The organism is Nonomuraea sp. NPDC049709, from assembly GCF_040674815.1.
Classification (GTDB): domain Bacteria; phylum Actinomycetota; class Actinomycetes; order Streptosporangiales; family Streptosporangiaceae; genus Nonomuraea.
The window spans coordinates 57,672-103,580 of sequence record NZ_JBFANM010000046.1 but is presented as its reverse complement, the minus strand read 5'-3'; the positions used below and the strand labels follow the sequence as shown (position 1 = coordinate 103,580).

Genomic DNA, 45,909 nt, shown 5'->3' with positions numbered 1-45,909 from the left:
GGCACCGCCTGCAGTACGCGGGCCAGGGCCTGGAGCGCCGCCACCTGCGCCGGGCCGGCCGGGTCGTGGGCCAGCAGCGCGATGTGGTGCTCCACGATGCCGTGCTCGCCCATCGACAGGGCTCGGCCGGGCGGCATGACGGAGGGCAGGCCCTTGAGCGGGAAGCCCGCCAGGCCGTAGTCGGAGGAGTCGGACAGGCGCAGGAGCAGGCGGTCATCGAAGACCGTCGAGACCTGGCCGAGCAGCCCGGACCGGTCGCCGGTGACCACCGCCCTGAACCCGACCGCCGCGCCCTCCCGCAGCAGCTGGAGCAGCGCCTCGATCAGCCGCCCGTAGTCGTAGCCCTCGAACGCGGCCACGAAGCCCTCCCAGCGGTCGAGCATGAACACCATCCAGGGCAGCCGATGGCCTGCCTGCCGGTATTCGGCCAGCGACGCGTGCCCGGCCTCGGCCAGGAGTTGCTGGCGGCGGCCCACCTCGGCCCGCAGCCGCGTCAGCAGCCGCTCCACCCGGTCGAGCTGGTCGCGGGTGACCACGGCGCCGCAATGGGGCATGGCCACCAGCGGCAGCAGCGCGCCCGAGCCGCAGTCGACCGCGTGCAGGTGCACGTCATCGGGGGAGGCGTACGCGGCGATGGCGCCCGCGATCGTGCGCAGCGCCGTCGACCTGCCGCTGCGCGCGGCCCCGGCGATCAGCAGGTGCCCGCCGTGGGCCACGTCGAGCGCCAGCGGGTGCCGGTCCTGCGCCCACGGCCGGTCGGTGATCCCGAACGGCAGCGGCGGCACCTCGGCGAACGCCTCCGCCCCGCCGCCCGCGTCCGCGCCGGTGAGTGGGTGGGGCGCGGCGAGCACCCCTGTGGTCCCGCGGGTGTCCGAGGGCCCGTGCCCCCCGTCGGGGAGGTCCAGGACGAGGCGGGTGGGCAGGGGGTCCAGCCACGGGCTGGGCTGGACGGGCACGCCGGCCAGCCGGGCGGCCTCGATCAGGGCGTCGGCGGCGAGGGTGAGGTCCGTGGTCGTGGAGTCCTCCTCCTCGGGCCGCGGGGGCGGTGGAAGCGCCTTCCCGAGGGCGCGCCAGTCCACGTCCAGCACCCGTACCTCACCGCCCGGCACGGAAGCGACACCGGGCGCGGCGGGGCTGCGGCCGCCGACCCTGGCCGTCTGGACGGCCACCGCGGCCCCCACCCCTGACCGCACGTAACAGCGGCCGGGCGTGGACTTGGAGATGTGCGCGGCGTCCGGCAGGTCGATGACGTCGGCCGACTCGGCGGGCTCGGTCACCCGCAGCGCGATCCGCAGCGAGGTGTTGGCCTGGATGTCGGCGGTCACCACACCGGCGGGCCGCTGCGTGGCCAGGATCAGGTGGATCCCCAGCGACCGGCCCCTGCGCGCGATGTCCACCAGCCCGGTCACGAAGTCCGGCAGCTCGGCCACCAGGGCGGCGAACTCGTCGATGATCAGCACCAGGCGCGGCAGCCCCGGCCCCGCGTAGTCCTCGATGTCCTTGGCCCCGGCCGCCGCCAGCAGCCGCTCCCGCCGCCGGATCTCGGCCGCCAGCGAGTCGAGGGCCCGCTGCGTCAGGTGGCCGTCCAGGTCGCTGACCATGCCGACCGTGTGCGGCAGGCGTACGCACTCCTTGAACGCGGCGCCGCCCTTGTAGTCGATCAGCACGAACGTGAGCTGGTCCGGCCGGTTGGCCACCGCCAGCGAGCAGATCAGCGTCTGCAGCAGCTCCGACTTGCCCGCGCCGGTGGTGCCGGCGACGAGCCCGTGGGGGCCGTCGAGTCTGAGGTCCACCGAGAACGGGCCGTCCGGGCCGACGCCGATGAGCGCCTTGGTGCTGCCCTGGTCGCCCCACTGGGCGGCCAGCTCCTTGCCGGAGGGGACGGGCATGCCCATCAGGTCGAGGAGGCGTACCGCGTCGGGGAGGTTGCCGCCGGGGTCGTCCCGGCTCACGTCGCGGATCGGGGACAGCGCCCGGGCCAGGCGGTCGCACCAGGGGGCCGAGACGAGGTCGGCCAGGACCGGGCCGATGACGTCGAGGCCGCCGCCGCGCAGGCGGACGAGACCGTCGGTGCCGCACGCGGCCACAGTCTGGCACTCCTCGGGCAGCAGGCGCTGGTCGTCGTCGATGGCCAGCGTGTACACGCCGGAGCGCGGGCCCTGGCGCAGCACCTGAGGCATGTTGGGCAGGCCGCGCAGGACCTGGGCGCCGTCGAGGATCACCAGCACGTCGTAGGGGCGCACGTCGTAGGAGGAGAACGTGGGCTTCTCCGGCCCGCCGAGGTCGTCCCAGCCGGTGGGGATCTTGCCCAGCTCGGGGATGGCGGTGTTCTGGCGCTCGTCGATGAGGGCGGCCAGCTCCGCGACCCGGCGGGCGGCCGAGTCGGGGTCGGTGCCCACCAGCGCCACGCACTCCTCGCCCGCCCGGGGCGCGCAGTGCGGCAACCAGCGCAGCCAGCCCCAGCGCCGCTCGGCGTCGGCGTGCGCGGACACCACCACGATGGCCAGGTCACGCGGGCTGTGCAGGGTGGCGGCCTGGGCGACCAGCCAGCCGGCCAGGCTGGTCGCCGATGAGCGCGGCCCCGTCACGCCGGCCACCCCCAGCCGCCGCATGGGCAGCGCCACCGGCACGGAACGGCAGATCGGCGGGTCGATGGGCCCGCCCTGCTCCTCCGACAGGTCCAGGTCGGCGGGCAGGTCGGCGAGCCCGACGCGCAGCCTGAGCGCGTCGGAGTCGTGGATCCGGCGCTCCCACAGCCGCCTGCGCGGCCCCGTGGCCGTCAGCAGCACCTGCGCCGGGTCGGGCGCGTCGGACCTGCGGGCGGCCTCGTCGGCGGCCCGGGCCCGCTCCACGGCCTCGTCGTACGCCCTGACCTGCTCCTCGTACTCCTTGAGCGCCTTCTTGTGCTGCTTCTTGCCGTGCCGCCGGTCGCTCCACCACTGGCCGATCATGATGACCGGCGTCATGAGGGCGACGAGCAGGTAGTACCACTGTTTGAGGGCGATCGCCAGGGTCAGCCCGAGCACGGCCGGGAGGCAGGCGGCCAGCAACTGCAGGCGCAACCCCTCGTTCCGGCCCGGCTCCTTGGGCTTGACGAACTTGCGCTGGGGCTCGGGCCGCAGCAGCCTGGGCGGGCGGTTGTAGGCGACGCCGCCCTCGGTCCGGGGTGCCAGGTGCGCGTCCCTCGGCTCGATGGAGGTCAGCACGAACACCGAGGACCCGCAGGTCAGTACGGCCTGGTCGGGCCATTCCACCGGCTCGGTGAGCGGTCGCCCGTCGAGCTCGGGCACCTCGTCGTAGCCGGCCGCGTGCTCGGCGGCCTCGCGCTCGGCCGTACGCGCGGTGAGCTCGGCCACCTCCTCGGCCCAGCGCCCCTTGAGCTTGATCCTGGGCGCCTCGCCGCGCGGCCGCCACGCCCGCTCCACGGTGATCGCCTCCGGCGTCACGCGTACGGTCACCGCCTCCGGAGCCAGCGCCGGGTCGTCGGCCGCCATCGCGCACATCGGGTCGGAGCCGATGACGTGCACGCCCAGTCCCAGCCGGTGCACCGCCCCGGCCGCCGGTCCGCCCACCACGCGCACCTCGGCGACCCCGCCGGGCTCCTCGACGACGGTGGCGCGGGCGAGGTGGGGGTCGAGCGTGACCTTGTCGCCGTCGCGCAGCACGGCGGCGGCCGGGGCGCGCGGGTCGAGCGGCCGGCCGTCCCGCCACAGGGCCGGCGGCCCCATGTCGGAGCGCTCCGGCCGGCGTGGCCTGGGCACGTGCGCGCCGACGCCGCCGGACGCCGTCATGCCGTAGGGCGCCCGGGCCTTGGGCAGCCGGACCACCTCCGCCAGTGGCCCCTGATCGCTGAGCGCCTCGCTCAGCCTCGCCACCGTGGCGCCGTCGTCGCCGTCGATCACGACGTCACGATCGCCCTGCCCGCCGATCACGGTGAGCATGATCCGCATGGTGCCGTCTCCTCGGTCGACTTCGGGCGCAAAGGTAGCGTCCGGAACGTGGCCTGGCGCGCCGGTTGACGGCAATGGCATGGCCGACGGGATGCAGGGGGCAGATTCCCCAAAGAATGTGATTGGAGTGCCGGAAGTTATTGAAGTGGCGGCTAGCCCGAAAAATCATCACTCGTCAACTTGATAGAAACAATAGGCATCGATTATTTCGGCTTGACATCATGTCACCTGCGAAACAAGCATGGGTCCCCGAATTTCGCCTACAGGCTCGGATCGATCGCCACATAATGGCGTGAATTCCGCAATTCACTTCGGGAGCCCCCCACCCATGAGGACCAGTGAAAAGCCTGCCGCCAACGCGGCGGCGGGGTTGTCCGGCCCGGCCTCGCGCAAGCTCCCCGTGCCACCCAGGGAACGCAAGCCCGCGCTGGCCGCGCTGGCCGTCCTGCTCATCCTCGGCGGCGCGCTGGCCACGACCCTGCTCGTCCTGCGCAGCGGCGACCGCATCTCCGCGATCCGCGTCACCCAGCAGATCGGCGCAGGTCAGAAGTTCACCCAGCAGGCGATCGAGGAAGTGAAGATCGCCGACACGGGCGTCGAGTTCGTCTCCTGGTCGCAGCGGGCGCAGGTGCTCGAAAGCTTCGCAACCGTCACCCTCCTTCCCGGCACCCTCCTGACCAACCAGATGGGCGTGCGGGCCAGCAGCGAGCTGGGGCCGGGAAAGGCCACGGTCGGGCTCGCGCTCAAGCCGGGGCAAATGCCGGCGGGCGTGCAGGAGGGCGACCGGGTTCAGGTGATATTCGTACCGAGCCGGTCGAGTCAGGGAGAAAGCCGCGTACTCGCCGCGAGAGCGCTGGTCTTCGCCGTGGGTGACAGGTCGAGAACGGGAAATTCCGGCCAGATCACCGTGGTCGTCGATTCGGCGGCGGCGCCGGAAATAGTGGCCTCCGCTTCCAGCGGGGAGATCGCGGTGGCCGAGCTCCCGGGGGAACGCTGACGTGGCGCTGATCGTACTGGCCGCCGACAAGGGCGCGCCGGGGGTGACCACCGCCGCCACGGCCCTGGCGGCGGTCTGGCCGCGTCCGGTGCTGCTGGCCGAATGCGACCCGGCGGGCGGCGACCTCGCCTACCGGCTGCCCGCGGCCGGCGGCGGGGTGTTGAACCCCGGCCGCGGCCTGCTCACGCTGGGCGCCACCGCGCGCCGCGGGCTCGAACCGGCGCAGATCCACCAGCACACGCAGAAGATCATCGGTGGTCTCGACGTGCTGGCCGGGCTCACGCACGGCGAGCAGGCGGCCGGGCTCACCTGGATGTGGGGCCCGCTGGGCAGGGTGCTGGCCGCCATCCCGAACGCCGACGTGATCGCCGACTGCGGCCGCCTGGGCGCACACCCGCAGATCGGTGACCTGATCGCCGAGGCCGAGCAGGTCGTGCTGCTCACCAGGGCCACCCTCGACCACGTGGCCCACCTGCGCGAGCGCCTGCAGATCACCAAGGCGCACGGCGTGGTCGTGATCGCCGACCCGCGCAACTACCGGGGCTCGATCGAGGACGTACGCAGGATCGTCGGCCCGAGCGTCCAGTTCGTGCACGGCCTGGCGTACGACCCCAAGGGCGCCGAGCTCCTGCGCGGCCAGTGGGGCGGCCGACTGGACCGATCGCTCCTCATCCGTACGGCCAGGGACCTGGCGGCGAGGCTGGTGAGCCACCGATGATCGACCACTCTCTCGTCAAGCGCTTCCGCCAGGAGGTCGGCGACCGCCTGGCCCACCAGCGCCGGCTCGACCAGGCCAACGGCCTGCCCCCGATGAGCGGGGAGGACGAGCGCCAGTTCGCCAGGGCGCTGATCTCCCAGGTGCTGGAGGAGCACGCCCGCAGCGAGATCGGCCTCGGCCGCACCCCGCCCACCGTGGAGGAGGAAGAGGCGCTCGCGGCGGGCATCCACGCGGCGCTGTTCGGGGTGGGCCGGCTGCAGCCGCTGCTCGACGACGCCCAGGTCGAGAACATCGACATCAACGGCTGCGACAAGGTGTTCGTCAGCTACGCCGACGGCCAGGAGCTCATGCAGGACCCGGTCGCCGACTCCGACGACGAGCTGATCGAGCTGATCCAGATCCTGGCCGCGTACTCGGGGCTGTCGAGCAGGCCGTTCGACACCGCCAACCCCCAGCTCGACCTGCGCCTGCCGGACGGCTCCCGGCTGAGCGCGGTCATGGACGTCACGGTCCGGCCGGCCGTCTCGATCCGCCGCGCCCGCCTGGGCAAGGTGTTCATGTCCGATCTCGTGGGCAACGGCACGATAAGTCCGGACGTCGGGCGCTTCCTGGCCGCCGCCGTCGCCGCCCGCAAGAACATCATGATCGCCGGCTCCACCAACGCGGGGAAGACCACCCTGCTGCGCGCCCTGGCCAACGAGATCCCGCCCAACGAGCGCCTCATCACCGTCGAGCGCGCCCTGGAGCTCGGCCTCGACCAGTTCCCCGAGCTCCACCCCAACGTGGTCGCCTTCGAGCAGCGCCTGCCCAACTCCGAGGGCCAGGGCGAGATCTCCATGGCCGAGCTCGTCAGGCGCTCGCTCCGGATGAACCCCAGCCGCGTCATCGTCGGCGAGGTCCTCGGCGACGAGATCGTCACCATGCTCAACGCGATGACCCAGGGCAACGACGGCTCCCTGTCGACCATCCACGCCAACTCCAGCATGGAGGTCTTCAACCGCATCGCCACCTACGCCCTGCAGGCCAGCGAGCGCCTGCCCATCGACGCCACCCACATGCTCATCGCGGGCGCCATCGACTTCGTGGTCTTCATCGAGAAGCGCAACGACTATCACGTCGGCGGCACCCTGCGCCGCTACGTCTCCAGCATCCGCGAGGTCAACGGCTGCGACGGCCGCGTCCTGTCCAGCGAGGTGTTCGTGCCCGGTCCCGACGGCACCGCACTCCCGCACGCGCCGGTCTCCTGCCTGGAGGAGCTCGCCGCCCACGGCTACTCCCCGGGGGGCTGGTAGCGATGCCGTTCACGTTCGACCCGCTGGCGCTGCTGTCCGGCGCCGTGGCGGGGGGCGGCCTGTTCCTGCTCGTCCTCTCCCTGTACGGCCTGCGCCCCCGCCCGACCCGGCCCAGGCGCCACCTGGTCAAGATGCTGACCACCCGCGCCGCGGTGGCCGCCGTGGCCGCCACCATGGTCCTGATCATCACCGGCTGGCCGGTCGTGGCGGTCGGCACGGTGCTGCTCGTGTTCGCCTGGCGCGGCCTGGCGGGCGGCGCCGCCGAGGAGCGCGCCGCCATGCACCGCCTGGAAGGGCTGGCCGCCTGGACGGAGTCGCTGCGCGACACGATCGCCGGCGCCGCCGGGCTCGAACAGGCCATCCCGTCGTCGATCAGGGCCGCCGCGCCCACGCTCAGGCCGCACCTGCGGGCCATGATCGACCGGCTGCACACCAGGATGGCGCTGCCGGAGGCGCTCGCCCGCTTCGCCGACGAGCTCGACGACCCCTCGGCCGACCTCGTGGTGGCCGCGCTCATCCTCAACTCCAAGCTGCGCGGCCCCGGCCTGCGCGACGTGCTGGGCGCGCTGGCCGTCTCGGCCCGCGAGGAGCTCGACATGCGCCGCCGCGTCGAGGCCGAGCGCCGCTCCACCAGGCGCAGCGTGCAGATCGTGGTGATCACCGCGCTCGTCTTCGCCGGGATCCTCGTGCTGTTCAACCCCTCCTACGTCGCCGAGTACGAGGGCTTCCTCGGCCAGGCCGTGCTGGTGGTCGTGGCGGGGCTGTTCGGGGCCGGGTTCGCCTGGATGCGGCGGCTGGCCAGGTTCGACAAGCCCACGCGGCTGCTCATGGGAGGAGGCGGCGGCAATGGCTGAGGTCGTGCCGGTCCCGGTGAGAGGACGCGGCGATGGTTGAGGGCGCGCTGGCCGGCGCCGTGCTCGGGCTCGGTCTGTTCGTACTGCTGCGGGCGCTCTTCCCGGCCCGACCCGGGCTGGTGGCGCGGCTGCTCGCGCTCGACGCCGTACGCGAGGACACGGGCGCCCCCCGTATCCAGCTCGTGCTGCCCGACGAGGAGGTCAGCGCGTTCCGCCGCGGTCTCGGCGCCCGGCTGGCCCGCCTGTACGGCGCCCGCGGCTGGGAGGCCAGGTCGGTCAAGGCGGACCTGGCCCTGGTCGGCCGCTCGTTCGAGGCGTTCCTGGCCACCAAGGTGCTGCTGGCGGCCAGCGGGCTGCTCGCCTTCCCGCTGCTCCTCGCCTGGCTGGTGCTCATGGAGTGGGGCACCTCCCTGGCCATCCCGTTCTGGGCCGCCGTGCTCGTGGCCATCGTCTTCTTCTTCCTGCCGGACCTGCAGGTGAAGAAGGACGCGGCGGCCAAGCGGCGCGACTTCCGCCACGTCGTCGGCGCCTTCCTCGACCTGGTCTCCATGAACCTGGCCGGCGGCCGGGGCGTGCCCGAGGCCCTGATGATGGCCGTCTCGGTCAGCGGAGAGCAGCCCAACTGGGCGATGGGCCGCATCCGCGACGCGCTGAGAGGCGCCCGGATCGTCGGCATCACGCCGTGGCAGGCGCTCGGCCAGCTCGGCGAGGAGATCAACGTCGACGAGCTGCGCGACCTGTCCGCCGCGCTCGGCCTGGTGGCGGACGACGGCGCGAAGGTACGCGCCTCGCTCACCGCCAGGGCCGCCACGCTGCGCCGCCGCGAGCTGGCCGAGATCGAGGGCCGGGCGGGCGAGCGTTCCCAGTCGATGCTGGTGGCCCAGCTCCTGCTCTGCGCCGGTTTCGTGATTTTTCTCAGTTTTCCCGCCGCTATGAAGATGTTGGGGGTCTGATGAACCATCCCTGGATCGTTTACCTCACCGCGTACCTGGGCGACCGCGTGCACCGTGCCCGCACGGCACCCACCCGGGGCGCCTCCGCCGTCGAATGGGTGATCATCACCGCCATCATCGCCGGTGTCGCCCTCGGCCTGGCCACCTTGATCAAAACCCTGGTCGAGCAGCAGCAGAGCAACCTCCAGGACACCTTCGGGGGTGGCGGTGGCGGCGACGGCGGTGGTGGCACTCCGTGAGAGTCCGGCCGCGACGGGACGAGCGCGGCGTGACGGTGATCGAGCTGGCCCTGCTCATGCCGGTCATCCTCGCGACCGTGCTGCTCATCGTGCAGGTCGCCCTCTGGTTCCACGCCCGGCAGGTCGCGGAGGCGGCGGCCAGGGAGGGCGCCCGCGTGGCCAGGGCCGCCCCGTTCGACTCGGGCGACTGGGAGGGCGCGGCCGCCGGGAAGGCCACCGAGATCGTCCGTACCATCGGCCCCCGGCTGCTGCGGGAGGCCACCGCCACGACGTCCGAGAAGGAGCCCGACGAGCGTTTCGTCACGGTGACCGGCAGCGCCGTACAGGTCATCCCGCTGCTGCCCGACCTGGCCTTCACGATCACCGCCACCGCGGGCGGCCCCGTCGAGTGCTTCCGCCCCGACAACGGCGGCGAGGACTGCGTATGAACGAGCGGGGCTCGATGGCGGTGGAGACGGTCATGCTGGCCCCTGTCTTCCTGCTGTTCCTCATGTTCCTGGCCGGGGCCGGGGTGCTGGTGGAGTCGCAGGGACGGGTCAACGGGGCGGCGCGCGACGCCGCCCGCGCCGCGTCCGTGCAGCGCTCGCTCGACGAGGCCGAAGCCGCCGCCGAGGCGATCGCCACGGGCGTGCTCAAGGAGCCCTGCCGGTCCTCCTCCGTCTCCCTGGACGGGTCCGAATGGGAGCAGGGCGGCCAGGTCCAGGCCGAGGTGACGTGCGAGCTGGACCTGTCCTTCCTCGGATTCGGCGGCACCAAGCAGCTCACGGGGACGGCCGTGGTGCCGCTGGAGCAGTTCAGGAGGATCGAATGAGGACCGGCGAGCGGGGGTCCATGTCGGTGTTCACCGTGCTGTTCTCCGTGGTCGTGTTCCTGCTGGCCGGGCTGCTGGTGGACGGCGGGTCGGCGATCAACGCCCGGCTGCGCGCCGCCGACGTGGCCGAGCAGGCCGCCCGGGCCGGCGCCGACCAGCTCGACGTCGACCACCTCCGCCAGACGGGGCAGACGCGGCTGCTCGGCGAGGAACAGGTGTGTGCCAGGGCCGACGAGATCGTCGCGGCCCAGGGCGGCGACGACGTGTCGCCCGGCGAGTGCTCGGTCGGCCAGGGCCAGGCGCAGGTGACGGTCACCGTGTCGGTGCGGTGGGAGGCGTTCTTCCTGAGCGCGATCGGTTTCCCCGGGGCCGAGATGACCGGCGAGGCCAGCGCCGTCCCCGAAGCGAGATAGCCGAAGCGAGATAGACCGAATCCCGCTACTCGATGGATGCGGGACACACGAGCCACGACGCTGGACCGGGGAAGGGAGAGGCGATGCCGACGCGAGAGCCCGCGCGTCCACACGGACGTCACGTTCCTGTGCGCGTGCCGGCCAGGCGCAGCGCCGGCGACGTGCTGGCCGGGATCGGGGCGCTGATCGTGCTGGTGGCGCTCGTGGGCGGCGTGCCGTACGCGCTGCTCACCTTCGTCGGGCCGCCACTCGCGCCCGAGCTGCTCGACCTCGACGTGCTGACCAGCAACGTCGGCCCGAGCACGATGATCGCCGTGCTCGTGCTGCTGGTGTGGATCGCCTGGTTCCAGCTCTTCGTGTGCGTGCTGGTCGAGGTGTACGCCGGGGTCCGCCGGGTGGGCATGCCCGCCCGCGTGCCGATGTCCGGCGGCATGCAGTTCCTGGCCAACAAGCTCGTCTCGGCCGCGTTGCTGCTGTTCACGGCCGGGGCGATGGTGGCGCCGATCGCGAGGCTGGCGCCCACGCCGGCCGCCCCGCCGGTGACGGCGGTCGCGTACTCGGCGCCGCTCGTCGAGCAGACGCTGGAGACGCAGAAGACCAAGAAGGTGTACGTGGTGCAGCCGCCGCACGGGCGCCACCACGAGAGCCTGTGGGAGATCGCCGAGAAGTGCCTGGGAGACGGCCGCCGATATCCCGAGATCTACCGGCTCAATCAGGTGAAGGAGCAGCCGGACGGCAGCCGGCTCAGGATGGCCGACCTGATCAGGCCCGGCTGGGTGCTCGACATGCCGGACGACGCCAGGAACGTGCACATCGTCCCCGCCGACCAGCCCCGCCAGCAGACCCTGCGCGAGCACCCGGGCCGGGCACACGTGGACCGCGACTCCAAGGCAGATACCGAGAAGCGGCAGACCCCCGAAAGAGGCGAGGGCAAGCACCGCCAGCCGGACCAGCAGGGCGGCACTCAGGCCGACCGCCAGGAGCGCCAGGAGCGCCAGGACCCGCGCGACCAGGAGACCGTCATCCGTGAGAGCCAGGACGGCGACCTGACCGGCTACCTCGCCGCCGCCTCCCTGGCCGCCGCGGGGCTGCTGCTCGTGCTGGCCAGGCGGCGCCGCGAGCAGCTCTGGCGGCGGATGTTCGGCCGCCGGATCGTCCGCCCCCGCGACGACGCCGCCCAGGCCGAGGTCGCGCTCCGGCTGGGCGGCGACGCGCCCGGCGCCCGCGTGCTGGACGTCGGGCTGCGCGTGCTCGGCGCCGAGCTGGCCGCCCAGCGCCGCACGCCGCCCACCGTGTACGGGGCACATCTGTCCGCGCGCACCCTCGACCTGTGGATCCACCCGCCGGACGCGGACCCGCCGGCCCCCTGGACGGCGGCGGACGGCGGCCAGATCTGGCGGCTGCCCGCCCACGAGGGCCGGCTGCTCCCGGACCGGGGACAGCAGGGCGGGGCACCCTACCCGGGGCTGGTCTCCATCGGCACGGACGCCGGCGGGCGCGTGCTGATCGACCTGGAGGCGGCGCAGGGCCTGATCAACGTGCGCGGCCCGCAGACCACCGCCGCGCTGGCCGCCCTCGCCGTCGAGCTGGCCACGAACCGCTGGTCCGACCGGATGCGCATCACGCTCGTCGGCTTCGGCGAGGAGCTGACCGCGATCGCGCCCGGCCGGATCAGGGCGGTCGGCAGCCTGGCGGAGGTGCTGCCCGAGCTGGAGGCGAGCGCCGCGCCGCGCCGGGAGGTGCTGACCGGCCGCATCACCGGCAGCCCGCGCGGCGCCCACTACCTGCTGTCCTCGGTGGCGCCCACGCACGAGGAGGCCCGCCGCCTGGCGCTGCTGGCCCGCCACGACACCGCCGGATACGTGCTGGCGGGCGAGGTCCCGCACGCCACCTGGACCCTGGAGATCAGCGAGGACGGCAAGGCCAGGCTCGCCGAGCTGGGCTTCGAGGTGGAGGCCCAGCTCCTGCCGCGCCGCCACTACCGCGCGCTGATCGACCTCTTCCGCACGGCCGACCGCCTCGAAGGCGAGGTCATCCCGGAGGCCGAGCCGCTGGGCGGGCTGCACCCGCCCGCCGTGGAGATCAGGATCCTCGGCCCGGTCGAGATCTCCGGCCTGCCCGCCCTGGAGGAGGGGCGGATGGAGCTGGCCACCGAACTGTTGGTCTACCTGTCCACGCACGTGGGCGGCGTCCATCCCGTGGTGCTCGGGGGCGTGTTGTGGCCGCGCGGCGTGCAGGACATGGTCAGGGACGCCACGATCGCCAGGGTCGCCGAGTGGCTCGGGCCCGAGCACCTGCTCACCGACGAGGCCGGCCGGCTGCGGCTGGGGCCCGACGTGCGTACGGACTGGGCGCTGTTCCGCGAGCTCGTCCGCCGCTCGCACGGCGACCCCACGGCCAGGGCCGTCCTGCTGGAGAAGGCGCTCGGCCTCGTACGCGGCCCGCTGCTGGCCGCCCGCCGCCCTGGCCGGTACGCCTGGCTGGCGGCCGATGACCTGGAGTACGACGTCACCGCCGCCGTGGCCGACGCCGCGCACCAGCTCTGCGAGCTCCGGCTCGCGAACGGCCAGCCGGACGCCGCCGTGGCCGCCGTACGCGCGGCGCTGCTGCTGGCGCCCGACGACGAGGGACTCTGGCGCGACCTGCTGCGGGCCACGCACGCCACCGAGGACATCGTGCGCCTGCGTGCCGTCGTCGAGGGGCTGACCCGCCGGGCGGCCTCGCACCCGTACGGGGGCGGGATGGCCCCCGAGACCGAGGCGTTGATCGAGGAACTGCTGCCTACGTGGCGCATCCATGTGGTGAGGGAGTCGTCGGCATGAGACGTGCGGCGATGGTGGCGCTGACCCTGCTCCCCATGACGGGGCTGCTCATGACGGGTTGCGCGCCGCCCGAACGGCCGTACCGGCCGCAGGAGGGCGCCACCACGGCCCCCTCCCCGTCCGGGACCACGAGCGCGTCCCGGAGCGAGACCGGCAGCGAGACCGGGAACGAGCCGGCCCGCACGCCGGGCCCCGAGACGATCTCGATCGGCGGCGGCAAGCTCCGGGTGGACATCGACTGGCCCGCCGGCCGGGACCCGCTCATCGATCTCATGGCGGACTACTACGTGGCCTCCAGGAAGGCGCTCGTCTCGGGAAGCGATCGATACCTGAAAGGTCTGGATCTCGAACTGACCGGCGTCCGCGAAGCGTACGACTGGGTGCACGGCTACACCGAGAAGGAGAAGACGGTGAAAGGCGCGACCCGGCTCTACGACCTGCGGGTAGCCGCGGTGATGGACAAGGGCGCGCAGGTCAACGCATGTGTGGACGAGACAGGCGCGCGCGTGGTCTCCACACGTACCGGCAAGGCGGTCGCGCCCCAGCCCTTGTGGGTGCGCGCTCCGTACCTCCAGGTCCTGCTCGCGCACCGCGGTGACGACGGTGTCTGGCGGATCAGGGGATTTCGCTACGACTTGAAGGGGTGCACCTGATGAAGGGCCTGATATCGATGGTCGTCGCGGGCACGTTGCTGGCCGGCGCCGCACCGGAACCGCCGAGCGGCGCCCCCATCGACGAGGGCAGGACGAAAGGCGTCGAGCTCTTCAACTCCAAGATCGTCATCTCGGGCGACGGCGCGCGGGGCGGCAGGGCCGACGGTTACGTGCTCAAGCGTCCCTGCTGGTACGAGCCCGGCCTGGACGCGAGCGAGATGCTCAAGTCGCAGGAGTCGCTGCGAGCGTACTGGTTCAGGTTCACCCCGAACCCCACCGAGGAGAAGTTCAAGGCGTTCCTCAAGCAGTTCCAGGACAAGATCGGCAAGGATGGGCGCTGGTGGGGGCCGGCGTACAACGCCTCCGATCCCAAGGGCGAGGCCTGCTTCTCCAGCCTCGACCCATTCGTCTTCGTCCCGCCCGGCACCACGCCGCCGTCCGGGATCACGATCCAGGAGCTGGCCGAGATCGCCCGGGCCGCGCTGACCGTGCCCGAGCCGACCGTCAAGCTGAACCCCGACGCCAAGAGCTACGTGAACCTGCCGACCTGGGTCTGGCTCGACGGCATCGGCCAGCCGCGCAGGTCGGTGACCGCGACGATCCCCGGCGTCATGAGCGCGACCGTGGTGGCCACGCTGGAGGAGATCAAGATCGACCCGGGCACGTCCAAGGACCGGGCCGAGGTGCACGAGGAGGGCTGCGGGACGTCGGGCAAGCCGTACGTCAAGGGCGGTGCGTTCGCGTGCGGCGTGCGTTACCTGCGGTCCTCGATCGACCAGCCGCGCGAGACGTACACGCTGACCGTCACGACCGTGTGGCCGGTCGAGGTGGCGGGTGACGTGGTGCCGTTCCAGTTCGCGCCCGTCGAGCTGGAGACCACCCGGGACGTGCCGGTCGGCGAGATCCAGAGCAACGTCAAGCCCAGTTAGGCGATGACCGCGGCGAGCGGGGCCAGCTCCGGCAGCTCCGCCGCCTCGGCCAGCACCTCCTTCAGCACGGCGTCGTGCGTCGGGGCGGCCTGCTCCAGCAGCTCGCGCCCGGCCGGCGTGACCTCGGAGTAGATCCCCCGCCGGTCGTCCTCGCACAGGTAGCGCCGCAGCAGCCCCCGGTTCTCCAGCCGCGTCACCAGCCGTGTGGTCGCGCTCTGGCTGAGCACCACGGCCCCCGCCTGGACCGCCGCCCTCCTGGGGCTGCTGGGGCTGGGGGTCGCGGGAGCGGCCGGCCTCCAGGCCCGCCGCCCGCTCCCCGCCCGACCACCACCAGGGCCGGCACGGCGGGATGCCGCGTCGGCCCCGCGGGTCTGCGGCTCAGTCGAACAGCTCGTCGATGCTGGTGGCGGTGGTGGCCTTGGTGATCCAGGTCTCGAGGGTCTCGTGGTCGGTGCAGGCGAGGATCCGTTCCCGGGCCTCCTGCGGGACGGGCACGCCCCGCGCGTTGAGAACCATGACGATGGCCTTCGCCGCACCCTTCGCCTCACCCTCGACTCTGCCGCGTTCGACCCACTCACGGACGAACGGGAGGTGCATGAGGTCCTCGACGCCTACGGTCATCTTGAGCTCCTTGTACAGCTTTACGGCATCTGACCTGGGCAGCAGACATTCGCAGTTGCCCAGCCGCGCCTCATCGAAGCTCGGCACGCTGATGTCCATCTCGGCCAGTAGGGACGTGACCAGAGAGGGACGGTGGCGCACGAGCTCGATGAGGTACTCGTGTTGCTGCGTCGGCATGCCGAACAAATTACCGAACGCAGTCGAGCCATTACCCGGGGTTGACGATTGCTCCGGATTCGTGGGCGAGGAGCCACTCTTTCACCGGTACGCCGTAGTAATACCCGCCATACCCCCCAGAACTGGGCAGCACCCGATGGCACGGCACGAACGGTGCGATCAGGTTCTGGGCGCAGGCCGACCCCGCCGCCCGCGCCGCCGTCTTGGGAAGCCCCGCCCGCTCGGCCAGCTCCGCGTACGACACCGTCGTACCGGGCTTGACCTCCCGCAACGCCGCGTGGAGCCGCTTGCGGGTAGGGGTGCCGGGCTGCGAGACCGGGATGGCGTCCAGGGCGTCGAGGTCGCCGTCGAGGTAGGCGCGTACGGCCTCCGTGGCGGGCCCGGGGTCGGTCACGACCTCCAGGCCCTCCGACTGCAGGGCCGGGGCGAGCCGGACGAACATCTCCGTGGGATCGGCGGTGAAACCGGCGGCGACCAGCACCCCTTCGCGGGTCAGCAGGGCGAGCGGGCCCACCGGCGTCGGTACGAGCTGGGCAGCGATCATGAGGAGCTCCAGAGGTGCAGGGCGGCGTACGCCCGCCACGGGCGCCACCGCTCGATGTGGTCTTGGGGGATGCCCAGGGCGGCCATGCGCTTGTTGAGCACGAGGTCGCCCGTGGGCCAGGCGTCGGGGTCGCGCAGCGCGCGCAGCGCGATGTAGCTGGCCGTCCACGGCCCGATGCCGGGCACCTCCAGCAGCCCGGCCACCGCCTCCGCCGGGTCCTGCCCGCCGTCCAGGTCGAGCCGGCCCTCGGCCAGGCGGGCGGCCAGGTCCTTGAGCGTGTCGATCCTGCGGTTGGTCAGGCCGAGCCCGGTCAGGTCGGTCTCCGCGAGGTGGGCGGCGGTGGGGAAGAGGCCGCCGGGCGCGGCGGCCCTGGCGACGATGCGGCCGAGCAGCGTACGGGCCCCGGCCACCGAGATCTGCTGGCCCACGACCGCGCGTACGGCCAGCTCGAACCCGTCGAACGTCCCCGGCACCCGCAGCCCGGGCCGCGCCGCGATCAGCGGGCCGAGCGAGGTCTGGCCGAGGACCTCGGAGATGGCCTCCGGGTCGGCGTCGAGGTCGAGGAGGCGGCGGCAGCGGGCCACCACGCGGGCGAGCTGCCGGGTGTCTTCCACCGCCACGTCCAGGGCTATGTGGTCCCGTTGCGGTGTGAGCGTGATCGTCCCGCCCGGTACGGCTCTGGCGTACGACGTTCGGTCCGCCACCTCCAGCCCGGGAATCGCGCGAGAGGCGAGGAACGCGAACACCCCGTCCACGTCGTACGGCTCGCGCCGGTGCAGCCGCAACCGCAGGGTCGCGGGCCCGGCCGTCACCTCGGGGGCCTTGCGCGCCCGCGGCCCCGCCGTGGCGCGCAGCTCGCTGGGCGTGAAGCCGTACGTCTCCCGCATCGTCGCGTTGAACTGCCGCACGCTCCCGAACCCCGCCGCGAACGCCACCTCCGTCACCGGCAGCCCCGTCTCGGTCAGGAGCTGCTTGGCCAGCAGCAGCCGCTTCGTCCGGGCCACCGCCAGCGGCCCGACGCCCAGCTCGGCCACGAACAGCCGGTGCAGGTGGCGCTCGGTGATGTGCAGCCGCGTGGCCAGCCCGGCGACGCCCTGCTCGTCGGCCGCCCCGTCGTCGATGAGCCGCAGCGCCCGCCCGACGAGGTCGCCGCGCACGTCCCAGCCGGGATCCCCGGGCGACAGCTCGGGGCGGCAGCGCTTGCACGGCCGGAACCCGGCCGCCTCGGCCGACGCGGCATGCCGGTAGAAGCGCACGTTGCGGGACGCGGGCGTACGGGCCGGGCAGATCGGACGGCAGTAGATACGGGTCGTCGTCACCGCGGTGTAGAAACGACCGTCGAACCGGGAGTCCCTGGCGGAGACGGCCCGGTAGCAGGAGTCGAAGTCCAGCTCTAGTGGTGACATGCCTCCGACAGTATGCGCTCCCCAAGGGTGACGACTGGCGGAAATCGGACGCCAACGTGACGCCGTACGGACCCCGGTGGAGCCCGTACGGCGGCCGCTACTTCGACGAGACCCCGACCCCCAGGTCGAACTCCCGGTAGACCCGCGCCCAGAACCCGTCACGCAGCCAGACCCGCGCCTCCGGGTAGGGCCGCAGCGAGTGCCCGAGCTCCTTCTCCGCCTCGATCAGCAGCTCGGTGTCGATCACGGTCGGCAGGATCGGCCCCGGCAGCAGGTCGCGGATGTTGTCGCGGCCACGGGTGAGTATCCACTTCTGGGCCACGTGCTCGCCCACGTCCTCCACCCGCGGCCGGCTCGGCCCGAGTTTGGCGACCTGGCCGGGCTTGGCGTGCGGTTTGACGGGCGCGCGCCCGGCGAAGACCTGGGCGGGCGAGGGGGCGGCGGCTGGTGGAGTGACCGGGACGGGCTGGGGTGCGCGGCTGAAAAAGGGCCTTAGGAAATCAGCGGAGATCACTTCGACGGTGTCGGACTCCCACACCAGGCGTTCGGCCTGGTTGGTGCCGTAAGGAGGCTCGACGCCCCAAAGGTGGATGCGGACGCCGTACGCCTGCGCCGCCTCGACCGCCGGGACCATGTCCTCATCGCCCGCCAGCAGGATCGTGTCGGTGACCGCATGATGCCTGGCCAGTGCCTCCAGATCGCTCCGGATCTGCGCGTCCACGCCCTTCTGCTGGCCACGGGCGTTCAGGTTGCCAAGTCGCACCTTGACCCACGGAAGCTGGGCGATCACACGCTGGTCGACGGTCGGCACGCGATCACGGGCTGCGTCATACCAATAGATCCGCAGAAGTTCGCCGGAAATACGTTCCTCTGCATGTTTCTGTAGACTCTGGATGAGCTCATCGGCGGCCACCCGATATTCCTTGCGCTCCTTCGCGCCGAGCAGCACTTCACCTGCCGCAGCGTACAGATAACCGACATCCACTAGGACGGCGTACTTGGCTGCCACAGGATGCGGCATGAGGTCTGGGATGGCCATGTCGTCCTCCAGGCCGCGGTGTTAGTTGATCGGCCGACTATATACGCCTACTTTCTCTAGATAGTCCCAACTCCCGGGGAACTTGACACCCGATTCGCAGGATCTATCTAGGGTAGTGCGCTCATCCGCCATGCCGACTTCCCTGGGGAGACAGGCTTACGCATACCTCTAGCCGGGTTTCGCCATGTTTGCCGTCGGGGGGTGGGAGGGGTCTCCGGTACGGCCGGCGGGCTCTGGCGGATCGCGAGCACGACCACCAACGCGGCGATCTCCTCGGGCGTGGCGTTGCCTCGGACAATACGCAGGTCTGCCGTCATAGCGGGATGTTCCCATGCTTCTTCGGGGGGAGCGTCGCCCGCTTGTTCCGCAGGGCCCGCAGCGCCCGGACGACCTGGGGCCGGGTTTCGGACGGCCGGATCACGGCGTCCACGTAGCCGCGCTCGGCCGCGATGTACGGGTTGGCCAGTGTGTCCTCGTACTCGGTGACGAGCCTGGCCCGCTCGCTCTCCGGATCGTCGGAGGCGGCCAGCTCGCGCCGGTAGAGGATGTTGACCGCGCCCTGCGCGCCCATGACCGCGATCTGAGCCGTGGGCCAGGCCAGGTTGACGTCCGCGCCGAGGTGCTTGGAGCCCATGACGTCGTACGCGCCGCCGTACGCCTTGCGGGTGATCACCGTGATCAGCGGGACGGTCGCCTCGGCGTAGGCGTACAGGAGCTTGGCGCCCCGGCGGATGATTCCGTTCCATTCCTGATCGGTGCCGGGAAGGAAACCCGGCACATCTACAAAAGTCAGGATAGGAATATTAAACGCATCACATGTTCGAATAAATCTGGCGGCCTTCTCGGATGCGTTGATATCCAGACATCCGGCGAAATGCATGGGCTGGTTGGCCACGATCCCCACCGGCTGGCCGTCCAGGCGGCCGTACCCGACCACGATGTTCGGCGCGAACAGCGCGTGGACCTCCAGGAACTCCCCGTCGTCCAGCACGTGCTCGATCACCTGGTGCATGTCGTACGGCTGGTTGGCCGAGTCGGGGATCAGCTCGTCGAGGTCGGGATCCGGCTCCAGGTCCGCGGCGGCCTCGAAGATCGGCGCCTCGTCCAGGTTGTTCGACGGCAGGTACGACAGCAGCGCCTTGACGTAGTCGAGCGCGTCCTCCTCGTCGGCGGCCTGGTAGTGGGCCACGCCCGACTTCGTGTTGTGCGTGTGGGCCCCGCCGAGCTCCTCGAACGTGACCTCCTCGCCGGTCACCGTCTTGATCACGTCGGGTCCGGTGATGAACATCTGCGACGTCTGGTCCACCATCACCACGAAGTCGGTCAGCGCGGGGGAATAGACGTGTCCGCCGGCCGCGGCGCCCATGATGAGCGAGATCTGCGGGATCACCCCGGAGGCGTGCACGTTGCGCTTGAAGATCTCCGCGTACAGGCCGAGCGCGACCACGCCCTCCTGGATGCGCGCGCCGCCGCCCTCGTTGATGCCGATGATCGGGCAGCCGGTCTTGATCGCCAGGTCCAGGACCTTGACGATCTTCTCGCCGTACACCTCGCCGAGCGAGCCGCCGAACACCGTCACGTCCTGCGAGAACACGCACACCTGCCGGCCGTCGACCGTGCCGTGACCGGTGATGACGCCGTCGCCGTACGGCCTGCGCCTCTCCAGCCCGAACATCGTGGACCGGTGCCTGGCGAACTCGTCGAACTCCACGAACGAGCCCTCGTCCAGCAGCGCCAGCACCCGCTCGCGAGCGGTCATCTTGCCCCGGGCACGCTGCTTCTCCACGGCCGCCGCGGAACCGGCGTGCACGGCCTCGTCCAGCCGCCGCTCCAGATCGGCGATTTTTCCGGCGGTGGTGTGGATATCGGGCTTTTCCGGTATCGATTCCGCGGCAGCGCTCATGCGCGCAAGGCTAGTCGCTCCTCCTAGAGTGGATCCATGACGGATGCGGTTCGCACCCATGGCCTGTTCAAGCGATACGGGCAGCAAATCGCCGTCGCGGGGGTAGATCTCGTCGTCCCCGCCGGGAGCTTCGCCGGGCTGGTCGGCCCCAACGGCGCGGGCAAGACGACCACGCTGAGCATGATCACCGGGCTGCTCCGACCCGACGGCGGCGCGGCCGAGGTGGACGGGTTCCACGTCTGGCGCGATCCCGTCGAGGTCAAGGCGCGCATCGGCGTGCTGCCCGAGGGGCTGCGGCTGTTCGAGCGGCTGTCGGGCCGCGAGCTGCTGCTCTACAACGGCCGCCTGCGCGGCATCCCCAAGGCCGACGTCGAGCAGCGCGCGAACGAGCTGCTGTCCGTGATGGACCTGGCCGACGCCGCCGACAAGCTCGTCGTCGACTACTCCACCGGCATGCGCAAGAAGATCGGCCTGGCCGCCGCGCTGCTGCACAACCCGTCGGTGCTCTTCCTCGACGAGCCGTTCGAGGGCGTCGACCCGGTCAGCGCGAACACGCTGACCGAGGTGCTGCGCCGCTTCACCGCCTCCGGCTCGACCGTCATCTTCTCCAGTCACGTGATGGACCTGGTCGAGCGGCTGTGCGACTGGGTGTCGGTGATGAGTGCGGGTCATATCGTGGCGCAGGGCCCGTTAGCGGACGTACGCGGCGGGCGCCCCCTCAACCAGGCGTTCCTCGAACTGGTCGGCGGCAGCCCGGGCGGCGGCGAGCCCGGCCTGAGCTGGCTCGGCGCCAGACCCGAGGGCACCAAGCCCGATGGGACCGGACCCGCCGCACCCACCCGACCCGCCGCACCCGACGGACCCGCCGCACCCGACGCATCTGCCGAACCCGACGGCTCCCAAGCCGAGCAGGGCACCGGACACCGGGCGAACCCGTGAGCACGGTGGCGCTGTTCGCGCAGCTCAAACTGCGGCTGCTGGCCGGCAACCTGCGCGGTGACCTGCAGCGCAAGCTCGGCTTCATCTTCACCCTCGTGGCCGCCGCGGGCCTGGCCGCGCTCGGCTTCTTCCTCATGAGCCTGCTGCGGCTGGCCCCCGCCGACATCGCCGCGTCCCTCGTGACCGTGGCGTTCTCCGCCTTCCTCGTCGGCTGGATGGTCGTGCCGCTGCTCGCGTTCGGCCTGGACGACACGCTCGACCCGGCCAAGCTGTCGCTGTTCCCGCTGCGCACGCGCCGGCTCGCGATCGGCCTGTTCACCGCGTCCGTGACCGGCGTCTGGCCGGCGGCGATGCTGGTCGTCACGTTCGGCGCCCTGGTCGGGCTGGCGTCGAGCGCCGGCGGGTGGCTGCTCGGGGTGCTCGCCGTGCTGGTGCAGTTCGCGCTCTGCGTGGTGACGTCCCGGCTGATCACCACCTCGCTGTCCAGCGCGCTGCGCACCCGGCGCGGCCGTGACGTGCTGGCCGTGGCGGCGCTGCTCGTGGTGCTGCTGGCGCAGCTGCCCAACCTGGTGATGAACTCCGGCTTCGGCGACCCGACGGCCATGCTGCACCAGATGGCCGCCGTGCTGAGGTGGACCCCGCCCGGCATGATGGCCCACGCCGTCGTCGACGGCGGCCTGGTGGGGCTGGCCGAGGTGGTGCTCGGGGCGCTGCTCGTGGTGGTGCTGGCCTGGCTCTGGATCAAGGCGCTGAGCCGGGCGCTGGTCACGCCCGACGTCTCGACCCAGGCGGCCTCCGTACGCAGGGAGAGCGGGCTGATCGACCGCTTCCTGCCGGACGGGCCGCTGGCGGCGGTGGTGACGAAGGAGCTGAAGTACATCAGGCGCGACCCCCGTTACCGCGTGGGCTGGTTCAGCTCGGTCCTGGTGACGGTCGTGCTGTCGTTCTCCCTGACCAGGACGGCCGAGGCCGCCGCCGGCATGCCGGTCACCCTGGCCTGCGCGGGCGCCCTGATGATCGCGTTGCAGTCGATCAACGCCTTCGGCATCGACGGCCGCTCGCTCTGGATGAACGCCGTCACCTTCGGCTCCGAGCGCGGCCTGGCCACCGACCTGGCCGGGCGGCACCTGGCCAATGCCCTGATCGCCGTGCCGCTGATCGCCGTGATCGCCGTCGCGACCGGCCTGCTCGCCGGCCAGCCGGCCGCGATCCTGCCCGGCATGCTGGCCGGCTGGGGCGCGCTCGGGGTCGGGCTCGGCGTCGGCTCCGTGACGAGCGTGGTGCTGCCGTACACCGTGCCCGAGCGCATGAACGCCTTCAGCGGCGCCGCCCCCGGTCAGGGCGGGCTGGCGTTCGCCTCCGCGATGGGGGCCACGGTGGGGATCGCGCTGCTCGCGCTGCCGTTCGTGCTGCCGCTCGTGTTCGGGCTCCTGTGGGTGTGCGTCCTGGCCCCGTTCTACGGCCTGCTGGCGGAGGTGCTCGGCCGCCGGCTGGCCGCCAGGATCGGTTTCGCCCGCACTCCCGAACTGCTCCTGGCGGTGTCAAAGCCCACCTGAGCAGTGGTCTAGTCCAATTGCTGAGACCGGTCTACGGCGTCCCGAGACGACTCGATACCCTTCGAAACATGATTGACCAGGGGCTCGAGCGTCGCAGTGTCGCCGTAACCGAGATGCCGGACGAGCTACGTCACGATGTGCGCCTGCTCGGCAAACTGCTCGGCCAGGTGCTGGCCGAGCAGGGCGGCGAGGACCTGCTGGCCGATGTCGAACGGTTGCGCAAGGCCGTCATCGCGGCGCGCAGGGGCGAGATCTCGGCCGACGTGATCACCGAAATGGTCGCCGGATGGGAGATCGAGCGGGCCGTGGCCGTCGCCCGCGCGTTCACCTGCTACTTCCACCTCGCCAACCTGGCCGAGGAGCATTACCGCATCCGCACGCTGCGCGAGCGGGACGCCGAGGGCAGGGTGCAGCGCGAGTCGCTGGCACAGGCCGTACACGAGCTGGGCCACGAGCGCGTCACCGAGCTGCTGGCGGGCCTGGAGCTGCACCCCGTGCTCACCGCGCACCCCACCGAGGCGCGCAGGCGCGCCGTCGTCACCGCCATCCAGCGGGTCAGCGGTCAGCTCACCGAGTACAACACGCCCGGCCGCGGGGCCTCCGAGCGCGCCGAGAGCAAGCGGCGCATGCTGGAGGAGATCGACCTGCTGTGGCGTACGGCCCAGCTCCGCTCGACCAAGCTCGACCCGCTCGACGAGGTACGCACGGCCATGGCCGCCTTCGACGAGACCCTGTTCCGCACGGTGCCGCAGGTCTACCGCGCGCTGGACGCGGCACTCGACGAGGGCACCGGCACCCGGCCACCGCAGGCCAGGCCCTTCATCCGCTACGGGAGCTGGATCGGCGGCGACCGCGACGGAAACCCGAACGTCACCGCCAAGGTCACCCGCGAGGCCATCCAGATCCAGTCCGAGCACGTGCTGACGGCCCTGGAGACCGCCTGCACCCGCATCGCCCGCACGCTCACCGCCTCGGCGCAGTTCGCGCCCTGCTCGCCCGCGCTGAAGTCGGCGCTGGCGGCGGCCGTGGACGCCCACCCCGATGTGGTGTCGGAGCTGGCCACCCGCTCGCCGCGCGAGCCGCACCGGCAGTGGCTGCTGTTCGTGGCGGGCCGCATCGCCGCCACCCGCCGCCGCGACCTCGACCTGGCCTACCGCTCGCCGTCCGAGCTGCTGGCCGATCTGCGGCTGGCCCAGGAGTCGCTGGCCGTCTCCGCGCCGCGGCAGGCGTACGGCGAGTTGCAGCACCTCATCTGGCAGGTGGAGACGTTCGGCTTCCACCTGGCCGAGCTGGAGGTGCGCCAGCACTCCCAGGTGCACGCGGCGGCCCTGGAGGAGCTGCGGGCCGGCGGCGAGCTGTCGGAGCGCACCGAGGAGGTCCTGGCCACGATCCGGGTGATCGGCTGGATCCAGGAGCGCTTCGGCGTCACGGCCTGCTCCCGCTACGTGGTCTCCTTCACCCGCACCGCCGAGGACATCGCGGCCGTCTACGAGCTGGCCTCGCACGCGCTCGGCGACCGCGCGCCGGTGCTCGACGTGGTGCCGCTGTTCGAGTCGGGCCAGGACCTGGCCAATTCGCCGCGCGTGCTGACCGGCATGCTGGAGATCCCGCAGATCCAGCGGCGCCTGGCGGACACCGGCCGGCGCATGGAGATCATGCTCGGCTACTCCGACTCGGCCAAGGAGCTCGGCCCCGCGGCCGCCACGCTCCGGCTCTACGAGGCCCAGGAGGAGCTGACCGCCTGGGCCGCCGAGCACGACGTGAACCTGCGCATGTTCCACGGCCGCGGCGGCGCCCTCGGGCGCGGCGGCGGCCCGGCCAACCGCGCGGTGCTGGCCCAGGCCCCCGGCTCGGTCGCGGGCCGCTTCAAGGTCACCGAGCAGGGCGAGGTCATCTTCGCCCGCTACGGCCACATCGCCATCGCCCGCCGCCACCTGGAGCAGGTGGCCAACGCCGTGCTGCTGGCCTCCTCGCCCACCGTCGGGGCCCGCACCGCGGCCGCCGCCGAGCGCTTCCGCGGCCTGGCCGAGCAGGTGGCCACGGCCTCGGAGCAGGCGTACCGCGCGCTGACCGAGGCGCCGGGCTTCCCCGAGTGGTTCGGCCTGGTCAGCCCGCTGGAGGAGATCGGCACGCTGCGCCTGGGCTCCCGCCCGGCCCGCCGCGGCCTGGGCGCCCCCCGCTCCCTCGACGACCTGCGCGCGATCCCGTGGGTGTTCGCCTGGGCCCAGACCCGGGTCAACCTCCCCGGCTGGTACGGCCTGGGCACCGGCCTGGCCGCGGTCGGCTCCCTGGACGAGCTGCGGGCGGCGTACGCGGAGTGGCCGCTGTTCAACGTGATGCTGGACAACGCGGAGATGTCGCTGGCCAAGACCGACCGCTCGATCGCCAAGCGCTACCTGGCGCTGGGCGGCCGGGAGGACTTCGCCCGGCAGGTCATGGAGGAGTACGACCGGACCCGCGACCTGGTCCTGCGCGTCACCGGCCACACCAGGCTGCTGGAGAACCGCAAGGTGCTCTCGCGCGCCGTCCAGCTCCGCGACCCGTACGTGGACGCCCTCTCGCACCTCCAGCTCAGGGCCCTGCGCGCGCTCCGCACGGAGAGCCTGTCGGAGCAGGAGCGCGACCGCCTCTCCACCCTCCTGCTCCTGTCGGTCAACGGGGTGGCCGCCGGCCTGCAGAACACCGGCTGAGCCCGCCCCGCGCAAGGGGGACGCCACCCGCGTCCCCCTTGCCCCGGCCCGGTTCAGCGCAGGCTCTCGAAGAAGGCGATGACGTCCGAGGTGAGCGCTTCCGTGGCGGAGTGTGCCGTGTAGTGGCCGTGGGCCGGGGCCGGGAGGGTCTTCCAGGAGACGATGTTCGCGTGGTCGCGCTCGGCGAAGCGGCGGATGGACGCGAAGTCGCCCTCCGCCATGGCCAGCGCCGTCGGCACCGTCGTCGGCCCCTTCGGCTGCTCGGCCCGGGCGTTCTCCCAGTAGAGGCGCAGCGCCGAGCCCGCCGTCCCGGTGAACCAGTGGATGGCTGCGTTCGTCAGCACGAAGTCGTCGTCCAGGTCCTCGTCGAAGAGCTGGGCCAGCCAGCCGACCAGCCCGGCGGGCGAGTCGACGATGGCGTGCGCCAGCGTCTGCGGCTGCTGAGACTGCAGCACGTTGAAGGCGCCCTTCTCCTTCCAGAACCAGTCGAGCACGGCCAGCCCCGCCTGCTCCTCCTCGCTCAGGCCGGCGAACTCGGCCGGGTCGCCCGACGGGAACGAGAACAACTGCGTGACGTGCACTCCCACGACGTGGTCCGGGTCGATCCGGCCGACCTCCGGGGAGATCATCGAGCCGCCGTCGTTGCCGACCGCGCCGTAGCGCTCGTAGCCGAGCCGGGCCATCAGCTCGGCCCACGCCCGGGCGATGCGCAGGTTGTTCCAGCCCAGCTCCCGCGTCGGCCCGGAGAAGCCGTAACCCGGCAGGGAGGGGATGACCAGGTGGAAGTGGCGGGACAGGGGCTCGATGGCGTTGAGGTATTCGGCGATGGAGCCGGGCCAGCCGTGGGTGAGGATCAGGGCGAGCGCGTCGGGGTTGTCGGAGCGTACGTGGACGAAGTGGATGTTCTGCCCGTCGATCTCCGTGGTGAACTGCGGGTACGCGTTGAGCCTGGCCTCCTGCGCCCGCCAGTCGAACCCGTCGCGCCAGTGGGCGATCAGGCGCTTGACCCGGTCGACGCCGACGCCCTGGTCGGCACCGGGGATCTCGTCGGCGAAGCGGGTCAGCGCGAGGCGGGCCTGGAGGTCGTCGAGGTCGGCCTGCGGGATGTCGATGCGGAAGGGGTTCATGGGGGTCCTCCAGAACTGGAACGGATCGCTTTGTTCTGTTCTCAGAATAGCAGAACGGAATGCTTTATTCCACACCTGGTTCAGGCTGAGATGCGTTCCGCGCCCGCGTACACGTTGCAGCGCTCGCCCCGCAGGAAGCCCACCAGCGTCAGGCCGAAGTCCCTGGCCAGCTCCACCGCCAGCGACGACGGCGCCGACACCGCGCACACCACCGGCAGACCCGCCGCCAGCGCCTTCTGCATGATCTCGTAGCTGGTCCGCCCGCTCACCATGAGCACGTGCTCGGACAGCGGCAGCCGCTCGCTCAGCGCCGCCCACCCGACCAGCTTGTCCACCGCGTTGTGCCGGCCCACGTCCTCGCGCAGCGCCACCAGCCTCCCCGCGGCCGTGAACAGCCCCGCGGCGTGCAGCCCGCCCGTCTTGCCGAACACCCCCTGAGCCGCCCGCAGCGCGTCAGGCAGCGTGTACAGGAGCTCAGGGGACAGCTCCAGCAGGCCACGGGGGACGGGCTTGCACCGGTCGCGCAGCGCTTCGAGCCCGGCCGAGCCGCAGACACCGCACGCGCTGGAGGTGAGGAAGTGCCGGTCGAGGGCGGGCAGGTCGGGGACGGGGCCGTGCAGGCGCACAGTCACCGTGTTGTAGCGCGCCTCCGGCGGGAGGTCCACGTCGGTGCAGTACGCGATCGCGGCGATGTCCCCGGCGCCCACCAGCCCCTCGCCCCGCAGGAACCCGGCGGCCAGCTCGAAGTCGTGCCCCGGCGTGCGCATGGTGATGGCCACCGTCCTGCGCGTGCCGTCGGCCGCCGTCAGGCGGATCTCCAGCGGCTCCTCCGTGGCCAGGTCGTCGCGGCGGTCCCTGGCCGTGGAGCCGGACAGCTCCCTGATCCGGATGCGGGTGCTCGGCCCCGGGCGCGCCTTCACAGCGCCCGCGACCGCGAACATGCCCGGCGCGCGGGCTGCGGACGCGTGCTCACTCCTTCATCATCCCCCTGCCAAGATAGAAGGATGCCCGACTCGCGCTACTCCGACCTCGACCGGCCTCCCCTCTCCGAGGCGGCGCTCAACCGTGCCCTGGTCCGCCCCGGCTCGCTGTGGACCGGCGTCAAGGTGGTCGACAGCACCGGCTCCACCAACGCCGACCTGGCGCGGGCCGCCCAGGAGGGGGCGCCGGAGGGGACGGTGCTGGTGGCGGAGGTGCAGGAGGCCGGCCGCGGCCGGCTGGGCCGCGCCTGGTCGGCGCCGCCGCGCTCGGGGCTGACGTTCTCGATCCTGCTCAGGCCGACCGTGCCGCTCGCGGGGCAGGGCTGGCTGTCGCTCCTGTACGGCGTCGCCGCCGCCTCGGCCGTGCGCCGCCTGGCCGAGGTCGACGTGCGCCTCAAGTGGCCCAACGACCTGCTGATCGGCGAGCGCAAGCTGGCCGGGGTGCTGGCCGAGCGGGTGGACGACGCCGTCGTCATCGGCATGGGCCTGAACGTGACGCTCAGGCCGGAGGAGCTCCCGGTCGAGACCGCCACGTCGCTGGCCATCGAGGAGGCGGCCTGCGTCGACCGCGACCCGCTGCTGCGCGCCGTGCTCAGGGAGATCGAGGTCCACTACCGGGAGTGGACGGAGGCCAAGGGCGACGTGGAGGCGTCCGGGCTGCGCTCGGCCTACCTCGCCACCAGCGCCACTGTCGGGCGGCAGGTCAGGGTGGAGCTGCCGGGGCAGCAGTCGCTGACGGGGCAGGCGACCGGCGTGGACCACTTCGGGCACCTGCAGGTGGAGGCGGCCGGTGAGAAATACACCCTGAGCGCCGGCGACGTCGTGCACGTCCGCCCCGCGGACTAGTGGCCGCGTTCCGTCGTCGGCGTGGCAGCCGGGCGGGGATGGTGGCACCATTTGCCCATGACCCTTCCCGACCATCATCTGACGCAGGGTGAGCGGCGCGTCCGGTCCTTCCACCCTCACTGGAAGCGGCTGGTCGTCCCCTTCATCGCGCTTCTTCTCATCGCCGCGGCCTCGGGTGCGGCGCTGTACTTCATCCCGGGTGACTTCGCGTACGTGTCCTACGCCAGGATCGCGGTCGTCGTCATCGGTCTCATCCTGCTGACGATCTGGTCGTTCGTGCCGTACCTGCAGTGGAAGAACACCGGCTACGTGCTCACCACGCACCGCTTCACGATCAGCACCGGCGTGCTCAACAAGTCGACCGACGAGATCCCGATCACCAAGGTCAACACGGTGAGCTCCGACCAGACGTTCGCGGAGCGCCTGCTCGGCTGCGGCACGCTGACGGTGGAGTCGGCCGGCGACCGGGGGGAGATCGTGCTGAAGGACATCCCGAAGATCCAGGACGTCCGCACCGACCTGTTCAGGCTCGTCGAGGACGCGTCGGACGGCGAGCTCGACGGCCGCTGACGTAGCCTCCATCGCGTGAGCGAATCCCGCCCGGGCCGCCCGACCGCCGAGGAGATCGAGCGGTTGCTCGTCGGCCTGCCGCCGCGCTTCACGCGGTCGGAGGTCGCCGCCAAGAGCGGCGTGCCGCAGGAGCTGGCCGAGCGCATCTGGCGCGCGCTCGGCTTCGCGCAGCGGGCCGACGACGCCGTGGCGTTCACCGAGGCCGACGTCGACGCGCTGCGCCGGGTCCGGAGCATGCTCGACAGCGGCCTGCTCGACGAGCAGACGGTCATCCGCATGGCCCGCGCGCTCGGCCAGACCACGGCCAGGCTGGCGCAGTGGCAGGCCGAGATCATGATCGGCACCCTGCTGCCGGACGAGCCCTCCGCGGACGACCTGGCCACGGTGCTCGACACGGCGCAGGGCCTGATGCCCGACTTCGAGCACGTCCTGACCCACGTCTGGCGGGCCCAGCTCGCCGCCGCCGGCACCCGGCTGCTGGCCATCGCCGACGTCAACGACGAGCTGGTGCCGACGCGGGTGCCGATGGCGGTGGGGTTCGCGGATCTGGTGTCGTTCACCAGGCGCAGCCGCGAGCTCGACGAGAAGGAGCTGGCCCGGCTGGTCGAGGGGTTCGAGTCGCGGGCCTCCGACGTGGTGGCCTCCCACGGCGCCCGGCTGGTCAAGACGCTGGGGGACGAGGTGCTGTTCACCGCCCCGACCCGGGAGGGGGCCGCGGCCGTCGCGCTCGATTTGGTCGGGGCCGACGATCTGCGCATCGGCATGGCGTACGGCCCGGTGGTGCCCTCGATGGGCGACGTCTTCGGCACCACCGTCAACCTGGCCGCCCGGCTCACCGCCATCGCCCGCCCCGGCACCATCCTGGTCGACGCGGAGCTGGCCGAAGGGCTGGACGGTTACGAATTGCACAAGATCAGGCGGCGTCCCGCGAGAGGACTCGGCGTGGTCCAGCCGTATGTCTTGCGGAGATCATCCTCCTGACACAAGATGGCTGGCATGCCGTACGAAGTGCAGGGCGTCATCGCCCGGGGCAAGGGCCAGGAAGTTTCGCTCGAGACGGTGATCGTCCCGGACCCGGGTCCGGGCGAGGCGGTGGTGGATGTGCAGGCCTGCGGGGTCTGCCACACCGACCTGCATTACCGCGAGGGCGGGATCAGCGACGACTATCCGTTCCTGCTGGGCCATGAGGCGGCGGGCGTGGTCGAGGCGGTCGGCCCCGGGGTCACCGAGGTGGAGCCCGGCGACTTCGTGATCCTCAACTGGCGCGCGGTGTGCGGCCAGTGCCGCGCCTGCCTGCGCGGCCGGCCGTGGTACTGCTTCGCCACCCACAACGCCAGTCAGAAGATGACGCTCAAGGACGGCACCGAGCTGTCGCCCGCGCTCGGCATCGGGGCGTTCCTGGACAAGACGCTCGTGGCGGCTGGGCAGTGCACGAAGGTCTCCGCCGAGGCTCCGGCGCAGGTCGCGGGCCTGCTGGGCTGCGGCGTGATGGCCGGTCTCGGCGCGGCGATCAACACCGGCGGGGTGACGCGCGGCGACAGCGTGGCGGTGATCGGCTGCGGCGGGGTCGGGGACGCGGCGATCCTGGGCTCCTCGCTGGCCGGCGCCTCGAAGATCATCGCGGTGGACGTGGACGACCGCAAGCTGGAGTGGGCCCGCAGGTTCGGCGCCACCCACACGGTCAACTCGCGGGAGAACGACCCGGTCGAGGCGATCCGCGACCTGACCGGCGGCAACGGCGCGGACGTGGTGGTCGAGGCGGTGGGCCGGCCGGAGACGTACGAGCAGGCCTTCTACGCCCGCGACCTGGCCGGCACGGTCGTGCTGGTCGGCGTGCCGACCCCGGAGATGCGCATCGACCTGCCCCTCCTCGACGTGTTCGGCCGCGGCGGCGCGCTGAAGTCCTCCTGGTACGGCGACTGCCTGCCCAGCCGCGACTTCCCCATGCTGATCGACCTGTTCCTGCAGAACCGCCTGCCCCTGGACAAGTTCGTGTCGGAGACCATCTCCGTGGACGGGGTCGAGGAGGCGTTCGCGAAGATGCACCGCGGCGAGGTGCTGCGCTCGGTGGTGGTCTTCTCATGATCGACCGGGTCATCACCTCGGGCACGTTCTCGCTCGACGGCGGCACGTGGGACGTCGACAACAACGTCTGGCTGGTCGGCGACGCCCGCGAGGTCGTGGTCATCGACGCCGCCCACGACGCGGCGGCGATCGCCGAGCGGGTGGGCGGGCGTACGGTCAGGGCCATCGTCTGCACCCACGCGCACAACGACCACATCAACGCGGCGAAGGAGCTCGCCGGGCTGACCGGCGCGCCGATCCGGCTGCATCCGGCCGACCAGGTGCTGTGGGAGCAGGTGTACGGGCCGGAGGTGACGTACGAGCCGCTGGCCGACGGCGAGAAGCTCGTGGTCGGCGGGGTCGCCCTGCAGATCCTGCACACCCCCGGCCACTCGCCTGGGGCCGTCTGCGCTCACGCGCCCGACCTGGGAGCGCTGTTCAGCGGCGACACCCTGTTCAAGGGCGGCCCGGGGGCGACCGGCCGCTCCTACAGCTCGTTCGAGACGATCATCGACTCGATCCGCGACCGGCTTCTCACCCTGCCGCCCGAGACCGTCGTGCACACGGGGCACGGCGACTCCACCGCGATCGGCGGGGAGGCCCCGCACCTGGAGGAGTGGATCGCCAGGGGGCACTGACAGGCGGGGATAGGCGACTGTGACCCACCCAACGTAGGCAAGCCTTACCAAAGTGGGTTACCTTAGGTGTGCCTAACCTAAAGGCGCCCGTTCCTTCACGAGAGGCTAGTCCCTGGATGTACGTGTGCATTTGTCGTGCCGTGACCGAAAACGAGGTCCACGACTGCATCGCCTCCGGGGCGACGAGCGCGAAGCAGATCCGCGACACCACCGGTGCTGGTGGGGACTGTGCCCGTTGTGTACGGAAGATCTGTGCGATCCTGAAACGGTCTGAAGAACTCACGACCGCATAGCCGGATAGCGACGAGGAGCCCGTTTCATGCAGGGCGACAAGCAGATCATCGAGTTGCTCAACGAACAGCTGACCGCGGAGCTCACCGCGATCAACCAGTATTTCCTGCACGCCAAGATGCAGGAGAACTGGGGCTACACGAAGCTGGCCGAGCACACCCGCGAAGAGTCGATCGACGAGATGCGCCACGCCGAGCGCCTCACCGATCGCATCCTCTTCCTGGAGGGCCTGCCCAACTACCAGCGCCTGGGCACGCTGCACATCGGCCAGACCGTCGAGGAGCAGCTCAAGGCCGACCTTGAGGTGGAGATGTCGGTGGTGCAGCGGCTGCGCCCGGCGATCCAGCTCATGCGCGAGAAAGGCGACATCACCTCTGCCCGCATCTTCGAGGAGATCCTCGAGGACGAGGAAGAGCACATCGACTACCTGGAGACGGAGCTGGGCCTGATCCGCAGCCTCGGGGAGCAGCTCTACCTGGCCCGCTACGCCAAGCCGCACTCGTCGGACGACTGACCGCCGGGCAGCGCGCAGGCCGGGGCGGCCATCGTGTACGACCGCCCGGCCTCGGCGGCCACAGACCCGCGGCCCCGCCTCGCCCGCCGGCCGTACCGTGAGCTCACCGGTACGCCCCGCGTGCAGCGTGACCTGCTCCACCAGGGCCGTCACGCCACGAGACTCCCCACTCCCACCGCCACGCAGCCCGCGCACCGCCCCCGTGGGCCAGGCCGACGGGGGCGCCGGTGGTGCGACCGCCACGGCCGGCAACCCTGTCAGCGGCGCTTTCAGCGGCCGGGGCGGAGGCTGATCTGCTCGCCGTGCTCCCGGAACCCGAGCGCCCGGGCCACCCGGCGCGACGCCTCGACCCGGGTCCGCCACTGCGGCAGCAGCCCGTTCCTCAGCGCGTCCGCGACGGCGGCCGAGGCGACCGCGCGGGCCAGCCCGCGCCCCCGGTGCGTGGTGGCGGTCAGCAGGGAGACGTGCGCCGCCGTGTCCAGCCACGGCCGGTACGCCGCCGCCGCGACGACCTCCCGCCCGTCGCGGACCACGTACGCCGCCGAAGTGGTCTCGTCGAGACCGCTCTCCTGCGCGTCCTCCTCCGGCACCGAGGCCACCAGCGTCAGCACGTCGTCGTGCCCCGGCGGCAGGCTCTCCGCCTGCGCGGGGGCAGGGGCGAAGTCCGCCTCGTCGAGATAGGCGAGTGCCGCCGGCCCCAGGACGTCGCCGGCCGCGGGCCCCGCGAGATCGGTGAGCGCCGCCAGCCCGGCGCCCGACCCGAGGAGGGCGAGCAGCCGCTCCCGCACCGGCTCCACCAGGCCCGGCCGGGGCACGACGGCCAGGATCGCCCCGTCCAGCGTCACGATGCCGGCCCATCCGGGCGGGCACATCCAGGACTCCGGCGAGACCGCCACGCTCACGCCTCCCCGGCCCGGGAACGTGACGGGGACCCGGGCGAGCCGGGCCCACATTTCGCGAGCGCGATTCACGGCATTCAACGACATTTCCCCATGATCGCCGTCGAATGTTCAGGGCATGCCCTTGGCGTGGCGGGGTTGATCCTCTCTCGACCGGGCATGATCGTCCGATGATTCTCGGGTGGAAAACGGCGGTGCTTTAATCACGACGTAACGTATTTTAGCTGTGTTTGCCCAGGTCAATGGATAGGTCAACGACGAGTCAAACCGCGCGCTGTGCCCGGGAAACGATCGCCTAAGGTCCTACGATCGCTTCATGACCTGCGTACTTCTCGCCGAGGATGACACCTCGATATCCGAGCCACTCGCGCGTGCGCTGCGCCGTGAGGGCTATCAGGTTGAGGTGAGTCCCGACGGCCCGCAGGCCCTGGAGAGGGCCCTGTCGGGCGGCATCGATCTCATCGTTCTTGACCTTGGCCTGCCAGAAATGGACGGTCTCGAGGTCGCCCGCCGGATCCGGGCCGAAGGCCACGGCACTCCGGTTCTGATACTCACCGCCCGCGTCGACGAGGTGGACACCGTCGTCGGCCTCGACGCCGGCGCCGACGACTACGTGACGAAACCGTTCAGGCTGGCGGAGCTGCTCGCCAGAGTGCGCGCCCTGCTGCGCCGCGGCACCTCCGAGACCCCGGTCGTCCAGGGGGTGCGCATCGACGCCGACTCGCGCCGCGCCTGGATGGGGGAGAAGGAGCTGCACCTGACCACCAAGGAGTTCGACCTGCTGCGCGTCCTGGTCCGCGACGCGGGCAAGGTCGTCACCCGCGAGCAGATCATGCGCGAGGTGTGGGACACCAACTGGTGGGGCTCCACCAAGACGCTCGACATGCACATCTCCTGGCTGCGCCGCAAGCTCGGTGACGACGCGGCCAAGCCGCGTTACATCACGACCGTCAGGGGAGTCGGCTTCCGGTTCGAGCGCGAGTAGGAGATGCGCCGCCGACTGCTCTCCTCCACCCTGGTCGTCGCGGTAATCGCGGTCCTGCTGCTGGGGGTCCCCCTGGGCGTCGTCGTCAGCCGCCTGATCGTCGATGAGGCGGCTCAGGAGCTTGGGGCGGAAGCCAAGCGTCTCGTGGGAGAGGTGGAGTACGCCCGTGTCCAGGAGACGCCGCTCGACCCCCAGCAACTGGAGCAAAAGTACCCGGGCAGGTTCATCCAGATCTGGGAACGTGGAACCCCCCTCAGGGTGACCGTCGTCGGCGAGCCCCCGCCGTCCGGTCACCTGATGACTGAGGACGCCCAGACCAACACCGGTGTCTACGTACGCATCAGCCGCGACCGCGATCAGGTCGAGCAGGACGTACGGGCCCGCCTGCTGCTCATCGTGGCCCTGGCCGTCGCCGCCCTGGCGGTGGCCGTGAGCCTGGCCGTCGTGCAGTCCCGCCGGTTGACGCTGCCCCTGCAGGACCTGGCGAAGATCGCCGACCGGCTGGGTTCCGGGGACGCGCGGCCGAGCAAGCACCGCTACGGCATCCCCGAGCTCGACCGCGTGGCCCAGGTGCTCGACCGCAGCGCCACCCGCATCTCCGACCTGCTCACCCGCGAGCGCGAGTTCGCCACCGACGCCTCCCACCAGCTCCGCACCCCCTTGACCGGGCTCACCATGCGCCTGGAGGAGATCGTGGCCGCCTCCGACGAGCCGGACGTCGTGCGCGAGGAGGGCGAGGCGGCGATCGTCCAGGCCGAGCGGCTGACCGCCGTGATCGACGAGTTGCTGGCCGCGGCCCGCCGCCAGCGCCACGCCCAGGCCGAGCCGGTCGCGATCGACGAGGTGCTCGTCCAGCAGATCACCGAATGGGAGCCGGTCTTCCGGGACGCGCACCGTGCGCTGCAGCTCGACGGCTCCCGCGGCCTGAAGGCGATGGCCACGACGGGCGGGTTCGGCCAGGTGATCGCCTCGCTGCTGGAGAACTCCCTGCGCCACGGTGGGGGCGCCGTCACCGTCACCACCACCTGTGGCGACAACTACGTGGTGATCGAGGTCGCGGACGAGGGCCCCGGCATCGCCGACGAGATCGCCCCCAAGATCTTCGACCGGAACGTCAGCGGCGGTGGAGGCACCGGGCTCGGCCTGACGCTGGCCCGCGCGCTGGCGGCGGCCGACGGCGGCCGGCTGGAGCTGGTGCGCCGGCGCCCGGCGACGTTCGCCATCTTCCTGCGCCCAGCCGAGGACGACGGCCGGAACCGGGTGGTCAGCGGTCCTGCCTGACGCCGCCCTCGGGCAGCTCCACCGGGATCGGCTCGGTGGCCTCCAGGAACACCCACTTCTTGTACGACCAGTAACGGAACAGGGTGCCGAGCCCCACGCCGACGATGTTGGCGATGTTGAGGCTGAGCGTGTCGTGCAGGTTGAGGGTGTAGGTGGTGAAGCCGATCGTCAGCATGCCGAACAGCAGCGCGATGCCGTTGAGTAGGAAGAACAGGAAATATTCGCGCCCCAGCCCGTTCTGCTCGCGGTGCCGGAAGGTCCACAACCGGTTGCCCGCGTACGCGAACGTCGTGGAGACCGACGTCGCCGCGACCTTGGACGTCAGCGGCCCCAGGTCGAACACCACGCTGCAGAGGTTGAGCAGCCCCAGGTCGATGAGGAAGGCGATGGCACCGATGCTGCCGAATTTGGCCAGCTCGTGCAGGAGGGAGGAGAACCGCTGGTAGAGGCGTTTGGTGAAGTCCACGTCTCTGCTCGGTCCCTTCCTAGTCAGAGCTGACGCCCCCAGCGTACCGGCCGTGATGTAGGACGGGATGTCAGACCCATCAACATACCGCGCAAAGAACGTCTTTAGAAATATCGTCCTATGACCGGCATACCCCTTACATGGGCATTACGCTGCGATGGCAGATCGAGGGCACGCGAGCGCTGGGCGGCCGTGCCCATAGGGCAACCCGGAACGGCCGCCCAGCCCCTGCCTGCGACAGGCGGTGCCGGGTTGGGTCAGGGAAAGTCGTTGCGTCCCGGTAAGCTCACCTGGCGTGAGTTCATACAGCCCCATCGGACCGGTCGTCGGCATCGTCGGCGCGGGCCAGCTGGCCAGGATGTCGCAGCCGCCCGCCATCGCGCTGGGCGTCGAGCTGCGGGTGCTGGCCAACAGTCCTGAGGAGAGCGCAGCCCGGGTCATCGTCGACACGCGCATCGGAGACTACCGCGATCTTGGCGATCTCCGCGACTTCGCCAAGGGCTGCGACGCGATCACGTTCGACCACGAGCACGTGCCCACCGAGCACATCCGGGCCCTGGCCGCCAACGGCTACGTCGTCCACCCGGGCGCCGACGCCCTCGTGCACGCCCAGGACAAGGCCGTCATGCGCGAGCGGCTGTCCGAGATCGGCGTGCCCTGCCCGTCCTGGGCGCGGGTGCCGTCCGCCGAGGACGCCATTCGCTTCGGCGAGGAGCACGGCTGGCCGGTGGTGCTGAAGGCGGTGCGCGGCGGCTACGACGGGCGCGGCGTGTGGGTGTGCCGCAGCGCGGTGGAGGTGACGGAGGCGTTCGCGACCGGGGTCGAGCTCATGGCCGAGGCGTTCGTGCCGTTCGAGCGGGAGCTCGCGGTGCTGGTCGCCCGCTCGCCGCACGGGCAGGGCGTGAGCTATCCGGTCGTGGAGACCGTGCAGCAGGACGGCATCTGCGTCGAGGTGCTCGCCCCCGCTCCCGGGCTCGACCCGGAGCAGGCCGCGCAGGCCCAGCGCATCGGCCTGAAGATCGCCGACGAGCTGGATGTGACCGGGCTGCTGGCGGTGGAGCTGTTCCAGACCGCCCGTGGCCTGGTGGTCAACGAGCTGGCCATGCGCCCGCACAACAGCGGCCACTGGACGATCGAGGGCTCGACGACGTCGCAGTTCGAGCAGCACCTGCGGGCCGTCCTGGACCTGCCGCTGGGCACGCCCAAGATGACCGCCCAGGTCGTCGTCATGGCCAACCTGCTCGGCGGTGACGACCCCGACCTGTTCAAGCGCTACGAGCACGTGCTGGCCCACGACCCCGGCATCAAGCTGCACTTCTACGGCAAAGAGGTGCGTCCGGGCCGCAAGATCGGCCACGTGACGGCCCTCGGCTCCAACCTCGACGAGGTGCGCGCCCGCGCCCGCCACGCCGCCGTCTACCTCATGACCGGGGAGTACACGTGAGAGAGAGCAGCGGGCGAGCTCCCGATTTCCCGGTGCTGACGAAGGAGACGCAGTGAAGATCGGCATTGTCATGGGGAGCGACTCCGACTGGCCGGTCATGAAGGCCGCCGCGGAGGCGGTCGCCGAGTTCGGGGTGCCGTTCGAGGCCGACGTCGTGTCGGCGCACCGCATGCCGGTCGAGATGATCGACTACGGCCGCCAGGCGGCCTCCCGCGGCCTCCGGGTGATCATCGCCGGCGCCGGCGGGGCCGCCCACCTGCCCGGCATGCTGGCCTCCGTCACGCCGCTGCCGGTGATCGGGGTGCCGGTGCCGCTGAAATATCTCGACGGGATGGACTCCCTGCTGTCGATCGTCCAGATGCCGGCCGGGGTGCCGGTCGCCACGGTGGCGGTGGGCGGGGCCCGCAACGCGGGGCTGCTGGCCGTACGCATCCTGGCCGCCTCCGACGAGGGGCTGCGGGAGCGGATGGAGGAGTTCCAGGAGCGGTTGAAGGAGCAGGCGTACGCCAAGGGCGAGAAGCTGCGCGCGGAGGCGGCCGAGCTCTGAAAGCCCTTTTATCCTGGGCTTTCCGGCGGCTACTGTGCCGGGATGGACGATCTGATCAAAGGTCACGCGGCTCGTGTGCGCGCCGCGGACCCGCTCCTCGCCGGCGAGGACGAGCTGTCCTTACGCCAGCGCGACGAGCTGCTCGAAACGTCCGACGCCGTCGGCGTGGTGTCGGTGGACCGGATCGATCCAGGTGAGCTCCGGGCCTCCTGGTCCCCGCTGGTCGTACACCGCCTCCAGGCCAGGGTCGCCGGCCCCGACCCGGAGGCCGCGTTCGGCGCGCTGCTCGACCGGTGGCTGGCCGCGCCCCGCCGCGCCGAGCCCGGGCAGGCGCTGACCGTGTCGTGGCCGAGCCGCGACACCGTCCCCGCCAGGGCCCTGGCCGTCCGCGGGTTCACCCCCATCGCCGCGGCCGCCGTCTGCCGCATCCGCCCGCGCGCCGCGCATGCCGTAGCCGCCGTCCGCCGGGCCGGCCTCGGCGACCTGGAGGCGGTGGCGCGGATGTACGAGCGGCTGGTGGCATACGACGCGCAGTTCGGCTGGGTGACCGTGCGCGCGTCCACCAGGGAGCGCATCAGGGAGTCGGTGGTGACCGAGGTGCTGCCGCTGGAGTGGTGCTGGCTGGCGGAGATGGGCGGTGAACCGGTGGGCTGCGTCATCGTCCAGCCGCCCGGACGGTCGGGGTGGATCGCGCGGTCGGTGAACGACTCGCCGGTGGCGTACCTGGGGGTCATGTACGTCGAGCCGTCGGCGCGGGGGCGGGGCGTGGGCGCGGCGCTCACCGCGGCGGCCCACGACCACGCGGCGGCCGGCGGGGTCTCGTCCATGGTGCTGCACCACGCGCTGCCGAACCCGGTGTCCACCCCGTTCTGGGCCCGCCGCGGCTATCGTCCGCTGGTCACCCAGTGGGTCCGGCACCTGGTCTAGGGTACGTGTCCGGCGGGAGCCCGCCCTCGGCCAGCTCGGGAACCGCCGAGGCCAGCCGCCATCGTCCGTCGGCCGACTTCTCGAACGTGAAACGGTGCCTGAGCTGGTACTGCTCGGCCTGTGGCGCGCTCGCGGGGGTGCGTCCGTGGAAGAGCTTGGTGCGTTCGGTGAGGTGGAGGGCCGGGGCTCCGCCCTCGTCCTCGTGGTCGTGGTCGAACCGCGCGTCCTGAACGGTCACCTCGGCCCGGTCGTGGCCGCCGTTCACGGAGCGGAGCAGCTCCCGGCGGCGGTCGATCGCCAGGGCATCGGCGGCCAGGCGCCGCCGGAGGGCGTCGGTGACCGGGGCGCGGGTGAGCTCCCCCTCCGGCGCGTCGGTCGTCAGCCGCGCCGCCCGGTCGTCGAGGTAGGTCCGCGCGATCGCCAGCAGCTCGCCCTCGGCCTGGGCGGCCACGGCGGGCCGGGGCTCCGGCCGCAGCGACAACAGGCACACCAGGATGGCGGCACCGGACAAGAGCCTGGCCGTCCTGTCCATACGGCTCCTCACCGATGACCCGGGGGCTAAGGGGGATGGGGGCGAGACGGGGACCCGGCGCTGGTGGGCTAGGGGCGGCCCAGGGCGCGGTAGTGCCAGCCGGCCGAGCGCCACATCTCGGAGTTGAGGGCGTTGCGGCCGTCCACGATGCGCCGGGTGGCGACCACCGCACCCAGCTCCACCGGGTCGAGCTGCAGGAACTCCTGCCACTCGGTGAGAAGCAACACCACATGTGCCCCGCGAACCGCCTCCACAGCGGACTCGCCGTAGTTGAGCTCGGGATGTGCCTTGCGGGCGTTGTCGAGCGCGATCGGGTCGTACACGGTGACCTGTCCGCCCTGGTGCCCGATCGTCACGGCGACGTCGAGCGCGGGGGAGTCGCGGATGTCGTCGGAGTTCGGCTTGAACGCGGCTCCCAGCACGCCCACGGTGCACCCGTGGAAGGAGCCGCCGGCCAGCTCCCTGGCCAGGTCCACCATGCGGGCGCGGCGCCGCATGTTGATGGCGTCCACCTCGCGCAGGAACGTCAGCGCCTGGTCCGCCCCCAGCTCGCCGGCCCGCGCCATGAAGGCCCTGATGTCCTTGGGCAGGCAGCCGCCGCCGAAACCGAGCCCGGCGTTGAGGTAGCGGCCGCCGATGCGGTCGTCGTACGACAGCGCCTCGGACAGCAGCTCGACGTCGGCGTGCGCGGCCTCGCAGACCTCGGCCATGGCGTTGATGAAGGAGATCTTGGTGGCCAGGAACGCGTTGGCGGCCGTCTTGACCAGCTCAGCCGTGGCGAAATCGGTCACCACGACGGGAATCTCGCCCAGCGGCTCGTACACCTCGCGCAGCATCTTCTCCGCACGTTCGCTGCGCACGCCCAGCACGATGCGATCGGGGTTCAGGGTGTCCTGGACGGCGAACCCCTCGCGCAGGAACTCGGGGTTCCACGCCAGCTCGGTCTGCCCGCCGGCGGGAGCGAGCCGGGCCAGCTTCTCGGCCAGCCGCCCCGCGGTGCCCACGGGCACGGTGGACTTGCCGACGACCAGGCACTCGCGATCGAGGAGCGGGGCGAGTGATTCGAGGGCGTTGTCCATATAAGTAACGTCTGCGGCGTACTCGCCGCGTTTCTGCGGAGTGCCCACGCAGATGAAGTGCACGTCGCCGAAGGCGGCGATCTCCTCGTACGAGGTGGTGAAGCGGAGCCGGCCGGAGTCGAGACCGCGGCGGAGGACCGGTTCGAGGCCGGGTTCGTGGATCGGGAGCTCGCCCGCGTTCAGTCGACGGATCTTGTCAGCGTCGATGTCGAGGCCCAGGACGTCGAATCCGAGATCGGCCATGCAGGCTGCATGCGTGATTCCCAGGTATCCGGTCCCGATCACCGTGAGGCGATATGGCACGAGTGAGCTCCTTTCGATCGCGCAGGCATGCTACCGGCCCTCGCTACCTCCTACGTGCCACCTGCACCTCTTCGCAAACCGTACCGGCTGGTAACAAGATGGTCGGACGTCCTAGTATTCGATGCATGAGCTTCCCGCTATACGCACCCGCCGAAGAGCACGACATGCTCAGGGAGACGGTAAGGGCCCTGGCCGACGAGAAGATCGCGCCGCACGCCGCCGAGATCGACGAGACCGAGGAGTTCTCCTGGGACGTCTACAAGGCGCTCGTGGCGTCGGACCTGCACGCCGTGCACGTCCCTGAGCAGTACGGGGGCGCGGGGGCGGACGCTCTGGCCACCGTGATCGTCATCGAGGAGGTGGCCCGCGCCTGCGCGTCGTCTTCCCTGATCCCCGCCGTCAACAAGCTCGGCACGGTGCCGCTGCTGCTCTCGGCCTCGGAGGAGCTCAAGGCCCGCTACCTGGCGCCGGTGGCCCGGGGGGAGGGGATGTTCTCGTACGCGCTGTCGGAGCCGGAGGCGGGCTCGGACGCGGCCGCCATGAAGACGCGGGCGGTGGCGGACGGGGACTCGTACGTGATCAACGGCACCAAGATGTGGATCACCAACGCCGGGGTCTCCGAGTACTACACGCTGATGGCGGTCACCGACCCCTCGGCCGGCCCGCGCGGCATCTCCGCCTTCGTCGTGGAGAAGTCGGACGAGGGCGTCTCATTCGGCCCCAAGGAGAAGAAGCTCGGCATCAAGGGCTCGCCCACCCGCCAGGTCATCCTGGACAACGTCCGCATCCCGGCGGACCGCATGATCGGCGCGCCCGGCACCGGCTTCAAGACGGCCCTGGCCACCCTGGACCACACCCGCATCACCATCGCCGCCCAGGCCCTCGGCATCGCCCAGGGAGCGCTGGACTTCGCGATCGGCTACGTCAAGGAACGCAAGCAGTTCGGCCGGCCGGTGGCCGACTTCCAGGGCGTGCAGTTCATGCTCGCCGACATGGCCATGAAGCTCGAGGCGGCGCGTCAGCTCACGTACCACGCGGCGGCGAAGTCGGAGCGGGCGATGCACGGGGAGCCCCAGAAGGACCTCACGTTCCTGTCGAGCGCGGCGAAGTGCGCGGCCTCGGACGCGGCCATGGAGATCACGACGGACGCGGTGCAGCTGCTGGGCGGGTACGGCTACACGAAGGACTTCCCGGTGGAGCGCATGATGCGCGACGCCAAGATCACCCAGATCTACGAGGGCACGAATCAGATCCAGCGCATGGTGATGGCCCGCCAACTTCTCAAGTAGCTCTGGCATGCGGAAACCCCGCCTGCTGGGCGGCAGAGGCGGGGTTCGCTGTCTCGTGGTCGGGACGGAAGGGCCAGGCGGCGCGGGTCAGAAGTACGGTGCCCAGCCGGGACCGACGGTCTTCGCGCTTGCGAACTGGTTGCCGCCCCGGCCGTTCCAGAGGTGGAGCGTGTCGTTGTGGACGGCCGCGATGTCGGTGTGGCCGTCCCGATCGACGTCGCCGAGGGACATCAGCTTGTCCGCGTACGGTGCCCAGCCGGGCCCGGTCCTCGTCCTGGTGGTGAACTCGTTGCCGCCTTCGCCGTTCCAGATGTAGAGGTCGCCGGTGGCCTTCTCCACCGCGGCCAGATCGCCGATGGCGTCACCGTTGAAGTCGCCGCTGATCGGCCGGGTGTAGTTGTTCCAGCCGGTGCCGATGGTGGTCCTGCCGGAGAACCTGTTGCCGCCCTGGCCGTTCCAGACGTAGAGGGTGCCGTTGAGGGTGGCCGCGATGTCGTTGTGGCCGTCCTGGTTGATGTCGCCCACGGACGTCAGCGTGTCCGCGTACGGTGTCCAGCCGGGCCCGACCTTCTCCGGGGTGGTGAACTCGTTGCCGCCTTCGCCGTTCCAGACGTGCAGCAGGCCAGTGCTCTTTTCGGCGGCGACCAGGTCGGTGCGCCCGTCGTCGTTGAAGTCGCCCGCGATCGGCCGGGTGAAGCCGTCCCAGCCGTCTCCGACGCGGGTTCTGCCCCAGAAGTTGTTGGCACCCCTGCCGGTCCAGAGGTGCAGCGATCCGGTCTTGGCCGAGAAGATGTCGCCCACGCCGTCAGCGTTGAAGTCCGGCGTGTTCGCCGCGGTCATGGCGGCATAGTGCGTCGCGAGCTCCTTGTTCGTGAGCGCATGGTTGTAGATCGCGAACTTCCCGATGGCGCCCTTGAACCAGGACGCCTTGCTGCGGGTCCCGACCCGGACGGGGGCCGGTCCGGGCTTGGGCCGCACGATGACCTCGTCAGGCTGACCGGGGCGGAAGACCAGGTTCGACGAGCTCACGAGCACGCCGTTGCGGTAGCTCCGCACCTTGCCGTACTCGCCTTCGGAGGTGTCGAAGGTGAACGCGATGTGGATCCACTCGTTGACCCGCACGGTCTGCTGGATGCCCGCCCCGGCGCCGAAGCCGCCGTCGAGATTCCAGGCGTACCCGGAGATCCGGTTGGGGCGGTCCTCGTCGTTCACCTTGGAGTACATCCGGCCCGCCCACTCCTGGTCGCCGCCGCTGCCCGACTTCGTGCCCTTCCCCAGGAAGTAGACGTACCCGCTCTGCTCCTCGTCGGGGAACTGCAGGGTGTGCGGCCTGATCCAGGCCTCCACGGTGAACTTGCCGGTCGTGGAGATGTGGAACTTGTCGGCGTTGGGCACCTCGAAGTATCCGGATGATCCGTTGAAGACCGAGGCGCCGTCCCGGTTGGGAAGCTGGACCGAGCTGGTGACATTGTGGAAGGTGCCCTTGTACCCGTTGCCGGTCCGGTCGGTCTCCGTACCGTAGGACGGGTGTGACAGCCGCCAGTAGGAGGCGGGTCGGTGCGACAGCACCAGCTTGTCGTACGCGCTCAGCCCTCCCGGCTGGGCCGCCGCGGATCCCTGGACGTTCGCGGTCGCCGCCATGGGTGCGTGGAAGTTCGCGATCGCCGCCACCAGCACGGCGCTCATTCCCACCACGAGGGTGCGCCGGTGTGCCTTGCTGAGCCGTCTCCGCATGACTTGGGTGCCTCGCCCTTCCTGGGGTCCTGTGCTCGAACGACAAAGCTAGGAGGCAGCGGTATAGCGGGGGTATGTCCGGTCCGTGCACGGCGATCGGGACTCCGCGGCAGGCACACGGCTTGCGCTCGGTACGGCTTCCGTTCCTATGCTCAGTCGGATCCGACCCACGTCGTAGGCGTGCCTCCTGATCAGCGAACTGTTCAAGGGTCGGTTCGCGCCTCCGCCTCCGCCTCCGCCTCCGCCACCGCGCAGGCGTCGACGGCGCGTTTCAGTCTCCGCTCGATCTCTCGCGGGTGCCGTCCGAGGCAGGAGCGGGCCTCCGCCAGCGCGGTGACCGCCTTGCTCATCGCCTCGGTCCGCCATGACGCCGGCTGGGGCGTGCCCGAGAACAGGCGCTCGCAGAGGGCGGCGAGCCGGGCGTACGGGGCCAGAGTGGCCGCCAGCTGGGCCTCCGCGGCCACCGTCCCCGTGACCGGGGGGAACTCGCTCGCCTCGACCAGGTCGTACAGGTTCGCGGGCTCGTCCTCGAGCGACTCCTGGAACGCCAGGACCCGGTCCAGCATCGCCTTCGCGAGGTCGTCGCTCTCGCCGCGCAGCTTCTCGACGGCCGCGTCCACGACCTCGCACAGGTCGTTCCGCAGCACGCGCCGGGAGAGCAGGGCGATGGTGGCCTCCTCCCCGTCCTTGAGCTCGCGCTTGAGGTCCACGCACGACCGTGCGGTACGGATGAGGTCGCGCGCGTGGCCGCCGGACCACGCGTAGCAGAACAGCACGAACACCTTGGAGAAGTCGCGCGCCCGCCGCGAGATGAGTGTCTGTGACTCCTCCAACGACAGCGGACCGACCGGGATGATGGTGTCGAACGCCGAGTCGAACACATCCCGCACCGGCACTCCCCGCGCGGCGAAGCTGTGCATGGCGTCGGTGGACACGGAAAGGACGAAGTGTGCCTTGGCGACGTGGAACAGGTCCTTGAGGCCGTTGATCGCGTCGACGGCCTCGGCCGGATCCGCCAGCTTGTCCAGCTCGTCCACGCAGATGACGACGGGTTTGTTGCTGAGCGCGAGCAGCTGGTCGATGAACTGCCGGAGCGCCTGGACCGACTCGGCGTGGGTGACCTCGCGCTCGGTACGGGACAGCTTGCTGCCGCCTTCGAAGCCGGATCCGCCGACCTTCGCCGCGGTGGTCGCGCTCCGCTCGACCGTCGTGGACCAGCGCAGGAACTCCAGCTGCTGCAGGCAGAGCTCACGTGTCGTCTGCGGCGAGACCATCAGTTTCGTCTGGCCCTGGAAGAGGGCCCACCACCGGCTGACCACGAACCCGATGATCAGGCCGCCCAGCACGACGGCCGTGATGCCCGTCCATCCGAGGTTGACCGGATTCGGCACGGGACGGTTCTTGTCGTAGATCCACAAGGTGATCAGGAGGGACACCGCCACTGCCGCGAGGAGCGTCCGCAGCACCACTCGCAGGGCCGGCGCCGCCATGCGGTCGCGGATGAGGTTCGTCTCGCCGGGATTGAGGCAGACCTGTGCCAGTTCGCCGTGGATGAGGCGGGTGAACTCCACGGCGGAGTACTGCACCGGTGCGCTGACCAGGGCGACATGGCAGTCGAAGGCCTCGTCCTGCCGCAGGCGCCGCATCAGGGTGGTCTTGCCCGACCCGCGGGCGCCGGCCAGCCCGGTCGCCGAGGACTCGTGCTCGCCGATGAAGGCCCGGAGCCGCTCGTACGTACGGGACGGAATGGTGTCCTGAAGGTTGAGCTCCACCAGCGCAGGAGCCTGGGAGGTGCGCAGCGTGCCGGACCAGCGCACCTCCTCGCCCTGCAACTCGCTGATGGCGAGGCGGATCAGAGCGCGCAGCGGGGGCAACAGGGCTTTCCGG

At 71.3% G+C, this 45,909-nt stretch carries 43 protein-coding genes and 1 pseudogene (1 of these 44 cut by a window edge); 28 read left to right on the top strand and 16 right to left on the bottom strand.

The annotated features are described in order from the left end of the window. Positions 1-3,950, bottom strand: a 3,950-nt coding sequence (locus AB0J69_RS38145) for an FtsK/SpoIIIE domain-containing protein (protein WP_364127905.1), incomplete at its 3' end; no start/stop codon positions are given. 328 nt (positions 3,951-4,278) lie between these two features. Here AB0J69_RS38145 and AB0J69_RS38140 point away from each other — a divergent pair. The 12 genes from AB0J69_RS38140 (at position 4,279) to AB0J69_RS38085 (ending at position 14,631) form a co-directional block, all read left to right on the top strand. Continuing rightward, positions 4,279-4,947: a hypothetical protein gene (locus AB0J69_RS38140; RefSeq protein WP_364127902.1), complete on the top strand. Its 669-nt coding sequence runs from the start codon at positions 4,279-4,281 to the stop codon at positions 4,945-4,947. Position 4,948: 1 nt separating this feature from the next. Next, positions 4,949-5,665, top strand: a complete 717-nt coding sequence (locus AB0J69_RS38135) for a hypothetical protein (protein WP_364127899.1) — start codon at positions 4,949-4,951, stop codon at positions 5,663-5,665. Next, positions 5,662-6,957: an ATPase, T2SS/T4P/T4SS family gene (locus tag AB0J69_RS38130; protein WP_364127897.1), complete on the top strand. Its 1,296-nt coding sequence runs from the start codon at positions 5,662-5,664 to the stop codon at positions 6,955-6,957. The genes AB0J69_RS38135 and AB0J69_RS38130 overlap by 4 nt, the downstream gene beginning before the upstream one ends. Positions 6,958-6,959: 2 nt before the next feature. Further along, positions 6,960-7,811: a type II secretion system F family protein gene (locus AB0J69_RS38125; RefSeq protein WP_364127894.1), complete on the top strand. Its 852-nt coding sequence runs from the start codon at positions 6,960-6,962 to the stop codon at positions 7,809-7,811. Between the two features lie 32 nt (positions 7,812-7,843). Continuing rightward, positions 7,844-8,764, top strand: coding sequence for a type II secretion system protein (locus AB0J69_RS38120; protein WP_364127892.1), 921 nt, complete (start codon positions 7,844-7,846; stop codon positions 8,762-8,764). Continuing rightward, on the top strand, positions 8,764-9,003 hold the full coding sequence (locus tag AB0J69_RS38115) for a hypothetical protein (protein ID WP_364127889.1): 240 nt from the start codon (positions 8,764-8,766) through the stop codon (positions 9,001-9,003). The genes AB0J69_RS38120 and AB0J69_RS38115 overlap by 1 nt, the downstream gene beginning before the upstream one ends. Further along, on the top strand, positions 9,000-9,431 hold the full coding sequence (locus AB0J69_RS38110; RefSeq protein ID WP_364127887.1) for a TadE family protein: 432 nt from the start codon (positions 9,000-9,002) through the stop codon (positions 9,429-9,431). Before AB0J69_RS38115 ends, AB0J69_RS38110 begins: the two co-directional genes overlap by 4 nt. Next, positions 9,428-9,814, top strand: coding sequence for a TadE/TadG family type IV pilus assembly protein (locus AB0J69_RS38105; protein ID WP_364127884.1), 387 nt, complete (start codon positions 9,428-9,430; stop codon positions 9,812-9,814). Before AB0J69_RS38110 ends, AB0J69_RS38105 begins: the two co-directional genes overlap by 4 nt. Further along, entirely contained in the window at positions 9,811-10,227 is a 417-nt protein-coding gene (locus AB0J69_RS38100) for a flp pilus-assembly TadE/G-like family protein (RefSeq protein ID WP_364127881.1), read from the top strand. Before AB0J69_RS38105 ends, AB0J69_RS38100 begins: the two co-directional genes overlap by 4 nt. Before the next feature lie 83 nt (positions 10,228-10,310). Beyond that, positions 10,311-13,049: a BTAD domain-containing putative transcriptional regulator gene (locus tag AB0J69_RS38095; RefSeq protein ID WP_364127879.1), complete on the top strand. Its 2,739-nt coding sequence runs from the start codon at positions 10,311-10,313 to the stop codon at positions 13,047-13,049. Beyond that, on the top strand, positions 13,046-13,702 hold the full coding sequence (locus tag AB0J69_RS38090) for a hypothetical protein (protein WP_364127876.1): 657 nt from the start codon (positions 13,046-13,048) through the stop codon (positions 13,700-13,702). Before AB0J69_RS38095 ends, AB0J69_RS38090 begins: the two co-directional genes overlap by 4 nt. Further along, entirely contained in the window at positions 13,702-14,631 is a 930-nt protein-coding gene (locus AB0J69_RS38085) for a hypothetical protein (protein WP_364127873.1), read from the top strand. The genes AB0J69_RS38090 and AB0J69_RS38085 overlap by 1 nt, the downstream gene beginning before the upstream one ends. On the opposite strand, the pseudogene AB0J69_RS38080 reads toward AB0J69_RS38085, so the two are convergent. The 7 genes and pseudogenes from AB0J69_RS38080 to AB0J69_RS38050 form a co-directional block, all read right to left on the bottom strand. After that, positions 14,628-14,870: pseudogene (locus AB0J69_RS38080) on the bottom strand (MarR family transcriptional regulator); the annotation flags it as partial. The gene AB0J69_RS38085 and the pseudogene AB0J69_RS38080 sit on opposite strands and share 4 nt — an antisense overlap. Before the next feature lie 139 nt (positions 14,871-15,009). Next, complete coding sequence (locus AB0J69_RS38075) at positions 15,010-15,429, bottom strand: hypothetical protein (RefSeq protein ID WP_364127870.1); 420 nt, start codon at positions 15,427-15,429, stop codon at positions 15,010-15,012. Between the two features lie 31 nt (positions 15,430-15,460). Further along, positions 15,461-15,973, bottom strand: a complete 513-nt coding sequence (locus AB0J69_RS38070; RefSeq protein WP_364127868.1) for a methylated-DNA--[protein]-cysteine S-methyltransferase — start codon at positions 15,971-15,973, stop codon at positions 15,461-15,463. After that, the gene (locus AB0J69_RS38065; protein ID WP_364127865.1) at positions 15,970-17,379 is read right to left on the bottom strand and encodes an AlkA N-terminal domain-containing protein; all 1,410 of its coding nucleotides are present in this window, start codon (positions 17,377-17,379) and stop codon (positions 15,970-15,972) included. Before AB0J69_RS38065 ends, AB0J69_RS38070 begins: the two co-directional genes overlap by 4 nt. 97 nt (positions 17,380-17,476) lie before the next feature. After that, on the bottom strand, positions 17,477-18,418 hold the full coding sequence (locus tag AB0J69_RS38060; RefSeq protein WP_125632505.1) for an NYN domain-containing protein: 942 nt from the start codon (positions 18,416-18,418) through the stop codon (positions 17,477-17,479). Positions 18,419-18,525: 107 nt separating this feature from the next. After that, positions 18,526-18,735, bottom strand: a complete 210-nt coding sequence (locus AB0J69_RS38055) for an acyl-CoA carboxylase subunit epsilon (protein WP_364127862.1) — start codon at positions 18,733-18,735, stop codon at positions 18,526-18,528. Further along, positions 18,732-20,321, bottom strand: a complete 1,590-nt coding sequence (locus tag AB0J69_RS38050) for an acyl-CoA carboxylase subunit beta (RefSeq protein ID WP_364127860.1) — start codon at positions 20,319-20,321, stop codon at positions 18,732-18,734. The genes AB0J69_RS38055 and AB0J69_RS38050 overlap by 4 nt, the downstream gene beginning before the upstream one ends. Before the next feature lie 36 nt (positions 20,322-20,357). Here AB0J69_RS38050 and AB0J69_RS38045 point away from each other — a divergent pair, with 36 nt between their 5' ends. The 3 genes from AB0J69_RS38045 to AB0J69_RS38035 all read left to right on the top strand — a co-directional run bounded on the left by AB0J69_RS38045 (position 20,358) and on the right by AB0J69_RS38035 (position 25,506). Then, a complete protein-coding gene (locus tag AB0J69_RS38045) occupies positions 20,358-21,260 on the top strand; it encodes an ABC transporter ATP-binding protein (protein ID WP_364127857.1) in 903 nt (300 codons plus the stop codon). Continuing rightward, positions 21,257-22,816 (top strand): hypothetical protein, encoded by a 1,560-nt coding sequence (locus tag AB0J69_RS38040; protein ID WP_364127854.1) that lies wholly within the window; start codon positions 21,257-21,259, stop codon positions 22,814-22,816. Before AB0J69_RS38045 ends, AB0J69_RS38040 begins: the two co-directional genes overlap by 4 nt. Positions 22,817-22,884: 68 nt before the next feature. Continuing rightward, positions 22,885-25,506, top strand: coding sequence for a phosphoenolpyruvate carboxylase (locus AB0J69_RS38035; protein ID WP_364127852.1), 2,622 nt, complete (start codon positions 22,885-22,887; stop codon positions 25,504-25,506). Between the two features lie 53 nt (positions 25,507-25,559). Here AB0J69_RS38035 and AB0J69_RS38030 read toward each other — a convergent pair whose 3' ends face one another. Together AB0J69_RS38030 and fdhD are read right to left on the bottom strand one after the other, a co-directional pair. Then, positions 25,560-26,633 carry an epoxide hydrolase family protein gene (locus tag AB0J69_RS38030; RefSeq protein ID WP_364127849.1) on the bottom strand — a complete coding sequence of 358 codons (1,074 nt, stop codon included), beginning with the start codon at positions 26,631-26,633 and terminating at the stop codon, positions 25,560-25,562. A gap of 80 nt (positions 26,634-26,713) precedes the next feature. Beyond that, on the bottom strand, positions 26,714-27,553 hold the full coding sequence (gene fdhD, locus AB0J69_RS38025) for a formate dehydrogenase accessory sulfurtransferase FdhD (protein WP_364127847.1): 840 nt from the start codon (positions 27,551-27,553) through the stop codon (positions 26,714-26,716). An 84-nt stretch (positions 27,554-27,637) separates the two neighbouring features. On the opposite strand from fdhD, the gene AB0J69_RS38020 reads away from it, so the two are divergent. From AB0J69_RS38020 to bfr, 7 genes are all read left to right on the top strand, one after another. Next, positions 27,638-28,459, top strand: coding sequence for a biotin--[acetyl-CoA-carboxylase] ligase (locus AB0J69_RS38020; protein ID WP_364127844.1), 822 nt, complete (start codon positions 27,638-27,640; stop codon positions 28,457-28,459). Positions 28,460-28,516: 57 nt separating this feature from the next. Further along, a complete protein-coding gene (locus tag AB0J69_RS38015) occupies positions 28,517-29,029 on the top strand; it encodes a PH domain-containing protein (protein WP_364127841.1) in 513 nt (170 codons plus the stop codon). A gap of 15 nt (positions 29,030-29,044) precedes the next feature. Beyond that, complete coding sequence (locus tag AB0J69_RS38010) at positions 29,045-30,010, top strand: adenylate cyclase regulatory domain-containing protein (RefSeq protein WP_364127838.1); 966 nt, start codon at positions 29,045-29,047, stop codon at positions 30,008-30,010. A 15-nt stretch (positions 30,011-30,025) separates the two neighbouring features. Further along, positions 30,026-31,114 (top strand): S-(hydroxymethyl)mycothiol dehydrogenase, encoded by a 1,089-nt coding sequence (locus tag AB0J69_RS38005; protein WP_364127835.1) that lies wholly within the window; start codon positions 30,026-30,028, stop codon positions 31,112-31,114. Beyond that, the gene (locus AB0J69_RS38000) at positions 31,111-31,731 is read left to right on the top strand and encodes an MBL fold metallo-hydrolase (RefSeq protein ID WP_364127832.1); all 621 of its coding nucleotides are present in this window, start codon (positions 31,111-31,113) and stop codon (positions 31,729-31,731) included. The genes AB0J69_RS38005 and AB0J69_RS38000 overlap by 4 nt, the downstream gene beginning before the upstream one ends. A gap of 116 nt (positions 31,732-31,847) precedes the next feature. After that, positions 31,848-32,024, top strand: coding sequence for a (2Fe-2S)-binding protein (locus AB0J69_RS37995; protein WP_127939836.1), 177 nt, complete (start codon positions 31,848-31,850; stop codon positions 32,022-32,024). A gap of 26 nt (positions 32,025-32,050) precedes the next feature. Continuing rightward, a complete protein-coding gene (bfr, locus tag AB0J69_RS37990) occupies positions 32,051-32,536 on the top strand; it encodes a bacterioferritin (RefSeq protein WP_364127829.1) in 486 nt (161 codons plus the stop codon). Between the two features lie 269 nt (positions 32,537-32,805). Here the strand turns inward: bfr and AB0J69_RS37985 are convergent, their stop codons facing one another. After that, positions 32,806-33,438: a GNAT family N-acetyltransferase gene (locus tag AB0J69_RS37985; protein WP_364127827.1), complete on the bottom strand. Its 633-nt coding sequence runs from the start codon at positions 33,436-33,438 to the stop codon at positions 32,806-32,808. Positions 33,439-33,751: 313 nt separating this feature from the next. Here AB0J69_RS37985 and AB0J69_RS37980 point away from each other — a divergent pair, with 313 nt between their 5' ends. Then, positions 33,752-34,420, top strand: coding sequence for a response regulator transcription factor (locus tag AB0J69_RS37980; RefSeq protein WP_043620820.1), 669 nt, complete (start codon positions 33,752-33,754; stop codon positions 34,418-34,420). Between the two features lie 3 nt (positions 34,421-34,423). Further along, entirely contained in the window at positions 34,424-35,701 is a 1,278-nt protein-coding gene (locus tag AB0J69_RS37975) for an ATP-binding protein (protein ID WP_364127824.1), read from the top strand. Here the strand turns inward: AB0J69_RS37975 and AB0J69_RS37970 are convergent. Beyond that, entirely contained in the window at positions 35,685-36,167 is a 483-nt protein-coding gene (locus tag AB0J69_RS37970; protein ID WP_364127822.1) for a GtrA family protein, read from the bottom strand. The genes AB0J69_RS37975 and AB0J69_RS37970 overlap by 17 nt on opposite strands. A gap of 295 nt (positions 36,168-36,462) precedes the next feature. Here AB0J69_RS37970 and AB0J69_RS37965 point away from each other — a divergent pair, with 295 nt between their 5' ends. Genes AB0J69_RS37965 through AB0J69_RS37955 form a run of 3 tightly spaced genes read left to right on the top strand, consistent with a single transcriptional unit; the run spans position 36,463 to position 39,085 of the window. Then, a complete protein-coding gene (locus AB0J69_RS37965; protein ID WP_364127820.1) occupies positions 36,463-37,611 on the top strand; it encodes a 5-(carboxyamino)imidazole ribonucleotide synthase in 1,149 nt (382 codons plus the stop codon). A gap of 52 nt (positions 37,612-37,663) precedes the next feature. Then, positions 37,664-38,158 (top strand): 5-(carboxyamino)imidazole ribonucleotide mutase, encoded by a 495-nt coding sequence (gene purE, locus AB0J69_RS37960; protein ID WP_364127817.1) that lies wholly within the window; start codon positions 37,664-37,666, stop codon positions 38,156-38,158. Between the two features lie 42 nt (positions 38,159-38,200). Next, positions 38,201-39,085 (top strand): GNAT family N-acetyltransferase, encoded by an 885-nt coding sequence (locus AB0J69_RS37955; RefSeq protein WP_364127815.1) that lies wholly within the window; start codon positions 38,201-38,203, stop codon positions 39,083-39,085. Here the strand turns inward: AB0J69_RS37955 and AB0J69_RS37950 are convergent. Together AB0J69_RS37950 and AB0J69_RS37945 are read right to left on the bottom strand one after the other, a co-directional pair. After that, positions 39,057-39,617: a hypothetical protein gene (locus tag AB0J69_RS37950; RefSeq protein WP_364127812.1), complete on the bottom strand. Its 561-nt coding sequence runs from the start codon at positions 39,615-39,617 to the stop codon at positions 39,057-39,059. The genes AB0J69_RS37955 and AB0J69_RS37950 overlap by 29 nt on opposite strands. A 68-nt stretch (positions 39,618-39,685) precedes the next feature. Next, positions 39,686-40,999, bottom strand: coding sequence for a UDP-glucose/GDP-mannose dehydrogenase family protein (locus tag AB0J69_RS37945; protein WP_364127809.1), 1,314 nt, complete (start codon positions 40,997-40,999; stop codon positions 39,686-39,688). Positions 41,000-41,124: 125 nt separating this feature from the next. Between AB0J69_RS37945 and AB0J69_RS37940 the strand changes: the two genes are divergently transcribed. Next, positions 41,125-42,288 carry an acyl-CoA dehydrogenase family protein gene (locus AB0J69_RS37940; protein ID WP_364127806.1) on the top strand — a complete coding sequence of 388 codons (1,164 nt, stop codon included), beginning with the start codon at positions 41,125-41,127 and terminating at the stop codon, positions 42,286-42,288. A gap of 87 nt (positions 42,289-42,375) precedes the next feature. Here AB0J69_RS37940 and AB0J69_RS37935 read toward each other — a convergent pair whose 3' ends face one another. After that, entirely contained in the window at positions 42,376-44,022 is a 1,647-nt protein-coding gene (locus AB0J69_RS37935) for an FG-GAP-like repeat-containing protein (protein ID WP_364127804.1), read from the bottom strand. Between the two features lie 203 nt (positions 44,023-44,225). Further along, positions 44,226-45,909 carry the 3' portion of a P-loop NTPase fold protein gene (locus AB0J69_RS37930; protein ID WP_364127801.1) on the bottom strand. The gene runs 434 nt beyond the window's last position, so 1,684 of the gene's 2,118 nt are visible here — the last part of the coding sequence; its start codon lies beyond the right edge, outside the window; it ends in the stop codon at positions 44,226-44,228.

Coding starts and splice junctions, on each gene's coding strand:
- AB0J69_RS38140 (WP_364127902.1), top strand. CDS start 4,279: ATGAGGACCAGTGAAAAGCCTGCCGCCAACGCGGCGGCGGGGTTGTCC.
- AB0J69_RS38130 (WP_364127897.1), top strand. CDS start 5,662: ATGATCGACCACTCTCTCGTCAAGCGCTTCCGCCAGGAGGTCGGCGAC.
- AB0J69_RS38125 (WP_364127894.1), top strand. CDS start 6,960: ATGCCGTTCACGTTCGACCCGCTGGCGCTGCTGTCCGGCGCCGTGGCG.
- AB0J69_RS38120 (WP_364127892.1), top strand. CDS start 7,844: ATGGTTGAGGGCGCGCTGGCCGGCGCCGTGCTCGGGCTCGGTCTGTTC.
- AB0J69_RS38115 (WP_364127889.1), top strand. CDS start 8,764: ATGAACCATCCCTGGATCGTTTACCTCACCGCGTACCTGGGCGACCGC.
- AB0J69_RS38105 (WP_364127884.1), top strand. CDS start 9,428: ATGAACGAGCGGGGCTCGATGGCGGTGGAGACGGTCATGCTGGCCCCT.
- AB0J69_RS38100 (WP_364127881.1), top strand. CDS start 9,811: ATGAGGACCGGCGAGCGGGGGTCCATGTCGGTGTTCACCGTGCTGTTC.
- AB0J69_RS38095 (WP_364127879.1), top strand. CDS start 10,311: ATGCCGACGCGAGAGCCCGCGCGTCCACACGGACGTCACGTTCCTGTG.
- AB0J69_RS38090 (WP_364127876.1), top strand. CDS start 13,046: ATGAGACGTGCGGCGATGGTGGCGCTGACCCTGCTCCCCATGACGGGG.
- AB0J69_RS38085 (WP_364127873.1), top strand. CDS start 13,702: ATGAAGGGCCTGATATCGATGGTCGTCGCGGGCACGTTGCTGGCCGGC.
- AB0J69_RS38075 (WP_364127870.1), bottom strand. CDS start 15,429: ATGCCGACGCAGCAACACGAGTACCTCATCGAGCTCGTGCGCCACCGT.
- AB0J69_RS38070 (WP_364127868.1), bottom strand. CDS start 15,973: ATGATCGCTGCCCAGCTCGTACCGACGCCGGTGGGCCCGCTCGCCCTG.
- AB0J69_RS38065 (WP_364127865.1), bottom strand. CDS start 17,379: ATGTCACCACTAGAGCTGGACTTCGACTCCTGCTACCGGGCCGTCTCC.
- AB0J69_RS38060 (WP_125632505.1), bottom strand. CDS start 18,418: ATGGCCATCCCAGACCTCATGCCGCATCCTGTGGCAGCCAAGTACGCC.
- AB0J69_RS38055 (WP_364127862.1), bottom strand. CDS start 18,735: ATGACGGCAGACCTGCGTATTGTCCGAGGCAACGCCACGCCCGAGGAG.
- AB0J69_RS38050 (WP_364127860.1), bottom strand. CDS start 20,321: ATGAGCGCTGCCGCGGAATCGATACCGGAAAAGCCCGATATCCACACC.
- AB0J69_RS38045 (WP_364127857.1), top strand. CDS start 20,358: ATGACGGATGCGGTTCGCACCCATGGCCTGTTCAAGCGATACGGGCAG.
- AB0J69_RS38035 (WP_364127852.1), top strand. CDS start 22,885: ATGATTGACCAGGGGCTCGAGCGTCGCAGTGTCGCCGTAACCGAGATG.
- AB0J69_RS38030 (WP_364127849.1), bottom strand. CDS start 26,633: ATGAACCCCTTCCGCATCGACATCCCGCAGGCCGACCTCGACGACCTC.
- AB0J69_RS38020 (WP_364127844.1), top strand. CDS start 27,638: ATGCCCGACTCGCGCTACTCCGACCTCGACCGGCCTCCCCTCTCCGAG.
- AB0J69_RS38015 (WP_364127841.1), top strand. CDS start 28,517: ATGACCCTTCCCGACCATCATCTGACGCAGGGTGAGCGGCGCGTCCGG.
- AB0J69_RS38005 (WP_364127835.1), top strand. CDS start 30,026: ATGCCGTACGAAGTGCAGGGCGTCATCGCCCGGGGCAAGGGCCAGGAA.
- AB0J69_RS38000 (WP_364127832.1), top strand. CDS start 31,111: ATGATCGACCGGGTCATCACCTCGGGCACGTTCTCGCTCGACGGCGGC.
- AB0J69_RS37995 (WP_127939836.1), top strand. CDS start 31,848: ATGTACGTGTGCATTTGTCGTGCCGTGACCGAAAACGAGGTCCACGAC.
- bfr (WP_364127829.1), top strand. CDS start 32,051: ATGCAGGGCGACAAGCAGATCATCGAGTTGCTCAACGAACAGCTGACC.
- AB0J69_RS37980 (WP_043620820.1), top strand. CDS start 33,752: ATGACCTGCGTACTTCTCGCCGAGGATGACACCTCGATATCCGAGCCA.
- AB0J69_RS37975 (WP_364127824.1), top strand. CDS start 34,424: ATGCGCCGCCGACTGCTCTCCTCCACCCTGGTCGTCGCGGTAATCGCG.
- AB0J69_RS37955 (WP_364127815.1), top strand. CDS start 38,201: ATGGACGATCTGATCAAAGGTCACGCGGCTCGTGTGCGCGCCGCGGAC.
- AB0J69_RS37950 (WP_364127812.1), bottom strand. CDS start 39,617: ATGGACAGGACGGCCAGGCTCTTGTCCGGTGCCGCCATCCTGGTGTGC.
- AB0J69_RS37940 (WP_364127806.1), top strand. CDS start 41,125: ATGAGCTTCCCGCTATACGCACCCGCCGAAGAGCACGACATGCTCAGG.
- AB0J69_RS37935 (WP_364127804.1), bottom strand. CDS start 44,022: ATGCGGAGACGGCTCAGCAAGGCACACCGGCGCACCCTCGTGGTGGGA.